This window comes from Nocardia sp. 2TAF39 (assembly GCF_052114905.1).
In the GTDB taxonomy this organism is placed as follows: Bacteria; Actinomycetota; Actinomycetes; order Mycobacteriales; family Mycobacteriaceae; genus Nocardia.
Map to the genome: position 1 here is coordinate 1 of NZ_JBFRFQ010000027.1, position 57,671 is coordinate 57,671.

The 57,671-nt window shown below is 66.0% G+C and carries 52 protein-coding genes and 1 riboswitch (1 of these 53 running past the window's edge); of the genes, 26 read left to right on the forward strand and 26 right to left on the reverse strand.

Going from position 1 to position 57,671, the window contains the following annotated elements:
* Positions 1-143 precede the first annotated feature (143 nt).
* The 6 genes from AB4Z47_RS18135 to AB4Z47_RS18160 all read right to left on the reverse strand — a co-directional run bounded on the left by AB4Z47_RS18135 (position 144) and on the right by AB4Z47_RS18160 (position 6,625).
* Complete coding sequence (locus tag AB4Z47_RS18135) at positions 144-1,448, reverse strand: ABC transporter substrate-binding protein (protein WP_441952302.1); 1,305 nt, start codon at positions 1,446-1,448, stop codon at positions 144-146.
* A 115-nt stretch (positions 1,449-1,563) separates the two neighbouring features.
* The gene (locus AB4Z47_RS18140) at positions 1,564-2,355 is read right to left on the reverse strand and encodes a carbohydrate ABC transporter permease (protein ID WP_441952304.1); all 792 of its coding nucleotides are present in this window, start codon (positions 2,353-2,355) and stop codon (positions 1,564-1,566) included.
* 71 nt (positions 2,356-2,426) lie between these two features.
* The gene (locus tag AB4Z47_RS18145) at positions 2,427-3,356 is read right to left on the reverse strand and encodes a carbohydrate ABC transporter permease (RefSeq protein ID WP_441952201.1); all 930 of its coding nucleotides are present in this window, start codon (positions 3,354-3,356) and stop codon (positions 2,427-2,429) included.
* A 295-nt stretch (positions 3,357-3,651) separates the two neighbouring features.
* Positions 3,652-4,431 carry a L,D-transpeptidase gene (locus AB4Z47_RS18150; protein ID WP_441952306.1) on the reverse strand — a complete coding sequence of 260 codons (780 nt, stop codon included), beginning with the start codon at positions 4,429-4,431 and terminating at the stop codon, positions 3,652-3,654.
* A 411-nt stretch (positions 4,432-4,842) separates the two neighbouring features.
* On the reverse strand, positions 4,843-5,286 hold the full coding sequence (locus tag AB4Z47_RS18155) for a cytochrome P450 (RefSeq protein ID WP_441952202.1): 444 nt from the start codon (positions 5,284-5,286) through the stop codon (positions 4,843-4,845).
* A gap of 49 nt (positions 5,287-5,335) precedes the next feature.
* Positions 5,336-6,625 carry a serine hydrolase domain-containing protein gene (locus tag AB4Z47_RS18160; protein ID WP_441952308.1) on the reverse strand — a complete coding sequence of 430 codons (1,290 nt, stop codon included), beginning with the start codon at positions 6,623-6,625 and terminating at the stop codon, positions 5,336-5,338.
* 585 nt (positions 6,626-7,210) lie between these two features.
* On the opposite strand from AB4Z47_RS18160, the gene lppU reads away from it, so the two are divergent.
* Both lppU and AB4Z47_RS18170 read left to right on the forward strand, forming a co-directional pair.
* Positions 7,211-7,837 (forward strand): LppU family putative lipoprotein, encoded by a 627-nt coding sequence (lppU, locus tag AB4Z47_RS18165; RefSeq protein ID WP_441952204.1) that lies wholly within the window; start codon positions 7,211-7,213, stop codon positions 7,835-7,837.
* Between the two features lie 36 nt (positions 7,838-7,873).
* Positions 7,874-9,325 (forward strand): MFS transporter, encoded by a 1,452-nt coding sequence (locus AB4Z47_RS18170; RefSeq protein WP_441952205.1) that lies wholly within the window; start codon positions 7,874-7,876, stop codon positions 9,323-9,325.
* A gap of 51 nt (positions 9,326-9,376) precedes the next feature.
* Here the strand turns inward: AB4Z47_RS18170 and AB4Z47_RS18175 are convergent, their stop codons facing one another.
* Positions 9,377-10,051 carry a serine protease gene (locus tag AB4Z47_RS18175; RefSeq protein WP_441952310.1) on the reverse strand — a complete coding sequence of 225 codons (675 nt, stop codon included), beginning with the start codon at positions 10,049-10,051 and terminating at the stop codon, positions 9,377-9,379.
* Positions 10,052-10,579: 528 nt separating this feature from the next.
* On the opposite strand from AB4Z47_RS18175, the gene AB4Z47_RS18180 reads away from it, so the two are divergent.
* From AB4Z47_RS18180 to AB4Z47_RS18220, 9 genes are all read left to right on the forward strand, one after another.
* A complete protein-coding gene (locus AB4Z47_RS18180; protein WP_441952207.1) occupies positions 10,580-11,434 on the forward strand; it encodes an MlaE family ABC transporter permease in 855 nt (284 codons plus the stop codon).
* A gap of 4 nt (positions 11,435-11,438) precedes the next feature.
* Complete coding sequence (locus AB4Z47_RS18185) at positions 11,439-12,302, forward strand: ABC transporter permease (protein WP_441952209.1); 864 nt, start codon at positions 11,439-11,441, stop codon at positions 12,300-12,302.
* Between the two features lie 7 nt (positions 12,303-12,309).
* A complete protein-coding gene (locus tag AB4Z47_RS18190) occupies positions 12,310-13,803 on the forward strand; it encodes an MCE family protein (protein ID WP_441952211.1) in 1,494 nt (497 codons plus the stop codon).
* Positions 13,800-14,843 carry an MCE family protein gene (locus AB4Z47_RS18195; RefSeq protein WP_441952213.1) on the forward strand — a complete coding sequence of 348 codons (1,044 nt, stop codon included), beginning with the start codon at positions 13,800-13,802 and terminating at the stop codon, positions 14,841-14,843. The genes AB4Z47_RS18190 and AB4Z47_RS18195 overlap by 4 nt, the downstream gene beginning before the upstream one ends.
* A complete protein-coding gene (locus AB4Z47_RS18200) occupies positions 14,843-15,841 on the forward strand; it encodes an MCE family protein (protein ID WP_441952312.1) in 999 nt (332 codons plus the stop codon). The genes AB4Z47_RS18195 and AB4Z47_RS18200 overlap by 1 nt, the downstream gene beginning before the upstream one ends.
* On the forward strand, positions 15,838-16,947 hold the full coding sequence (locus AB4Z47_RS18205) for an MCE family protein (RefSeq protein WP_441952214.1): 1,110 nt from the start codon (positions 15,838-15,840) through the stop codon (positions 16,945-16,947). Before AB4Z47_RS18200 ends, AB4Z47_RS18205 begins: the two co-directional genes overlap by 4 nt.
* Before the next feature lie 8 nt (positions 16,948-16,955).
* A complete protein-coding gene (locus AB4Z47_RS18210; RefSeq protein WP_441952215.1) occupies positions 16,956-18,047 on the forward strand; it encodes an MCE family protein in 1,092 nt (363 codons plus the stop codon).
* Positions 18,044-19,222: an MlaD family protein gene (locus tag AB4Z47_RS18215; RefSeq protein WP_441952217.1), complete on the forward strand. Its 1,179-nt coding sequence runs from the start codon at positions 18,044-18,046 to the stop codon at positions 19,220-19,222. Before AB4Z47_RS18210 ends, AB4Z47_RS18215 begins: the two co-directional genes overlap by 4 nt.
* Positions 19,223-19,356: 134 nt before the next feature.
* Entirely contained in the window at positions 19,357-20,100 is a 744-nt protein-coding gene (locus AB4Z47_RS18220) for a hypothetical protein (protein ID WP_441952219.1), read from the forward strand.
* 77 nt (positions 20,101-20,177) lie between these two features.
* On the opposite strand, the gene AB4Z47_RS18225 is transcribed toward AB4Z47_RS18220, so the two are convergent.
* From AB4Z47_RS18225 to AB4Z47_RS18250, 6 genes are all read right to left on the reverse strand, one after another.
* Complete coding sequence (locus AB4Z47_RS18225; RefSeq protein ID WP_441952220.1) at positions 20,178-20,750, reverse strand: ribonuclease H family protein; 573 nt, start codon at positions 20,748-20,750, stop codon at positions 20,178-20,180.
* Between the two features lie 10 nt (positions 20,751-20,760).
* A complete protein-coding gene (locus tag AB4Z47_RS18230) occupies positions 20,761-21,231 on the reverse strand; it encodes an SRPBCC family protein (protein ID WP_441952222.1) in 471 nt (156 codons plus the stop codon).
* Between the two features lie 172 nt (positions 21,232-21,403).
* The gene (locus AB4Z47_RS18235) at positions 21,404-22,123 is read right to left on the reverse strand and encodes a hypothetical protein (protein ID WP_441952223.1); all 720 of its coding nucleotides are present in this window, start codon (positions 22,121-22,123) and stop codon (positions 21,404-21,406) included.
* Positions 22,124-22,473: 350 nt separating this feature from the next.
* A complete protein-coding gene (locus AB4Z47_RS18240; protein ID WP_441952225.1) occupies positions 22,474-23,265 on the reverse strand; it encodes a TIGR03084 family metal-binding protein in 792 nt (263 codons plus the stop codon).
* A 131-nt stretch (positions 23,266-23,396) separates the two neighbouring features.
* Positions 23,397-24,752, reverse strand: coding sequence for a hypothetical protein (locus AB4Z47_RS18245; RefSeq protein WP_441952227.1), 1,356 nt, complete (start codon positions 24,750-24,752; stop codon positions 23,397-23,399).
* A 157-nt stretch (positions 24,753-24,909) separates the two neighbouring features.
* Complete coding sequence (locus AB4Z47_RS18250; protein ID WP_441952229.1) at positions 24,910-25,386, reverse strand: MarR family winged helix-turn-helix transcriptional regulator; 477 nt, start codon at positions 25,384-25,386, stop codon at positions 24,910-24,912.
* 414 nt (positions 25,387-25,800) lie between these two features.
* On the opposite strand from AB4Z47_RS18250, the gene lon reads away from it, so the two are divergent.
* The 4 genes from lon to AB4Z47_RS18270 all read left to right on the forward strand — a co-directional run bounded on the left by lon (position 25,801) and on the right by AB4Z47_RS18270 (position 32,222).
* The gene (gene lon, locus AB4Z47_RS18255; RefSeq protein ID WP_441952314.1) at positions 25,801-28,230 is read left to right on the forward strand and encodes an endopeptidase La; all 2,430 of its coding nucleotides are present in this window, start codon (positions 25,801-25,803) and stop codon (positions 28,228-28,230) included.
* Positions 28,231-28,405: 175 nt separating this feature from the next.
* The gene (locus AB4Z47_RS18260; RefSeq protein WP_441952231.1) at positions 28,406-30,007 is read left to right on the forward strand and encodes an FAD-dependent monooxygenase; all 1,602 of its coding nucleotides are present in this window, start codon (positions 28,406-28,408) and stop codon (positions 30,005-30,007) included.
* 102 nt (positions 30,008-30,109) lie between these two features.
* Positions 30,110-31,180: a DNA polymerase IV gene (locus tag AB4Z47_RS18265; protein ID WP_441952232.1), complete on the forward strand. Its 1,071-nt coding sequence runs from the start codon at positions 30,110-30,112 to the stop codon at positions 31,178-31,180.
* 46 nt (positions 31,181-31,226) lie between these two features.
* On the forward strand, positions 31,227-32,222 hold the full coding sequence (locus tag AB4Z47_RS18270) for an oxidoreductase (protein ID WP_441952233.1): 996 nt from the start codon (positions 31,227-31,229) through the stop codon (positions 32,220-32,222).
* Between the two features lie 214 nt (positions 32,223-32,436).
* Here the strand turns inward: AB4Z47_RS18270 and AB4Z47_RS18275 are convergent, their stop codons facing one another.
* Positions 32,437-33,960, reverse strand: coding sequence for an MFS transporter (locus AB4Z47_RS18275; protein ID WP_441952235.1), 1,524 nt, complete (start codon positions 33,958-33,960; stop codon positions 32,437-32,439).
* A gap of 125 nt (positions 33,961-34,085) precedes the next feature.
* Here AB4Z47_RS18275 and AB4Z47_RS18280 point away from each other — a divergent pair, with 125 nt between their 5' ends.
* Positions 34,086-34,805 carry a TetR/AcrR family transcriptional regulator gene (locus AB4Z47_RS18280; protein WP_441952237.1) on the forward strand — a complete coding sequence of 240 codons (720 nt, stop codon included), beginning with the start codon at positions 34,086-34,088 and terminating at the stop codon, positions 34,803-34,805.
* A gap of 130 nt (positions 34,806-34,935) precedes the next feature.
* Entirely contained in the window at positions 34,936-36,429 is a 1,494-nt protein-coding gene (locus tag AB4Z47_RS18285; RefSeq protein ID WP_441952238.1) for an alpha/beta hydrolase, read from the forward strand.
* A 51-nt stretch (positions 36,430-36,480) separates the two neighbouring features.
* Here AB4Z47_RS18285 and AB4Z47_RS18290 read toward each other — a convergent pair whose 3' ends face one another.
* Positions 36,481-38,361 carry an ABC transporter ATP-binding protein gene (locus AB4Z47_RS18290; protein WP_441952240.1) on the reverse strand — a complete coding sequence of 627 codons (1,881 nt, stop codon included), beginning with the start codon at positions 38,359-38,361 and terminating at the stop codon, positions 36,481-36,483.
* A 692-nt stretch (positions 38,362-39,053) separates the two neighbouring features.
* Between AB4Z47_RS18290 and AB4Z47_RS18295 the strand changes: the two genes are divergently transcribed.
* Positions 39,054-41,909, forward strand: coding sequence for an FAD-binding and (Fe-S)-binding domain-containing protein (locus AB4Z47_RS18295; RefSeq protein WP_441952315.1), 2,856 nt, complete (start codon positions 39,054-39,056; stop codon positions 41,907-41,909).
* Between the two features lie 49 nt (positions 41,910-41,958).
* On the opposite strand, the gene AB4Z47_RS18300 is transcribed toward AB4Z47_RS18295, so the two are convergent.
* Positions 41,959-42,120, reverse strand: a complete 162-nt coding sequence (locus tag AB4Z47_RS18300; RefSeq protein ID WP_441952319.1) for a hypothetical protein — start codon at positions 42,118-42,120, stop codon at positions 41,959-41,961.
* 133 nt (positions 42,121-42,253) lie between these two features.
* Between AB4Z47_RS18300 and AB4Z47_RS18305 the strand changes: the two genes are divergently transcribed.
* Positions 42,254-43,210 (forward strand): DNA-3-methyladenine glycosylase family protein, encoded by a 957-nt coding sequence (locus tag AB4Z47_RS18305; RefSeq protein ID WP_441952242.1) that lies wholly within the window; start codon positions 42,254-42,256, stop codon positions 43,208-43,210.
* Positions 43,211-43,258: 48 nt separating this feature from the next.
* Here the strand turns inward: AB4Z47_RS18305 and AB4Z47_RS18310 are convergent, their stop codons facing one another.
* Both AB4Z47_RS18310 and AB4Z47_RS18315 read right to left on the reverse strand, forming a co-directional pair.
* A complete protein-coding gene (locus tag AB4Z47_RS18310; RefSeq protein ID WP_441952244.1) occupies positions 43,259-43,465 on the reverse strand; it encodes a hypothetical protein in 207 nt (68 codons plus the stop codon).
* Entirely contained in the window at positions 43,465-43,707 is a 243-nt protein-coding gene (locus AB4Z47_RS18315) for a hypothetical protein (protein WP_441952246.1), read from the reverse strand. Before AB4Z47_RS18315 ends, AB4Z47_RS18310 begins: the two co-directional genes overlap by 1 nt.
* A gap of 225 nt (positions 43,708-43,932) precedes the next feature.
* Between AB4Z47_RS18315 and AB4Z47_RS18320 the strand changes: the two genes are divergently transcribed.
* The 4 genes from AB4Z47_RS18320 (at position 43,933) to AB4Z47_RS18335 (ending at position 45,823) form a co-directional block, all read left to right on the forward strand.
* Complete coding sequence (locus tag AB4Z47_RS18320) at positions 43,933-44,991, forward strand: helix-turn-helix domain-containing protein (protein WP_441952248.1); 1,059 nt, start codon at positions 43,933-43,935, stop codon at positions 44,989-44,991.
* Positions 44,988-45,194, forward strand: a complete 207-nt coding sequence (locus AB4Z47_RS18325) for a DUF397 domain-containing protein (protein ID WP_327111073.1) — start codon at positions 44,988-44,990, stop codon at positions 45,192-45,194. Before AB4Z47_RS18320 ends, AB4Z47_RS18325 begins: the two co-directional genes overlap by 4 nt.
* Positions 45,195-45,225: 31 nt before the next feature.
* Positions 45,226-45,447 (forward strand): DUF397 domain-containing protein, encoded by a 222-nt coding sequence (locus AB4Z47_RS18330; RefSeq protein ID WP_327111071.1) that lies wholly within the window; start codon positions 45,226-45,228, stop codon positions 45,445-45,447.
* A gap of 178 nt (positions 45,448-45,625) precedes the next feature.
* Positions 45,626-45,823 (forward strand): hypothetical protein, encoded by a 198-nt coding sequence (locus AB4Z47_RS18335; protein WP_441952250.1) that lies wholly within the window; start codon positions 45,626-45,628, stop codon positions 45,821-45,823.
* Positions 45,824-45,871: 48 nt separating this feature from the next.
* On the opposite strand, the gene AB4Z47_RS18340 is transcribed toward AB4Z47_RS18335, so the two are convergent.
* From AB4Z47_RS18340 to AB4Z47_RS18370, 7 genes are all read right to left on the reverse strand, one after another.
* Positions 45,872-46,618, reverse strand: a complete 747-nt coding sequence (locus AB4Z47_RS18340) for a succinate dehydrogenase/fumarate reductase iron-sulfur subunit (RefSeq protein WP_441952252.1) — start codon at positions 46,616-46,618, stop codon at positions 45,872-45,874.
* A 2-nt stretch (positions 46,619-46,620) separates the two neighbouring features.
* On the reverse strand, positions 46,621-48,561 hold the full coding sequence (locus AB4Z47_RS18345; protein WP_441952254.1) for a fumarate reductase/succinate dehydrogenase flavoprotein subunit: 1,941 nt from the start codon (positions 48,559-48,561) through the stop codon (positions 46,621-46,623).
* A 25-nt stretch (positions 48,562-48,586) separates the two neighbouring features.
* Positions 48,587-49,453, reverse strand: a complete 867-nt coding sequence (locus AB4Z47_RS18350) for a hypothetical protein (RefSeq protein WP_441952256.1) — start codon at positions 49,451-49,453, stop codon at positions 48,587-48,589.
* Between the two features lie 846 nt (positions 49,454-50,299).
* On the reverse strand, positions 50,300-50,587 hold the full coding sequence (locus tag AB4Z47_RS18355; protein WP_441952258.1) for a hypothetical protein: 288 nt from the start codon (positions 50,585-50,587) through the stop codon (positions 50,300-50,302).
* Between the two features lie 195 nt (positions 50,588-50,782).
* Positions 50,783-51,745, reverse strand: a complete 963-nt coding sequence (locus tag AB4Z47_RS18360; RefSeq protein ID WP_441952260.1) for an alpha/beta fold hydrolase — start codon at positions 51,743-51,745, stop codon at positions 50,783-50,785.
* 581 nt (positions 51,746-52,326) lie between these two features.
* Positions 52,327-54,282, reverse strand: a complete 1,956-nt coding sequence (locus AB4Z47_RS18365) for an acyl-CoA dehydrogenase family protein (protein ID WP_441952262.1) — start codon at positions 54,280-54,282, stop codon at positions 52,327-52,329.
* 162 nt (positions 54,283-54,444) lie between these two features.
* Entirely contained in the window at positions 54,445-55,626 is a 1,182-nt protein-coding gene (locus tag AB4Z47_RS18370; RefSeq protein ID WP_441952263.1) for an AAA family ATPase, read from the reverse strand.
* Between the two features lie 168 nt (positions 55,627-55,794).
* On the opposite strand from AB4Z47_RS18370, the gene AB4Z47_RS18375 reads away from it, so the two are divergent.
* From AB4Z47_RS18375 to AB4Z47_RS18385, 3 genes are all read left to right on the forward strand, one after another.
* A complete protein-coding gene (locus AB4Z47_RS18375; RefSeq protein WP_441952264.1) occupies positions 55,795-56,058 on the forward strand; it encodes a hypothetical protein in 264 nt (87 codons plus the stop codon).
* 221 nt (positions 56,059-56,279) lie between these two features.
* A riboswitch (cyclic di-AMP (ydaO/yuaA leader) is annotated at positions 56,280-56,448 on the forward strand.
* A gap of 78 nt (positions 56,449-56,526) precedes the next feature.
* Entirely contained in the window at positions 56,527-57,120 is a 594-nt protein-coding gene (locus AB4Z47_RS18380; RefSeq protein WP_441952317.1) for a C40 family peptidase, read from the forward strand.
* A 3-nt stretch (positions 57,121-57,123) separates the two neighbouring features.
* Positions 57,124-57,528 carry an RNA-binding S4 domain-containing protein gene (locus AB4Z47_RS18385; protein WP_441952266.1) on the forward strand — a complete coding sequence of 135 codons (405 nt, stop codon included), beginning with the start codon at positions 57,124-57,126 and terminating at the stop codon, positions 57,526-57,528.
* Positions 57,529-57,659: 131 nt separating this feature from the next.
* On the opposite strand, the gene AB4Z47_RS18390 is transcribed toward AB4Z47_RS18385, so the two are convergent.
* A protein-coding gene (locus tag AB4Z47_RS18390) for a fatty acyl-AMP ligase (RefSeq protein WP_441952268.1) crosses the window boundary here: on the reverse strand, positions 57,660-57,671 show its 3' end. The gene runs 1,719 nt beyond the window's last position; the window shows 12 of its 1,731 coding nt (coding positions 1,720-1,731); the start codon falls outside the window, past its right edge — the gene reads right to left on this strand; its stop codon occupies positions 57,660-57,662.

Here is a 57,671-nt window from a genome sequence, read left to right on the forward strand (position 1 = left end):
GCCAACCGCGACGACTCCGCCCGCGACCATGCGACAAGCTGGTCCCGCTCGTCACCGGCCAGTACGAACTCGACATCACTACGCCCGAAACCCGCCACCCCAACACCATAGATAATTAGAGCTGCAATTTCGGGACCGACACACTAGTTGGGCAGTTTCGGGGTGATCTGCCGGTCGATGACTGCCTGGAGTTGGCTGGTCACATGCGCGAACGTGGCTGCCACGTCGGCGTTCTGCAGGCCGATCTGCTCCAGGCCGGTGCCGATGATCTGGTCGCCGCCCGGCACGAATACCCGTGCGTAGTCCTGCGACTTGGTCAGCGACAGCTGCTCGATGGCGACCTTGGAGTTCGGGTTCTTCGTGAGGAAGTCGTGTTCGCTGGGATCGTGCACGGCCGACTTGCGTACCGGCAGGTACCCGGTGCCCTGCGAGAAGTACGCCGTGTTCTGTGCGTTGGTGACGAACTCGATGAACGCGAGCGCGCTCGCCTTTCGCTCGTCGGAGATGCGCGCCGGGATGGCCAGGCCAGCGCCGCCGGTGGTGACGCCGGGCCCGTTCGGGTGCGGAAGGAACGCGGTGCCGAAGGTCAGCTTGCCCTCCGCGTTTTTCTGGATTCCCTTCAGGTCGCCGGTCGAGGCGATGGTGGAGGCGATCACACCGGTGCCGAAGTCGACCGCGATCTGCGGCTTGATTCCCGCGTACTTCTTGGTGTTGATCATGTTGCGCAGAAACGTGCCCGCCGCGAGGGTGCCGGGGTCGTTGAACTTCAACGTCCAGTTGTCCGAGTACGCGCCGCCGAAGGTCCAGTTCGGGCCTTGGAAGGTCCAGGCAAGGTAGTTCTTGGCGTCACCCCAGCCGTGCGCGAGCTTGCCCTCGCCGACGACCTCCTGCAGCTTCGGTCCCCACTCGTCGAACTCCTGCCAACTCTCCGGGCCGCGGTCGGGCAGACCAGCGCGGTTCCACACATCCTTGTTGTAGTAGAACAACGGGGTCGAGCGGGCGTAGGGCAGTGCGTAGTGCTTGTCGTTGAACTGGTAGTCGGCGACCAGCGAGTCGACGTAGTCGTCCAGTTGCACCCCCGCGTCGGCGAAGTGGCCGTCCAGCGGCTCGATGGTGCCGTTGAGTGCGAAATTGAACCACCAGACATCCGACAGCACAACGATATCCGGCAGCTTGCCGCCGGACAGCGCCGCGTTGAACTTCTGCGATACCTCCTCGTAGTTCTTGCCCGCGTCGACCAGGTTCACCTTCCGGTCGGGATATTTCGCCTGGAACCGGTTGATCAGCTCGGTCTCGAGCTCCTTCGATGTGCCGGGGTGGTTGGACCAGAAGGTGAGGGTCTTGCCGTCGCCGGACTGCACGGGGCTGCCGCCGGTGCCCGCGCACGCGGTCAGCGCAGCGCCCGCGGCGACTGCCCCGGTCAGCCCCAGGAATCCGCGTCGGGTCAGTGCCGATTCCCCCGTCGCTGCGCTCCTGCTCGCCGGCGCCGATCCCCCTGTCGCTGCGGTCCTGCGCGCCGAGGCGGGGAACTGTGAAGTGGGCACGTGGCATCTCCTGTATCGGTCAACCCTTGACCGCACCCGAGGTGAGGCCCTTGATCATGTGGCGTTGCAGTAGCAGGAAGATGAGGAGGATCGGCAGCATCGTCAGCAGCGTGCCCGCCATCACCGGCCCCCAGTTCGTCACGCTCGGATTCTCGGTGTTCTGCAGCAGGGTCAGGCCGACCGGCAGCGTGGCGACGGTTGTGTCGTCGGCCATGAGGAATGGCCAGAGATATTCGTTCCACTCGTTCACCAGCGTGATGACCGCGAACGCGACCATGGTCGGCCCGGACATCGGCAGCACAACCCTGGTGAGCAGCCGCCACCAGTTCGCGCCGTCCATCCGCGCCGCCTCGATCACCTCCGAGGGCAGCGAGAGAAAGTGATTGCGCATCAGGAACGTTCCGAAGGCGACGCCGCAGAGCGGAACGATGATGCCTTGGAAGGTATTTCGCCAGCCGAGCTGAGCGATCAGCGCGTAATTGGAGATCACGGTGATCTGGTTGGGCACCATCAACGCGGCGATTATCACCAGGAAGACTGCCGTCTTGCCGGGAAACCGCAGGAATACCAGGCCGTACGCGCTGAACGTGCCGAGCACGAATTTCACAGCGGAGACGATCCCGGTGACGATCAGCGAATTGCGCAGGAATGTCCAGAACGGCAGTGTCGTGGTGGCTTCCTCGTAGTTCTTCGGGTGCCAGCTGTGCGGCCAGTACACTGCGGGCTGCACGTAGATGTCGGGCCGCGCCTTGAACGAGGTGATGAAGATCCAGAACAGCGGGACGCCGACGATGATCAGCACGCACACCATCGCGGCGTAGCCGAGCAGGGTCACGGCGCGCTGCCTGCGTCGGTGGGAAAGCGTTTCCACACCTGGGTGTTTCACTGTTCGCCCCGATCCATGATGCGAACCTGGACCAGCGTGACGACCAGCAGCACCAGGAACATGAGGGTGGCCACGGTCGCGCCGTATCCGGCGCGGAAGTTGCGGAAGGACTCTTGGTAGACCTGATAGACCATGGTGGTGGTGCCGGTGCCCAGCGGGCCGCCGCGGGTCATCACGTTGATGATGTCGAACACCTGCAACGAATTCAGCAGCACCGTGATGGAAAGGAAGAACGTGGTCGGCCGCAGTTGCGGCAACAACACTTTGGTGAAGGTGGTCCAGCGGCTCGCGCCGTCGATCTCGGCGGCTTCCATCAGTTCGGCCCGAACCCCTTGCAACGCGGCCAGATAGATGACGAAGGTGTAGCCGAGGTTCTTCCAGATGTAGGTCACCGTCACCATGAACAGCGCCCAGTGCGGGTTCTGGTAGAAGTCCGGTACGTCTTTCACGCCGACGCGGTGCAGTACGTCCTGGATCAGGCCGAAGCTCGGATCGAAGATGAACTGGAATGCGACGCCGACGGCGGCGCCGGAAATAACGAACGGTGCGAAGATTGCCGAACGGACCATGTTGCGGCCGAACAGCTTTCGATCCAATAACAGGGCCAGCGCCAGCCCGAGTATCATGCTGCCGACCACCGCGGCCACGGTGAACACCACGGTGTTGGTGACGACATCCCAGGAGTCCGACCGGCCCCACCATTCGCGGTAGTTGTCGAAACCGATGAAGGTGGCGATCGGATCGGAGATATTCCAGTCGAAGAACGACAGCCGGATATTGTCGATCAGCGGTCGGTAGACGAACAGCGCGAGCAGGACGAGATTCGGCAGCACCAGCACCAGGAACAGTGCGTAGTCCTGCCACGGCCGGTTCCTCAGGCCACGTTCACGCGGCTGCGGCAATACTCGCTCCGGCCTGGTACGCACGGCGGAGACTCTACGGACCGGAGCAAACAGCCGATGACGATCATTCGCCGACCCGCTGAACTTCTCGTGCACCGGCCAAGTGAAGCAAACACTGGAGATGCCGACGATCGACTTCAGATTATTCGATCGTTTTGTTCGTCAGCACCCCCGAAGGGGCGCTGACGCGACAACTGATCTCGCGAGCACATGGGTAACTCATCGGGCACGCCCAAGACCCAGCCAGGCACTTACGCAGGACCTGCGCCCGTCTTACCGCACACCTAACTGGTACGGCCTGAATACCCGGAGAGGCGGATCAGTTCCAGTCGCCCAAGCCGTCGCTGGCGCTGAGCGTGCCGCCCTGGGTGTTCTCCACGATGACCGGGTCGCCCTTACGCGAGTTCTCCATGAACCATTTGGCGTTCTCGGTGCTGACGTTGAGGCAGCCGTGGCTGGCATTGGACACGCCTTGCTGAGCTACGGACCACGGCGCGGCGTGCACGAAGATGCCGCTGTTGGAGATGCGGGTCGCGTACTCGACCTCGAGCTTGTAGCCCTCGGGGTCCGTGGTGGGCACGCCGTAGGTGGACGAATCCATGGTCATCTTGGCCAGCTGCTCGCCGACGATGTAAGTGCCGTTCGGGGTCTCGTGCTTGGGCTTGCCCATCGAGGTCGGCATCTCCTGCACCACCTCGCCGTTGCGGGTAATCGTGATGGTGTGGGTGTTGTCGTCAGCGGTCGTGACGAATGCGTCGCCGATCTTGAACGAGCTGCTCGTGCCACCGGCCTGCACCTGCACGTCGGTGTTGTCCGGCCAGAACTCATCCGGCCGCCAGCGCACCTGCTTGTCGCCGCGCCAGTAGAAGTGACCGGGGGCAGGCTTCGACGCGGTGATGTTGATGGCTTGCTCGGCGGCGGCGCGATCGGTCACCGGGTCTTTGAAGGTGATGATGATCGGCTGCGCGATGCCGACGACCTCGCCGTCGGCGATGTTGATCGCCGGCGGGGCGAAGTTTGCCTGCGGATCGGTGGCCGATGCGGCCGAGCCCGTCCCGATGCCAGGGATCGGTTCGGCTTGCGCGGGCGCGACGAGCATGACACCGGCCGCGGCGATCGCGGCAGACAACAGGGCGCCCTGGCGCATCCGGCGGGTTAGGTGGCCTCCCTGACGACGTGCAGGCAGCAACCTGGTGTGCAAAGCGGCTTGCATAGGTTTTCGTCCGTTCCAATTTCTCGCACGCGCGCGTAGCGAGATTCTCTGATTCGTGCGCGGAGCCGGCAGAGCGCCCCACAGATATTGATGGCCCGACCCCTGTGTCCCTTCCTACCGTCCCGGTGTGGCCCGGTGCCAGCGGCATTTCACATTTATTCATGCAGCGCATGTATATGATTTGCGTCATATTCGCTCCAGGTGGGCATGAAACCGTCGAACATCCGGGTCACGGGGGTGAGTGTGGCTTCCGGCCGGCGCCCGGGTTGCAGTGAGAAGGTGGCCATCCCAAACGTGTTAGTGAGATAAATCACTCATTACATCGAATGAAATCGAGCGACGCGGACCGGTTGCAATGTTGTGCGGGACCGAAACCGGCGTACGACCGTGCGCGTAGCGCGGCCCGAGCCGCAGGCGTACCCGACCGAGGATGGTGACCGGCGCGATCCGCAGTTCGTAGTCCGCGAGCACCGCGCCATGCACAGCGCCGGTGGCCGCCGCCGAACGGAGCGAACTCGAACGGCCGATCCTGCGCTCGACGAACCGGTCCGGGTCGAAGCGTGCCGCGTCGGACCAGACATCCGGGTCGGAATGCAGCAACGGCACCGCGACCCCCATCGTGTCTCCTGGTGCGAGTGCCACGCCGCGCAGCGTGCACGGCCCGGTCAGGCGGCGTAGGACGATCGGTACCGGCGGGTGCAGGCGCAGCGTCTCCTGACACACGGCGTCGAGGTAGGGCAATCCGGCCAGCTCGATCGGGCTCGTGCTCGGACCGGCCTTGCGCTCAGCGCTACCGTTCGGTCCCGGCGGGCTTCTGCCTTCGCACCGTGGCCTGTGCTGTCGCCGCAAGCCGCGCGAGCCTGGCGTCACCGAGCGCGGTCACCGCGCCGCCGAGCCGGTTGGTCACGAACGCGATCGACATGCCGAGCTCCGGATCGGCGTAGGCGCCGGACCCGCCCATGCCGTAATGACCGAAGGCCTTTCGCGGTTGCTGCTTGGCCATCAGCACCGGGCGGTGGTAACCGAGGGTGAAGCGGATCGGCACCCCCAGCACGTAGTCGCGACTTTCCGTCGGCTGCACCCGGCCGATCGTCTCGATCGTCTCCGGACGCAGGAAGCGCACGACGCGCTCCTGCCCGGACGCACCGATCCCGCGAACGCCTTCGGGCTGGTCGGTATAGACCACCCCGCCGTTGGCCAGCGCGCCGTACATCCGCGCCAGCGCGCGCGCCGAGAACACGCCGTTCCAGCCGGGCATCACCGCGTCGTGCACGCGCGGGTCGCGGACCAGCTCGTCGAAACTCTCCGGCATGCCCGCCTCGGCGAGCCCGCGCACGGGCCGCACCCAGGACAGCACCGACGAGGCGGTGTTCCAGCGGATCCCCGGTGGGCTCAGGGGACGGAAGATCCGGGCGATCCGGCGTCGCTCGGATTCCGGCACCCGGAACCAGAACTCGTCGAGGCCCAGTGGATCGGCGATCTCATTGCGTACCACCTCGATGAACGCCGCGCCCGTCACCCGTTGCACGATTTCGGCCACCAGCCAGCCGAAGGTGATCGCGTGGTAGCCGGAGGTTCGGATGCGGCGCGGGTCGGGCGGGCTCTCGGCCAGCGCGCGCACCACCTTGTCGTAATTCAGGATGCCCTCGCGTCCTGGAACGAGGCCGCGAACCCGGTGCAGGCCCGCTCGGTGCGAGAGCACGTCGCGCACCGTGATGTCGTCCTTGCCGTGCGCGGCGAATTCCGGCCAGTACTCGGCGACCGGAGTGTCGTAGCCGATCAGGCCGCGTTCGGCGAGCCGGTGCACGACGGTCGATGCCACGCCCTTGCCGGTGGAGAAGGTGAGTGCGATGGTCTCCCCGTTCCAGCGGCGGCCCTTGTCCGCCCAGCCGGCCCAGATGTCGACCACGGGTCTGCCGTCGAGATAGACCGTGAGCGCGCCGCCGCCGCGCGCGGGTTGGGAGAACATGCCGAAGAACTGATCGGCCAGCCGGATGAATCGCGGGTCGACCAGCATTTCGCGCGGCGCGGTCGGTTTCCTGTCCGCCGAGTCGGCGGGCTCGAACTCGTCCGCCGCCATTGCCGAAACCATGGGGTCACCTCCTGACCGCCGTTCGTCGGGCCGGTTCATCAGGGTAACCGGTTTTACACCATCTGCCAGCTACTCGAGGTGACGAGGTACGCGGCGGCCATGTCGGACACGTTCGCGGAGACACAGTGCTCGTCGGCGGCCGAGGTCGGGTTGGTTTTGCGGTGCCTGCGGCGCTGCGTGTTCCCGAGCCCCGCTGTGGCTCACGTCCGAACGGGCGAGATTTGTGCCTTCAGCGCACACACTGCGCCCGCTCGGACGTGAGCCGGGCCGTGAACGGTGCCCCGAAGACTCACACCTCGGCTGGGCTGGGAGTGCGTGCATCGCGGGACGGAAGGAGATGCCGACAGCTGCCGTCGAGCAGGCGACGGTGCTGATCAGCTCCACGGAGAACTCCTCTCGCACCGGAACTCCACCATACCCAGATCGGTTGCCGACGGTCCGTTTCGAGCCTTCGGCTCGACGTGCGCTCGGTCCATGGTGTATTCATGGCGTGGTATTTCAAGCTCAGCCATGTCAACTTCGGATTCTTGCGGGGGTGTGAGTTCGGAGCGTTACAGCTCGGGAGGACTGTACGTGTCTCGTCAACCGACCTGGGGTCGTCTCGCGTTCGCCGGACTCGCCGTCGCGGCGGGGCTGACGGTCGCCGGGTGCAGCTCGACCATCAGCGGCACTGCTCAGCCCGCTGTGAACAACGGAACGATCGATGCCGTTTCGGTCACCAGCACGCCGAAACCGTCCTCGGGCAAACCCACTCCGAGCAGCAGCAAGCCGGCGCCGACCACCAAGGGTGGCAACACCGACTTCGAAGCCAACGTCGGCGACTGTGTGACGCTCGGCGGCACTACCACCAACGCCACCATCGCCAAGTCGTCGTGCGGAAGCCGCGCGGCGAACTACAAGGTGGTCGAGAAGAAGCCGAAGAGCTCGCAGTGCGTGAGCGACGCCGACAATTACTACGCCGAGACCGTGAACGGCATCGAGCAGGGCGCGTTGTGCCTGGACATCGACTGGGTGGTCGGGGGCTGCATGGACGTCGGCGGCGACGATCCCAAGCGCATCGACTGCACGGGTTCGACCCCCGCGAAGGGCGTGAAGGTGGTCAAGATCCAGCAGAACGCCGACGACGTCAGCGTCTGCGGCAGCGGCACCGGGTACGTTTACGACAAGCGCCGCTTCGTCGTCTGCGTACAGGAGCTCTGACCGTGTCTCCGTCGTCCTGCCGCTAGGCTGGTTTCGGTGAGTGCCATCGAGCTTCCGCGGTTGCAATCGAGCACCGGCCGCTGGATTCTGCTGGCCACCATCCTCGGGTCGTCGGTAGCCTCGCTCGACGCGACAGTTGTCAATATCGCGCTGCCGCGCATCGGTGAGTCGCTGGACACCGACGTTGCCGGGCTGCAGTGGACGCTGAACGGCTACACGCTGACCCTCGCCTCGTTCATCTTGCTCGGCGGCTCGCTCGGCGATCGGCTCGGACGGCGCAAGGTTTTCATCTGGGGCACCATCGGTTTCGCGATCGCTTCGGTGCTGTGTGGCGCCGCGACGAACATCGAGATGCTGGTGGCAGCCCGCATCCTGCAGGGCGTAGCGGGTGCGATGCTCACGCCGGGCAGTCTCGCGCTGATCTCCTCGTCGATCGATCAGCGCGATCAGGGCGCGGCGATCGGCCTGTGGTCCGGCTTCGGCGGCGTGGCAGGCGCGCTGGGTCCGTTTCTCGGTGGCTGGCTGATCGAGGTGGCGGGCTGGCGGTCGATCTTCTTCCTCAACGTGCCGCTGACGCTGGTCGTCGTGCTGGTCGCGCTGAAGCATGTGCCGGAGAGTCGTGATCCGAACGCGGTGACCAGGCTCGACGTTCCGGGCGCCTGCGTGGTCGCCGCGGCGCTCGGCGCGCTGACCTTCGGGTTGATCGACTCGCTGCCGCTGCTCGTCGGCATTGGCGTCGTGCTGCTGGCCGTGTTCGTCGCGATCGAGGTGCGCAGCGACCACCCGCTGGTGCCGCCGTCGCTGTTCGGCTCACGGGTGTTCACCGCGGCAAACCTCGTGACGCTCGCGGTCTACGCGGCCCTCGGCGGCGTGTTCTTCCTGCTGGTGTTGGAATTGCAGCTGGTCGCGGGCTATTCGCCGCTGCTGTCGGGCGTCGCGACCGTGCCGATCACGTTGATCATGCTGGTGCTCTCGGCGCCGGCCGGACGCTGGGCGCAGCGGCATGGCCCGCGCCTCCCGATGTCCGCGGGCCCACTGCTGGCCGCGGCGGGTTTGGTGTTACTGCTGCGCATCGGCCCCGACACCACCTACCTGACCGATGTCCTGCCCGGCGTGCTCGTCTTCGGGCTCGGGCTCTCGGTGCTCGTGGCGCCGTTGACCGGGGCCGTGCTCGGTGCGGTGCCTTCCAGTGAGGCGGGCATCGCCTCCGGTGTGAACAACGCCGTCGCGCGCACCGCGCAGCTGCTCGCGGTCGCCGCGCTGCCCGGGCTCGCCGGTATTTCTGGTGCGTTCGGCGATCCGGCCGCGTTCGATGACGGCTTCGCCTCCGCGATGTGGATCTGTGTCGGCCTGTTGGTGGTGGGTGCGGTGCTTGCCGCGGTCTTGCTTCGGCCCGTCCGGCACGCGCCCGTCCTGGACAACGTCGATTGCCTTCCGCAATGCGCGGTGGCAGGCCCGGCGCTCGCACCGGCTCACAGCGAAGAATGAGCGGCCCTAACGATATCCGTTCGGGCCGCTCATCGGGTATGCCGGGGTCGATCAGATCGGGACGTAACCCGCGCCGACGCCGCCGCGCGCGTTGATGTCACCGATGATGGCGCTCATGTTGGTGCCTACCTCCGGGCCGAAGCAGGCGATGGCCAGGTAGGCGTTCACCATGCCGACCAGCGTCGTGCCGACGACCACCGGCGCGCCGGAGTCGCCTTCCACGACGCACATCTGGCTCCAGGTCTCGACGTTGGTTTGGAACACATCACCCCAGGCGATGCCGCAGGTGTTGCCGGTGGTGCGTCCTTCTTTACAGACGATCTGCGGGAAGCTGGCCGGCGCGCCGACCCCCGTGATGGTGACGTTGCCGACCCGGTTCACCGGGATGATCTTGCCGGGATCGAACTGGATTACGGCGTAGTCCAGGTCGTGGTTGGAGTACGCGAACCGGCCGATCACGCCGGCGCCCCGGTCGGTTTCGGCGTACACCTGCGCGCCGGGATCGCCACAGTGTCCAGCGGTCAGGCCGACCAGACGCCCCGCATTGTCGTGTCCGACGGTGGTGACGGTGCACTCGAATTGGTTGTCGATGATGATGCCGGATCCACCTCCCACGACCGGCGGGCCCGGTTGGGCGTTGGCGGCCCCTGCGCCCGTACCGAGCAGCGCCGCGCCAAGGGCGACGGCGAAGGCGGCGTTTGCCACCTTGGCGAGTTTGCTGAACATGTCCCTCCAGACGTCGGAAGTCCGCACGATATCAATCTGTCGCACCCATCGTGTCAGTAATCTCCTCCGGGCGCGTCACCAAACACGGGTTGTCCGACCGTGACCTACTTCAACCCCCATTTTGTACATATCAGATGAAATGTATCTTATAAGCTAACAATAGCGGATCGCTATCAGAATTGCGAAAGTCCGAGTTCGTCTTTGTCTGACCAGGTAGATGTTGCTCAACCTGTTCATCTTCGGAATCGATCGGAATTTAAATGAATATTATCCGTAGTAATTCGATGAGCCGCGCATGTAGTGCAGGATTTGCGCAGGTGGCGCAGTAGCTTGTTCCGGAAGTCCGACCGGCAGCTTTGGGATATATCCCAAGGTCGCCGCCCTCATCGCTTTGCTTTTCATGAAGGGTGACAGACATCTATGTCTGCGATCACTAGTCATTGGTGTGTTCTGCGCTACTCCGTAGTAAGGTGCCTCAAGCAAACATGTCGTCGGGGCATCCAACCGGCGTCGAGAGGGGTTTAACCAGTGCAGTCGACCGAGAGTCCACCTACAGGGTCACGGTTCGGTGACGCGGTCGATTGGACGAAGTCGTACTGGGAGGATCATCCCAAGCGTTCGCTGGAGACCTTCGGTCGGCAGATCACGATGGGCATCGCAGCCGTCGCCGAACTGTTCGTCGCGATTTTCCGAAGGCGCTTCCCCTTCGCCGAGTTCGTCCGGCAATGCGCCTTCATGGCCAGCGTCGCCGCCGCGCCGACCCTGCTGGTCGCCATTCCGATCGGCGTGATCGTCTCCATCCAGGTCGGTTCGGTCGCCGGTCAGGTCGGCGCCACCTCGTTCATCGGCGCGGCCAACGGACTCGGCATCATCCAGCAGGGTGCGCCGCTGGTCACCTCGCTGATGATCGCCGGCGCCGTAGGATCCGCGGTCTGCGCCGACCTCGGCTCGCGCACCATCCGCGAGGAGATCGACGCCATGAAGGTGATGGGCGTCGACCCGCTGCGCAGGTTGGTCGCGCCCAGGCTCGGTGCGGCGATGCTCGTCAGTGTGCTGCTGTGCGGCTTCGTCGTCTTCGTCGGCTTTCTGACCGGCTACATCTTCAATATATTCGCGCAGAACGGTACGCCGGGCTCGTATGTCGGCACCTTCTCGTCGTTCGCGGTGACCACCGACCTGCTTGTCGCACTGGTGAAATCACTGATATTCGGTCTGCTGGCGGCAATCATCGCCTGCGATACCGGATTGAACACCCGGGGTGGTCCTGGCGGAGTCGCGAACTCGGTGAATTCCGCGGTAGTGAGTTCCGCCATCATGCTGTTCGGGGTGAACCTCATCATCACCCAGGTTTACAACGCACTGTTCCCGTCACAGGTGGTCTGAGCCGGTGTCATCAACCTATATACCTCCGCTGCTGCGGCCCTTCCAAACAATCCGGAAATCCGCTCAGGCGCCGGTCGATCTGCTTGCCAGGCTCGGCCACCAGGTGTTCTTCCTGTTGCGCTCGGTCGGCTCGATTCCTTTGGCGCTCAAGCACTACCCCAAGGAAGTGTGGCGCTTACTCTCCGACGTCACATGGGGCAACGGCAATCTCGTCGTCGGCGGCGGGACCATCGGCGTCGTCGTCATCCTGAGCGCCTTCGGCGGTATGACCGTCGGCATCCAGGGCTACAACTCACTGAACCTGCTCGGTCTGAGCCCGATCACCGGCGCCATCTCTGCCTTCGCGACAACCCGCGAGCTCGGCCCGCTGCTCGCGACGCTTGCCTTCGCCGCACAAGCGGGCTGCCGGTTCACCGCGCAGCTGGGCGCGATGCGCATCTCGGAGGAGATCGACGCGCTGGAGTCCATCGCCATCCGGCCGCTGCCCTACCTGATCAGCACCAGGATGTTCGCGGCGATGGTTGCCATCATCCCGCTGTACTGCCTCGGCCTGGCCATGGCCTACATCTCCTGCGCGCTCACCGTTCAGCTGATCGGCGGCACCGCCACCGGCACCTACCAGCACTACTTCTATCAGTTCCTGATCCCGACGGACGTGATCTATTCGCTGATCAAGGCGATCCTGTTCGTCGCGATCACCACCTTCATCCAGTGCTACTACGGCTTCTTCGCCTCCGGTGGTCCAGAGGGTGTCGGCGTGGCCGCTGGCCGGGCGATCAAGATGTGCATCATCGCGGTCGTCTTCGCGAATCTGTTCATGACATTGGCGATCTGGGGCATCAACCCCGGCATCCGGATCTCGGGGTAGTCACCAGATGATCATCGATCCCAGTGGGCGTGGACCCACCATGCGGCAGCTGCTCGTCGCGGGCGTGTGCGGTCTGGTCGTCTTCGCGCTGGTGCTGAGCTTCCTGATGCTGCGCTACAAGGGCTACTTCCAGGAGAAGGTGAACGTCACCGCGAACCTGACCACCACCGGTGACGGTTTGCCCGAGCAGGCTGACGTCAAGTTCCGCGGCGTGCTCGTCGGCGCGGTGAAGAACGTCGACATCGCGGCCAAGGGCGAGCTGCAGAAGGTCCGGATCGAGATGAAGCCGGAATTCGCGGGCGACATCCCGGCCACCGTGACCGCCCGTGTGGTGCCGAGCAACCTGTTCGCCGTCACCTCCGTCGAACTTGTCTTCAACGGCCCCGCCGATCAGTACCTGCACGAGGGGTCCACCATCGACGAGGACCGCAGCCAGGGCACCATCGCGTTGCAGGACACGCTCACCACGGTGCGCAACATCCTCGACGAGATCGACCCGGTGCAGTTCGGCCGGGTGCTCGGCACCCTGTCGCAGGCGCTGGACGGCAGCGGCCGAATGCCCGGCTCCACCGTCGAGCGGTTCGACCGCTGGCTGCAGGCCGTCGACGACTCGATCCCCGATCTCGGCATACTGCTCGGCGATTTCTCCGCGTCGTTCCACGCGCTCAACCAGTCCGCGCCGGAACTGGTCGACGTGCTCGGCAGCTCGGTGCAGACCGCGCGCACGATCGCCGACCGCCGCAGTGAGCTGGTCGCGCTGATCACCGGGGCCAGCGGCACCGTGGACACGGTGAATGATCTGTTCGCCCGCAACCCGAATGTCGGCAAAGAGGTCACCGTCGGGACCAGCGACATGTTCGGTGCGATCACTGCCGATCCGACCGCCGTCACCCGGAGCCTGCTCAACCTGGGCGAGGCCGTGCGCCGGCTGGACACCACATTCACCTGGGGTCCGCAGAAACAAATGGTCTGGGACGCGGGCGTCACGCTGACGCCATATCAGCCGTACACCGTGGCGGACTGCCCGCGCTACGGCGAGATGGCGGGTCCTAGCTGCGCGACGGCCCCCGCGGTCAACGATGTGGGCGAGCTCCCGGAAAAGTTGAAGCCGCGCGCACTGGATTCGGCCGCCGGGCTGCCTCCGGTGGTGCCGATGCCGGGTCTGCCGCTGATCCCGGGTGTCACCACCCCGGACCCGAGCCGGGCCACTGCGGCCGCTCCGACCGGCGGCGCACCCGCTCCGTTCGCGGGCACTCCGTTGGAGGGTCTGTTCCCGATGCTGCCGCCGGGCCTGCTCCCGCCTGCCGCACCAGCGCCGGCGCCCGCCGCTCCGGCCGCGGCACCGGAGGGCACCCCGTCGGCCCGGCCGATCTCCTACCAGGGTGACTCCGCGATCGTCGCACTGCTCGGCCGCAAGCCGACTACCGCCGAATATCTGCTGCTGAGCTCGATTCTGAAGGGCGGAACCATGCAGGTGTCCGACAATGGTGCCGGACGATGAGCATTCGCAAGCCGCTGATCGGATTCGGCATCTTCGCGATCGTGTCCATTCTGGTGACAGTGGTCGTCTGGAACACGTTGGCGCGCATCGTCAACGGTGACACCAACACCTACACCGCGACGTTCTCCGACGTGCTCGGTCTGCACGAGGGCGACGACGTGCGGATGGCAGGCGTGCGGGTGGGCAAGGTCGAGAAGATCGAACTGGGCCGCGACACCAACCTGAAGAAGTCGGTCGCGAAGGTGACCTTCGTGGTGCAGCGCGACCAGACGCTCTTCGACGACACCAAAGCGCTGGTCCGCTACCAAAATCTGATCGGTCAGCGGTATGTGGCGCTGGCTCCGGGAAAGCAGTCGAGCCCGGCGGCGCTGAAGAACAAGGGCTCGATCCCGATCGAGCGGACCGAGCCGTCGTTCGACGTGTCGGGTCTGCTCAACGGATTCCAGCCGCTGTTCCAGGTGCTGCAGCCCGAGCAGGTCAACCGGCTGTCGGAGACCTTTATCCAGGCATTGCAGGGTGATGGTGTCTCGTTGAGCGCGTTCATCGTGCAGGCTGCCCAGCTGGCGACCGACTTCCAGCGCAGGGACGCGATTCTGTCCGATGTGATCTCCAACCTGTCCGGTGTGATGTCGGGGTTGGCCAAGCGAGGTGATGAATTGGAGACCCTGGTGACCCAGACCCGGGCCTTGATCGGCGGGCTGTACGAGCAGGGGCAGTCCTTGCAGGCCTCCACAGTGCAGATCGCGAACGCGACCACGTCACTGGTCGACATGATGGGACAGATCCAGCCGAAGCTGCAGACCGCGCAGAACTCCACCAGTGCGGCGCTGACCCTGCTGTTGGACAACGGCGCCAAGCTCGACCAGGCGGCGATCGACCTGCCGAACGTCCTGGCTGCCGCGGGTAGGCACGCCTCCGAGGGCGCCTACGCCAACGCGTACCTCTGCGGCGTGGACGTCTCGCTCTACGGCATCCTGTTCCCCCGCGGTCTGTTCTCGCAGATCGGTGGCACTTCGCACTCGGCGGTGTGCCGCCCATGATGACGAAGCTCAGGTCCAGGTTCGACAACAACCGGTACTTCTGGTTGGGCATCCTCGGCGGCGTCCTCATCGTGGTGCTGCTGCTGGCGTCCAGCCTCTACAAACTCGTCGGAGTCGGTGAGCAGACGGTCGAGGCCGAGTTCGTGCAGGCCGCCGGCATCAAGGTCGGCGACAAGGTGAACGTCGCCGGTGTCGGCTCCGGCCGGGTCGCCGGTGCGAAGCTCGAAGGCGACCACGTGCTGCTGACGTTGAACGTCAGCAGTGACGTGAAGCTCGGCCCCGACGCGCGCGCCTCGATCAAGATGGCGACGCTGCTCGGAGCACGGTTCGTGGACCTCGATCCCGGCGACGGCTCCGGCCTGAAGGGCGGGCGAATCCGGGTGTCCAATACCTCGGTTCCCTACAACCTGTCCGATGTGGTCCAGGTCGGCACCCCGAAGTTCGAGGCGCTCGACACCGAGAAGCTGGCGGCGTCGCTGAACCTGATCAACAAGCAGATGGGTGACTCGCCCGCGCTGATGGCACAGGCGCTCGACAGCGTCGGCGCGCTGGCCAAGGTGATCGACGCCCGCAAGGGCGAGGTGGATGGTCTCCTCAAGGATCTCGACCGGGTCACCCAGATCCTCGGCGACAACCGCAACAGCGTGCTGCTGGTGATCACCCAGGGTGAGGCCATCGCCAACCGGGTGATGGAGCGCCAGGGCCTGCTGCGTCAGCTGCTGGACAACATCGCGACACTGACCAAGCAGCTGCAGCAGATCGGCGCCGAGAACAACGATCAGCTCGGCCCGACCATCCAACAGCTGAACACCATGGCAGAGGGCCTGCAGAAGAACAAGGACAACCTGGACCGCATGCTGTCTGTGATGCCGCCGACCCTGCGCTACCTGGCGAACTCGTACGGCGGCAGCGGTCCGTACGGCGACGTCGGCCTGCCGTGGCTCTTCCCGGACAACTGGCTGTGCTTCGCCCAAGTTATCGAGGGGTGCCAGGGATGAAATTCCGCAGCGCTTTCCAGCTGAAGACGATTGCGAAGACACTGATGATCAGCACCGCCGCATTGGTGGTCGGCAGTTGCTCGATGCTGCCGAGTTCGGTGAACGACGCACTGGGCACAACGATGCGGATCACCGCGGACTTCGAGAACATCGCGGGCATCTACGAGGGCAACCCGGTCACGGTGCTCGGACTCGACGTCGGCAAGGTCGACAAGATCGTGCCCAAGGGCACCCTCATCGAGGTGCACATCTCCATCGACAAGGACGTCAAGATCCCGAAAGACGCGATGGCAGCGATCATTTCGCCATCCATCGTGACCGACCGGCACATCGAACTCACTCCGGTCTACACCGCCGGTGACACCATGTCCGACGGCGCGCATCTGCCGAAGGGCCGCACCAAGACGCCGGTCGAGCTGGACACGATGATCAAGACGATTGATCAGTTCGCCGCCGCGCTGAAGCCGGAGCCCGGTCAGGAGGGCCTCGGCCCGCTGTCCGGCCGGGTGCTCTACCCGATGATGAACGGCAACGGAGCGAAGATGCGCGACACCCTCAACGCGCTGTCCGGCGCGCTGAAGGTCGGTGTGGACAATAAGGACGCGGTGTCGAACATCATCGTCAAGCTGAACGATCTCACTACGATGCTGGCCGAGAACGACCAATCGGTGCGCGACTTCAGCAAGCGGATGACCCAGATGAGTGGCCTACTCGCCGAGCAATCCCCTGGCCTGCAGGCGACATTGGATCAGCTCAACGCCTTCCTGGCGAACACGAGCACCACATTGTCGCAGTATCGGGATCAGCTGTCGGGCTCCATGACAGGCCTGACCAACGTCACCCAGCAGCTGCGTGACAACGCCTACGGCATCACCGAGGTCGTCGACCTCACGCCGATGGTGATGCAGAACATCGACGGCATGGTGAACCGCCAGTACAGCTATGTCCGGCTGCACGGGGTGATCGGGACTGCGCTCTCAGGTGAGATCGTCAGCCTGTTCTGTGAGCGGATCCAGATGAAGGCGGATGGTTGCCGTACCGGAAACATGCAGGACTTCGGACCCGACTACGGGCTCACCGCGGCGCTGCTCGGACTGACGAAATGACGTACCGCATGACGATCAAGGGACGCAGGGCGCTGGTTGCCACCGCGGCGGTGGTCGCTGTCGGCGTCACCTCAGGGTGCGGGCTGACGGTGGAGAAGCTGCCGCTGCCCAAGCCGGGCATGTCCGGGGACACCTACACCGTGCACGCGGTGTTCGAGAACGCCCTGAACCTGCCCGACCAGGCGAAGGTGAAGATCGGCGGCTCGGACGTCGGCGTGGTCTCCAACATCGACACCAAGAACTTCCAGGCAGTTGTCGATCTGGCCATCAGCAAGGACATCGAGCTGCCCAAGGGCAGCACGGCGGAACTGCGCCAGGCCACCCCGCTCGGTGACGTGTTCGTCGCGGTGTCCAAGCCCAAGACCGAGACCGGCACGCAGATGCTGCACGATGGTGACACGCTCACTCTGGAGAGCACGTCCGCGGGCGCGACCGTCGAGCAGCTGCTGATCTCGGTTTCCCTGCTGTTCAACGGCGGCGGCATCGCCAGCTTGTCGAAGCTGGGTGCGGAGCTGGACTCCATCGTCGGCGGGCGCGGCGGGCAGCTGTCCCACCTGATCACCGAGATGACCGGTGTGGTCGGCAGTTTGAACGACAACACCGCCAGGGTCGACAGCGTGCTCAACGAGTTCAGCACCCTGGCGACGACCATCGAGTCGCGTCGCGCCGAGCTCGGCGAGGTTGCCGACACGCTTCCGCAGATGATCGGTGCCATCGCCGAGAACAACAGGGCCATCGGCGAACTGCTGACCAAGGTGTCCACCACGAGCGCCGCACTCGGCGACTACGCCGACACCACCAGCCAGCAGTTGAGCAGCCTTCTGGACAACACCCGCCAGCTGATGGACGCGCTGGCCAAAACCGGCGACGGCTTCGGCGTGCTGCTCGATCGATTGCGGGTGCTGCGGCCGAAGGTCGACGCGACTTTCCGAGGCAACAGCTTCGCGGTGTACGCGACCGCCACCAATCTCGACCTCAGCGCGCTCACCGATCCGCAGCACGGCAAGATCCCGGATCTCAACGACGTGCAGGACTTCGCGGGCAGTCTGATCCAGGTGCTGCAACTGGTGTACGGCCGGGTGACGGGAGGACACCGATGACCTTCTTGTCCAAACTGTTCGGGCGCAAGCTGCTGCTGTCGAATCTCGGCCTGATTCTTGTGTTACTGGTCGGGGCTGCGTACCTGATGGTGAATGTCATGCGGATCAATCCGCTGCGCTCGGACTACACCGTCACCGTGAACCTGGATCGTTCCGGCGGTCTGCAACCGGGCAACGACGTGACCTTGCGCGGATGGCGGATCGGAAAGGTCACCTCGATCAAGCTGACCGACCGCGGCCAGGCCATCGCCGCCACCGCGCAGATAGATTCGAAGTACAAGATCCCGGTGGATACCGCGATCGCGGTGCAGGCTCTCTCCGGTGCGGGGGAGCAGTACATCGACTTCCGGCCGAACGCCGAGCAGGGGCCGTACCTGGCCAACGGCGCGGTGATCAGGTTCGACCCGGAGAAGATCCACACTCCGACGCCGGTGTGGTCGGTGCTGGACAACTCCAGCGCACTGATCGCGCAGATCGAGCCGGACAAGTTCAAGGTCATCCTGAACGAGCTGGACATCGCGCTCAGCGGTGGACCGGATCAGCTGCGCGGCATGGTCAACGGGATCAGCCTGGCCGCGGCAGGCCTGGATTCGCTGCTGCCACAGACCATGAACCTGATCACGAACCTGCGCACCATCTCCGAGACCACGTCCCACGCGCAGCCGGATCTCGCCACCCTGACGCGCAACTCCGGAACGCTGTTCGAGCAGTTCAACAACGCGAACGCGGAGTTGCAGCGGGTGCTCGACCAGGCGCCAGGCCAGCTCACCAGCCTCGGGTCGGTGCTGGACAAGACGGCCGACCCGATCACCAGCCTGGCGACCAACTTCCAGGCGATCACCAAGGCGGCGCAGCTGCGGCTGCCCGCACTGCGTGCGCTGTTCCCCTCCCTCGCGCTCGGCGGCGAGGCGCTCGGCATCCCGGCGCACGATGGTGAGTTCCACGCGATCGTCGACATCTGGCCGCGACCGTTCTGCACCTACAACACCCCGAAGATCCGCAACGAAGTCGTGCAGGACGGCACGATTCCGAAGTGGAATTACTGTGAGAACCCGCCGCCGGGTCAGCTGATCCGTGGTGCGGCGAACGCGCCGCGGCCTGATGTGCCGAACAACGGCGCGCATATGCCGCCGGGTGTGGATCCGAACGAGCGGACCCTTCCTCCGGTGCGGTGAGTCGTACCCGGCCCGGCGGCCATCCCGCCGGGCGGGCATACTCGCCGGTTGAACGCCTACGGTTCGCCTCTGCTGCGGGCCGGTCAGCCAATCGGCGCGCGCCGGCGCGCGTCGGGAAAGTGCAGGTTGTATCGATGTCTACCGACGACGCCGAGACCGACAAGGACGCCGAGACCAAGGCCGCCGACAACGACGAGGCCGCCGACGCGGTGACCGCCGAATCGGAGGATGCCGCTGCCACCGCGAAGGCCGAGGTGCCCAAGGCGGGCGCTCGTCCCGCCACGCCGAAGAAATCCACTTCGCTGCCCTTGGTCGCCGCATTCGTGGCCGGTGTGCTCGCGGTGGCGGCGATCACGGCGGTCGTCGTGTTCTTCCTGCAGGGCAAGGACCGCGGTGACAAGCTCGACGCGATCCGCGATTCGACCAGCGCCGCGTGCAAATTCGGCAAGGACGTGTCGGTCTACGACTACTCGAAGAACCTCGACGATTACTTCACGACGGTGAAGGCCGGCGCGACCGGCGAGTTCCTGAAGGAGTTCGACGACGCGACCAAGGCGCTCAAGGATGCCATGGTCCAGGCGCAGGTCAAGTCCTGGGCCGACGACGTGCAGTGCGGCTACCAGTCCGGGGACCAGACCTCGGCCAAGGTGCTGGTGACCCTCACGCAGTACCGGACCAATTTCACCCAGGCCAACCCGGAGCGGCAGTTCGTGGTGGTGATCGCCCAGCTGCAGAAGTCGGGTGACAAGTGGCTGGTCGAGAAGCTCGACTCGCCGATGTTGAAGGGAGCGGGCACCGGCCTCCCCGGCGCGCCCGCGCCGGGCAACGGCCAGCAGCCCGCGCCGTCGGGCCAGCCGGCGCCGCAGCCGGGCAACTAGCCGAGTGCCTCCGGCGGTGGGCCGAGCCACCACCGCCGGAGGCTATTCGGGCAGTCTTCGCGATCCGCGCGAGCGGGTCAGAACAGCGTCAATACCTGTGGCGCCGACGGCGCGGCCGCCTTCCCCGCGGCCTTGTCCTTCGGCGCTTCCGGCGCCGTCGATGCTTGCTCCACAGTCACCGCGGGGATTTCCACGGTGTTCACCTCGGCGACGGCCGCGGTGACCGCAGCCCGCCGAGCTGCTTCTCCGGCCAGCGCGTCGGCCTGCTCGTTGAAGTAGTTGCCGACATGTCCACGGACCCAGCGGAACCGGACCGGACCCGGCCTGCTCGCGATGGCCCGGTCGATCTGCCGGATGAGTTCGACGTTCTTCACGGCACCCCCGGTGGATGTGCGCCAGCCGTTGAGCCGCCAGCCCGACACCCACTCGGAGGCGCACTTGATCGCGTACAGCGAATCACTTTCGATGAAAAGGGGTTCGGACCCGGAGTGGGCGACAATCGCCTCCAGCACCGCGCGCAACTCCGCGATCTGGTTGGTTCCGGACGCGGCTCCTCCGCTCGCCGAGGAGCCCTGATGATTGACCCAAGCCCAGCCGATGGCGCCGCCGGGATTGCGGAGGCAGGATCCGTCGGTGCTCACGATGATCATAGGTGGCACCCTACGCAATCCGACCGACAAGATCGGTAACGTGGAATTCCTCTATCTCCCTTCGCAATTGGGTCTCCGTGCGGCGCAGTGCCGACTTCGCGGCGGAATCCACCGGACCGACGCACAGGCGCCCGGCGAATCCGCGCGGTGGACTGTACTCCGTCTCGGACGTCAGCACCGACCTCCCGTAGCCGAGCGGGTCGAAGCGCAGCGTCAATGTCCAGGTCAAACGCCCACGGAGCGTATACCCGATCACCGCGTTGCGGCGGTATTCGGTGACCTCGCATGTCACGGTCTGTCGCCAGAGCCCGAGACGGGTAGTGGCCGCGAAGGCTGCGCCGAGGCCGCGGTCGAGTTCGCCGATCGGCTCGAAGTTCGCGATGCCGAACATCCAATTCGGTACGAAGAGGTGGTTGTCGGTGTAGGTGAAAGCCACTTCTACCGGGGCTCCGACGTCACTCGCGTACTTGATGTGGCCCATAGGCCCTCCCTGTCCCACGACTGGCGTTAAAAGTACTACAGCTCTCCTCTTTATTCGAGAGGTGACCGGAATTTGGTGCGACGCATTTTCAGATCAGGACTGGACGGTTGCTCGAGAGTCCGGGCGGGCGCCGCTGCCCAAGGGCTCGTCGACGATGTGCTCGGCGATCGGGTTACGCCGAGATGCCGTGGTCCGCGTCACGCGGGAGCGCGACCGTGGTCTCGACGGCGGGCTCGGAACCGATGCCCGCGGGGCGGGTCGTCTCCGGAGTTGCCGTGGACTCAGGACAACGACTCAGGCGCAGGTTGTGCTCGCCGAGCGTCGGGTCGGAGAACGCCAACCGCACCTCGCCGCCGTGGATGTCGAGATCGGTGCGCACCGTGGTCACGGCCGACGGTTCGGCACCGAGCCGTTCTGGCATCGGAGTGGGCAGGTGGCCGGTGAGCAGGGCGAGCGCATTGGTGTCGATCGTGACCGAGACGGTGTCCGTCTCGGCCTCGGCGAACTGCGCCTCGACAAAGGCGTTGCTCAGCCCGACCTTGCCGCCCCGGCTCGTCGGCGTGTGTTGGGTCGAATCGCTACGTGGTTCTGTGAGTGTCGGTTCGGCTGCCAGCTGTTGCGTGTACACCGTGGGCAGCTGTCGCGTGTACGCCGTGGGCAGCGCGAAGCTGCGGCCGGTCGGCATCGGATCGGCGCCGATCGGGCCGCCGCGGTGAGCATGCTTCGGCTCGGCCGGGGCGAGCGGTGCGGCGAGTTCCCTGCCGGGGCGCTGCGCATCGGCCATCTGCTGCACGATGTACGCGCCCGCGACGACGGTCAGGCTGAGGCTGGTGGCTCCGGCGAGCACGATGGCGGTGTGCCGTGCAAGCTGGGCAGGTCTGTGTGCTGTCACGATGCGTCCTTTGTCTCCGTTGCTGCTCCTCAACAGAGCGACCCGCATCATCGAAAGTCGCACGGTTGTCCAGGTTACCGGGGTTGCCGGTGGCTACGCCGCGTGGGAGAGATCAGGATCACAATGTGGTGCCGCCGTGACTACCGCGCCCAGACGGTACCGGATGCCGGGGCCTTTAATGTTTCCGCCGGCACACGAGCGGGTAAACAATCGCGTAGCTGGCGAGCGTCATTCTCGACTGCCACATCGAGACACCCGGCCAATGGCGTCCGGCCGTCGACACGAACGGCGCACCCAAGTGTGGCGCTCGCCCGCTCCCGAATCTTCGGACCGGGTCGGGTGTCAGCGGGTCAGGTGAACTGGCCCGCTGTCCTGCCTTTTCCCGTCGGACCCGCGAAAGCCTGTGCAATGGTGAGCCATTCAGCGGCGTCCTCTCCATGCACCTCGATAGCGAGGTCGTCCGGATGGCGACGCTGCGTCACCAGCAGGCAGAAGTCCACTGCGGGTCCGGTTACTCGCTGCACGGCCTGCGCGGGTCCCCAAGACCAGATCGCGCCATCAGGCGCCGTCAGCTCAACCAGGAATTCCTCGGTGGGAGGGGTCTTTTCGCGCATTGTGTACGCAAAGTTCCTGGTCCGCACGCCGATGTGCGCCACGGTGCGCAGGCGCGTGGTGGGAGCCCTTGCGACTCCGAGGGTGTCGGCCACGTCCTGCCCGTGTGCCCAAGTCTCCATGATGCGGGCGGTGACCATCGAAGCCGCGCTCATCGGCGGACCGAACCAAGGCAGCTTGACGCCCACGGGCACCGCGCGCAGCGCGTCGGCGAAGGTCGTGCGTCCGTTCCGCCATCGGTCGAGCAGTTCGGCGGGCGATGCGGCCGCGGCTAGCTCGGCCGCTTCGTCGACGAAGGTGAGCGCACGTGGCCCCGCATCGGCTATCAGTTTCTGGAAGCCGCCGGCGTCCGCGGCGGCGATGGTCGCGATCTCGTCGGTCCAGGCCAGGTGGCCGATCTGGTGCGCGATGGTCCAGCCGGCCGCCGGGGTCGGCCGCGCCCAGTCCGTCGGTGCCAACGGGGCGACGAGTCGTTCCAGATCCGCGCATTCGGCGGCGAAGTCGCCGAGTAGCGCTTCGAGGTCAGCCATCCGTTCCCCTGCCGATCGGGGCACACCGCCTCGGGTGCCGTCGCGGTTCAGCTTCGCAGCGGATCGAGAAAAATGCAAGCGTGCGTGCTTGTATTTTCCCCCGTCCTGTGGTTACGCGGCGCTCGGCCCGGCTACCAGCCGAAAACCGCGATGTGCGCGGTGCCGACGACCAAGCCGAGGGCCGCGCCGTGCAGGTAGAGCAGCCAGGCATCCTGCTCGACCGACGCGTAGAACATTTCCATGAACTCCCCTGGCGTCAGCCGCCGGAGCTTGCGCACGGCGAATTCGTCAATGGCCTTCGCCTGCTCGCGTGTGAATTCCTCGTCCTCGACCAGGCTCGGCGCCAGGCCGACTGCTGCCCCCGCCGCGCCCACCGTGAGATTGTCGAACTGGCGACGGCCGAGCGCCGCCCGCACGAACGAAGTGGTGAGCCCGAGCTGGCGATTGATCTCGTCGGCGATGAGGTGCTCCAGCAGTTGCCTGGTCTTGTCCCTGTTCGGGCCGTCCAGGAGCTCCTTCGACAGGTTCGGCAGGGTCAACACCTGGTAGGCCAGGATGTGTGCGAGGTCGGTCGCCGCCTGCGGCTGCCGCTTCGCGAGAAGTGCCTGCTTCCACAGGTACTTGTACCTCGGCTGCGGGTCACCCGGCTCGAACACCATCTTCACGGCGATGACGTTCACGATCACGCCGATCGCCGCGGAAGCGAGCAGTACGATCACCCAGCCCGGCACCGAGCCGATCACCGGAATGTGCTGGTGCACATGCATATACAGGGCCAGCAGGAGACCGAACGGCGCGCCGAGGAACCCGATCCGCACCATGAATCGCAGCTCGGGTGCCGCGATCGTGGTGGTCAGATCCTTCAGGATGGCCGGGTTCTCCCGCAGGTAGCGGATGACGAAGCCCTTGATGTCGATCAGCTGGTCGACGTTGTCGCCGAGCGATTCGAACGCCCGGCGCGACAGTGCGGGCAGTTCCCGATCCACCCGCTGGTAGATCAGCTGCCTGGCGGCGCGCGGCACGGTGCGCCACAGGTCCGGGTTCTCCCGATACATCAGCTCGTCGACCAGCGGTCGCACCTGTTCGCGTGCGAGCATCGCGATGTAGTCGGCGATACCGTCCAAGTCGAGTTCGTGGATGAAGTCCTTAGGGCTGCCGATCCGCATCAGCGCCTTGTCCACGCAGATACTGGCCATCTTCTCTGCGCGGGCCGGGATGAATCCCTGGAATCCGAGGCGACGCCCGTCGCCGGAGAAGGTCGGCAGCACCTGGACCCGGCGCGGGAAGTAGGGATAGAGCACGTGCAGGCCGGGAACGCGGACGCCGCGGAAGCGCACCGGCCAGAACAGCATCAGCACGCCGGTCCAGTTGGTCAGCCAGCCCGCCAGCGCGCTGAAGATCGGGAACGTGATCAGGTCGACGACGAACTTCGACTGCCCGGTCAACTCTTCCCAGTCGATGAGCACGCCAGCGGCGAGCGACGACATCGATGGACTCCCTGGGCCGAGCCGGCGGATCGCCGGTATGAGATATCGAGGCCCCCACGCTCTCATTGTGTTGGAGGGGTGTCAACGCGGCGCGGGCACCCCGCGTCGACAGTTCTCGGTGATCAGCCCGGGATATATGGGCGCGCGAGCGGCAGGTTCAACCGTTCGGCTCAGCGCTCCGAGGGATGGCACGACGCCCGACGGATTGCACGGCGGGAAAATAGCTGGCGAAGCCTCGCATCAGCTCGAGCGCCGCATCGATGGGTTGGCCGTCCGTGACCTCGTCGATCGTCCGGTACAGCCGTTCTTCGATCTCGGCCACTTTCGACGACAGTCGTTCTCCCTTCGCGGTGAGTGTGAGCGTGATCCGGCGCCGATCGTCGAGCGCTGCTTCTCTCTTGATCAGGCCTATGGTGACCAGCCGATCGACAAGCCTGCTCGGGCTACCACCGGTCTCGCAGACCAGCAGTTCACCGAGGCCGGCGAGGGTCAGTGGCTGGTAATCGGTCAGCACCCTGAGAACTTCGGCCTGTGCGGGGGTCAAACCCAACGGCCGCAGATCCGCGGAGAGTCTCCGATTTCCCTCGCGCTGAATGGCCAAGACGAGATAGCGCAGTTCCTCAGCTCGCCGCACCGATCCTCCTCTTTTGAATGTTGTGTCATCAGATCACACAACACTTATCCGCTCGAGAGATGATCAGGAACGAATCCATGGTGGTGAGTTGTGTAGGACTGCGAATCGCCGCGCGACCATGAACCGGGCGACCCAGATCATGATCGACCGCAGCCGATGTGTCCCCTTCCGGTCGGCCGTGTCGCAGAGTCGCCAAGACCAGAATCCGAATGGCTCGTGAGACATTCGGATTCTGGAGAACGTGTTTCCCGAGACCTACGTTTCGCTCGAAGCGAACGAGCTGAGCGGGGCGGAACAAACGCGGGAACACCGGGGTTGAGTAGGCATCGCTCAACTTTTGGAAGGGTCGAACACGTGACTACACCACAGAACCTGCCGGTGCTGTTCTTGACCGATCCGATCGTGCTGCCGGGCATGGTCGTGCCCATCGAACTGGACGAATCCGCCCAGGCCGCGATCGACGCCGCACGCGCCGCCAAGACCGAGGCCGTGCTGCTCGCGCCGCGGCTGACCGAGGGTTACGCCGCCTACGGTGTGGTCGCCACCATCGAACAGGTCGGCCGGATGCGCGGTGGAGCACCGGCGGCCGTCCTGAAAGCCGAACGGCGCGCCAAGATCGGACACGGGGTCACCGGCCCCGGCGCCGCGCTGTGGGTCGAGGCCGAGCCGGTCGAGACTTCCGCACCGGATGGCCGGACCAAGGAACTGGCGGCCGAGTACAAGAAGCTGGTCGTCTCGGTGCTGCAGCGGCGCGAGGCCTGGCAGATCATCGACGCGGTCAATCAGCTGGCCGACCCGTCGGCGATCGCCGACACGGCCGGTTATGCGCCGTACCTGACCGCCGAGCAGAAGCGGGAACTGCTCGAAACCCCCGACGTGGCCGCGCGGCTCACCACCCTGATCGAGTGGACCAAGGAGTACATCGCCGAGGCCGAGATCACCGAGAAAATCAGCGAAGACGTCCGCGAGGGCATGGAGAAGAGCCAGCGTGAGTTCCTGCTGCGCCAGCAGCTCAACGCCATTCGCAAGGAACTCGGCGAGGACGAGCCCGACGGCGCCGACGACTACCGCACCCGCGTGGAGCAGGCCGACCTACCCGACAACGTCCGCGAGGCAGCGCTTCGCGAGGTCGTCAGGCTGGAGCGGGCCAGCGATCAGAGCCCGGAATCCGGCTGGATCCGGACTTGGCTGGACACCGTGCTGGAGCTGCCGTGGACGGTGAAAACCACCGACGGCACCGACGTTTCGGCCGCCCGCGCGGTCCTGGATGCCGACCACCACGGCCTGGACGAGGTCAAAGACCGCATGGTCGAGTACCTGGCCGTCCGGTCCCGTCGGGCCGCCCGCGGCCTGGAAGTCGTCGGCGGACGCGGCTCCGGCGCGGTGCTGGTGCTGGTCGGGCCGCCCGGCGTCGGCAAGACCTCGCTCGGGGAGTCCGTGGCAAGGGCGCTGGGCCGCAAGTTCGTTCGCGTCGCCCTCGGCGGCGTGCGCGACGAAGCCGAGATCCGGGGTCACCGGCGCACCTACGTCGGTGCTCTGCCAGGTCGCATCGTGCGCGCCATGAAGGAGGCGGGCTCGATGAACCCCGTCGTCCTGCTCGACGAGATCGACAAGGTCGGCTCCGACTTCCGCGGCGACCCGGCCGCTGCCCTGCTCGAGGTGCTGGATCCGGCGCAGAACCACACGTTCCGCGACCACTACCTCGATCTGGACCTCGACCTGTCCGACGTGCTGTTCATCGCCACAGCGAACGTGATGGAGACCATCCCCGGCCCGCTGCTGGACCGGATGGAACTGATCACCGTCGACGGCTACACCGAGGACGACAAGGTGGCCATCGCCCGTGACTTCCTGGTGCCCAGGCAGCTGGAGCGCAACGCGCTCACCGCCGACGAGGTGACCATCACCGAGGAGGCGCTGCGCGAGATCGCGGCGAACTACACCAGGGAAGCCGGTGTCCGGCAGATGGAGCGGCTGATCGCGAAGGCACTGCGTAAGGCTGCGACCCGGCTGTCCGAGGATGGAATCGTCCCGGCCGGTTCGGGGTACGACCCCGAACTCCGCGACGACGCGCTGATGAAGTCCGAGGACGGAACCACTCCGGTCGGATCGGGTTACGACTCCGAACTGGGCTATGAGGCGCTGGTGAAATCCGAGCAGGGTGGCGCTTGCGCGCAATCCTTGACGATCGGTCTCGGCGACCTGAAGGACTACCTGGGTCGTCCGCGCTTCACCCCCGATTCGGTGGAACGCACCGCCGTCCCGGGTGTGGCGACCGGTCTCGCCGTGACCGGCGCGGGCGGCGACGTCCTCTACATCGAGGCCAACGCCGCCGAGGGCGAGCGCTCGCTGACCCTCACCGGCCAGCTCGGCGACGTCATGAAGGAATCCGCGCAGATCGCGCTGACCTACGTGCGCTCGCACCTGGAGGAGATCGGCATCGAACCGTCGGTGCTGGATCGCAATATCCACATCCACTTCCCGGCGGGTGCGGTGCCCAAGGACGGGCCGTCGGCGGGCGTCACCATGGTCACCGCTCTGGTGTCACTGGCGCTGGATCGTCAGGTGCGCTCGGATGTCGGCATGACCGGCGAGGTCACGCTGAATGGACGGGTGCTGCCGATCGGCGGCGTCAAGCAGAAGCTGCTCGCCGCCCAGCGGGCAGGGCTGAAGACGGTGTTCATCCCGGCACGTAACGAGCCGGACCTGGACGACGTCCCCGCGGAAGTGCTTGCCGCACTGGACGTCCGCCCCGTCGCCGACGTGGCCGACATCCTGGCCTACGCCATCGAGCCGGTCGCCGAACCGGCCGTGGAACGCCCGGCGTTCGCGGCCACCGCCTGACAGCGTCGAACCGGGCCGGGTACGGAATCTTTCCGTGCCCGGCCCGTTCGTGTGTGTCGAGTGCGCCGACGGCTCATTGTGACGGCAGCCGCCATATCACTGTTGCCGAGATCGTCCAGGTTGCGCGCAATCGGCGCGCAAGGCCGGTGCAAGCGCCGCAGCGCAGTCTGGCGACATGACCACTGTGCACCATGTACCTGTTCTGATCGTCGGCGGCGGCCTGGTCGGACTGTCCGCCGCGTTGTTTCTCGAGTACCACGCCGTCCCTTACCTTCTCGTCGAGCGCCGCGAGCAGGCCTCGGTGCTGCCGCGTTCGCGCGGCGTACACACCAGGACCGTCGAGCTGTTCCGGCAGGTCGGCCTCGAGCGCCGCATCCAGCAGTTGGCCGCGACGGCACTGAAGGTGGGCGCGTTCGGCGGCGCAAGCCGGGGTGCCACGCTGCGGACCGCGACGCCGCTGAATCTCGATGGCTTGCATCGGGTGCTCGCGTCCGCGGAACCCAGCCCGTCGCAGTTCTGTTTCGCGCCGCAGGTACTGCTGGAACCGCTGCTCGCCGCGGCGGCCCGGGAGCGCGGCGGCGATCTGCGTTTCGGCGCCGAACTGGTCGCGTTCGGTGCGAATGACGAGGGCGTGACGGCAACCCTGCGTGATCGCTCCGGCGAATCGATCCTGCGGGCCGACTACCTGCTCGCCGCCGACGGCGCGGGCAGCTCGATCCGCCGGGCACTGGGCATCGCCGGCTGGGATCTGCCGCCTACGCACCACTACATCAACGCGTTCGTCCGCGTCGATCTCACCGAGGTGCTCGGCGGCCGTACCTTCAGCCAGTGCGAAATTCGCAACGACGACGTACGCTGCCTGGTGTTGTCCAAGAACAACACCGACGAGTGGTCGTTCCACCTCGAATTCGACCCGACCGTCGAGACACTCGCCGACTACTTGGACGATCGGTGCGCTGCCCTGATTCGCGCCGCGATCGGCGTGCCCGATATCCCCGTCCGTGTGCTCGCAAAAACGGCTTGGGACACAGGTGTTTTCATCGCCGACGAGTACCGCCGCGGCCGGGTATTCCTGGTCGGCGACGCGGCGCACCGGCACGCGCCGTGGGGCGGCTACGGCGCGAACACCGGAATCGCCGACGCCCACAACCTGGTGTGGAAACTGGCGGCCGTGCTGTCAGGTGTCGGCGGGGACGAACTCCTGGACAGCTACCAGGACGAGCGAAGGCCGCGTGCGCTCATCGCCGCCGAACAGGCACGTCTCGGAACCGATTTCGCGACCCGCTACGGCCTGCCGACCGCCGACAACGTCGGCGACCTCGCGCGGCAAATGGATTTCGGCACTGTCATGAGCCGGTACCGATACTGCTCGAACGCGGTCATCGGCGGCGAATCCGCGTCGCACGTCGAGACCTTGACCGGTCAGGTCGGTACTCGGTTGCCCCATCTGTGGATCGATGCGGACGAACAGGTCTCCACCCTCGACCTCGCCGGCCCAGGCTTCGCGATCCTCGTCGCGGGAACTGCGGAAGTGTGGCATGTGGCAGCGGCGGAATCGCAGCGCGACCACGGATTCGAACTCACCGTCGACGCGTTGCCCGCCGATCTGTGGTGCGCGCGCACCGGGCTGCCGGAAGGGGGTGCGCTGATCGTCCGGCCGGACGGCGTCGTCGCGGCGCGTTCCGACGCCGGCCTGTCCCCTGCCTCACTCACGGCCGTGGTGCGCACGCTCACGGGCCGGACCAAGGCCGATATCCGCGCCGCCGCGTCCGCCTAGTACCGCGTCATTCGAGGACAACCCACACCGCTGGGCCGCACTGGCTGGTCGATCCCCCCGGAATTCCGACGGCTTGTCGGACCACTGCGGTAAAAACGGCATATGGCCAGGTGGCTGTTGCACGTCGATCTCGACCAGTTCCAGGCGGCGGTGGAGTTCCGCCGCCATCCGGAACTGCGCGGCCTACCGGTCATCGTCGGCGGGCACGGCGACCCCACCGAACCGCGCAAGGTGGTGACCTGCGCGTCCTATCCGGCGCGTGCGTTCGGCGTGCGAGCCGGGATGGCGCTGCGCAGCGCCCAGCGCAAGTGCCCGGAGGGTGTGTTCCTTCCGCTGGACATGGCCGCATACGAGGACGCATCCGACGAGGTCATGTCCCTGCTGCGGACTTTCCCGGGGCGGGTCGAGGTGTGGGGCTGGGACGAGGCGTTCCTCGCCGCCGACACCGACGACCCGGAGGGTCTCGCACACGAGATTCGTGCCGCCATCGCTCGTTTGCACCTGACCTGTTCGATCGGCATCGGTGACAACAAGCTCACCGCCAAACTCGCGACCGGCTTCGCCAAGTCGTCGGGCAAGTCGTCGGCCGAACCGGCCACGGGCGCAGGCGCAGCCGCGGGCGTCTTCCGCCTGACCGCCGGAAACTGGGGTGACGTGATGGCCCACCGTCCGACGAACGCACTGTGGGGCATCGGCAATCGAATCGCCGCCCGCTTGGCCGATCTGGGCATCGACACCGTCGGCGATCTGATGGCAGCGGACCGGCATCGCCTCGCCGCCGAGTTCGGGCCCAACACCGGCCCGTATCTCTGGGTGCTCGGCCACGGCAAGGGCGACACCGATGTCACCACTGAGCCGCGAGTGCCGGTAGGCCGCAGCAAATCCGAGACATTTCCGCACGATCTCACGGATCCCGGCGAGATTCGTGCCCAGGTGGCGCGGCTGGCAACGGAGGTCGCCGAGGAGATGGCCGCCGCGGGCCGGGTCGGCACCCGCGTGTCCGTGACGGTGCGCACCAACACCTTCTACACCCGCAGCAAGCAGGAGAAGCTGCCCGAACCGACGATCGACGTCGCGCGGATCGCGGAGACCGCGCTGCACATCATCGATCGGTTCGAGCTCGACCGCCCGGTTCGGCTGCTCGGCGTCCGGCTCGAACTCGTCCCGGACTAGTCGTGGCATCCACGGCACTGGGTCCCGCACTCGTATGCTCGTCGGCATGGAGTTCTGGGCGATGGTGGCACACGAATCGGACAGTGGGATCGTCCTGACCCGGCAGCAGGTCGACGAGGAATTCCTCGGGCCGGGCGAAGTGACGATCAAAGTGCACTACTCGAGCGCGAACTATAAGGACAGCCTGGCGATCACCAAGGGTGGCGGCGTCGTCCGCAACTACCCAATCGTGCCCGGCATAGACATCACCGGCGAAGTGGTCTCGTCCTCGGACGACGACTTCGTGCCCGGCGACCTGGTGGTCGCGCACGGCTACGAGATCGGAGTCTCACACAACGGTGGTTTCGCGGAATACGCCAGAGTGCCCGCGGAATGGGTGGTCGAGCTGGAGGAGCTGAGCCCGCGCGACGCCGCCGCACTAGGCACCGCGGGCTTCACCGCGGCACTGAGCGTGCAGTCCCTGCTCGACCGTGGCCTCACCCCGGACGACGGCGCGGTGCTGGTTACCGGCGCGACCGGCGGTGTAGGCAGCGTGAGTGTGGACATTCTCTCCGGCCTCGGGTTCGAGGTCATCGCCTCCACCGGCAAGTCCGATGCGCGCGACCTGCTCAGCGAGATCGGCGCCAACGAGGTGATCGGTCGTCTGCCGAAAGACCCGAGCGCCAAGCTTCGGCCGCTGACCAAGGCGCGGTGGGCGGCGGCGGTGGACAGCGTCGGCGGCACCTCGCTCGCCTACATCCTCAGCGCCATCGGCTACGGCGGCGCGGTCGCGGTCAGCGGGCTCACCGGCGGGTCCGATCTGCCCACCACGGTGATGCCGTTCATCCTGCGCGGGGTCGCGCTGCTCGGCATAGATTCGGTCAACGTCCCGATCGAGAAGCGCCGGGAACTGTGGAACAGGCTCGGCAACGAGCTGCGCCCACAACACCTTTCGGTCCTGGAGCGGTATGCGGCGATCACCGATGCGGAGCGCGTGCTGCACTCGATCAAGGACGGAACCCACTCGGGCCGAACGGTTCTCGGTGTAGCAGACGAATTCTGACGTAAGGGTCGATTGGGCCGTCGTTCTCGGCGTCGGCGGTGTGTCTTCGATCGCGACCTGCGCCGCCTTGATCGCCGGGACAGTTGTGGCTTACGAGAGAATCAGGTTCGGTCGCCGTACGTCGCGACCGGTCCCTCGCACGGCTGTTCCCGCACCGAACCGCATTGTGAAAGCCCGGCTCGAGTGATCGAGCCGGGCTTCGCGAGGGTGTCTGCTACTCGGCCAGTGCCGTCACCTCGGCGGGCTCTTCGGCTTGGTCCGCACGGGCTGGCTTGGTGTTGCGCATGAGAAACAAGGCGACGATCGCGGCGGCCAGGATGCCCACGCCACCCGCGAGGAAGCTGGTCGACATGGCGGAGGTGAACCCGTCGCGGGCGGTGGTGACGAGTTCGGTGTTTCCGGTCCGGGCGGCGACGGCGAGAGCGTCCGTGATCGAGTGCTCGGCGAGTTCCGGCGCCGACTCGGGCATGCTGCGGGTGAAGGTGCTCGACAGGATGCTTCCCAGAACGGCGATGCCGAGCGCGGCGCCGGCCTGCTGAATGGTGTCGTTCAGCGCGGAACCGACACCGGCCTGCTCTCGCGGCACCGCACCCATCAGCGCGGCGATGGCCGCGGGCTGTGCAAGGCCGGCACCCACGCCCAGCACCACCAGTGCTACGGCCAGCATTCCGAAGCCGCTATCGGCGGACATGCCTGCCAACAGACCGAGTCCGACCGCTGAGATCAGCATGCCGGTGACGGCGAGCGTCCGGTTGCCGACCTTGCTGCCGAGTCCCGCGCCCAGCCCGTTGAACACGATGGACGCGACCATCATCGGGATGAACGCCAGGCCCGCCTCGGTCGGCAAGTAGCCGAGTACGAATTGCAGATACTGGGTCAGCACCAGCAGCAGGCCGCCATTGGCCACTTGGACCAGGGTCAGCGACAAGCTGCCGCCGCTGAAATCCCGGTTGCGGAACAGGCTCAGCGGAACCATCGGGTGGGCCACCCGCTTCTCCCAGATCGCGAAGGCAGCCAGTGCCACGACGGCGGTGGCGAGCGTGATCAGGGTGCTTGCATGATCGAAACCACCTTTGGGGAATTCGATGATGGTCCACACCAGTGCGGTCATGCCGACCATGGACAGGACGGCGCCAGGCAGGTCGGGCTCGGTCCACGGCCCCTTGGACTCCGGCATCAACGTGAGCGCGGCGACGATGGCGAGGACCGCGACCGGAATATTGATCAAAAACGCTGCCCCCCACCAGAAGTGCGCGATGAGCACTCCGCCGAGCACAGGTCCGCCGACCAGGCCGAGCACCGACGCGGCGCTCCAGAAGCTCATCGCCTTGCGCCGCTCCTCGTCATCGAACACCGTGATCAGGATCGACAGCGTGCTCGGAAGTACCAGCGCGCCGCCGACGCCCATCACGGTGCGGGCCACGATCATCTCGATCGGGCTGGCGGCCAGCGTCGTCCCCAGTGAGGCGAACCCGAACAGGGCGAGGCCGACGACCATCACCCGGCGTCGGCCGAATCGGTCGGCCAGGCTGCCCGCGGTGAGCAGCAGTCCCGCGAAGACCAGGATGTAGGAGTCCAGGATCCACTGGATGTCCTGTGCGGTCGCCTCCAGGTCCTCGGCCAGCGGCGGCACCGCCACGGCAAGGACGAAATTGTCGATGACCAGAACCAGCGTGCTGAGGCACAGCACGATCAGTATCCACCAGCGCTTCGGGTCGCGGGTCGGTGTCGTGTCCATCGGAAAACCTCTTCCAGCAGTGTTGCGTACATTGTTCGCGTAATGCGAACAATGTACGCATCAATTTCTTAGGTTCGCAAGTGCGAACATTGTGCGCTAGGCTGGGCGCGACAGAAGGAGTCAACATGCCCGTGGAGAAACAGCAGGTGGGTTCGGTGTGGACGCGCCCGCGGCGCGGCAGGGAACAGCCGGCGCTGACCAGGGAGCAGATCGTGGTCGAAGCGGTCGCACTGCTCGACGCTGAGGGGATGGAGGCGCTGAGCATGCGCCAGCTCGGTGCGCGCTTGAACGCGGGCGCCACCTCGCTCTACCGACACGTGGCCAATCGCGACGAGCTCGTCGAGCTGGTGGTCGACGAGGTGTACGGCGAGATCAGCGTTCCGGAGATCGACGATCCGACGCACTGGCGCACGGCGACACAGGAGTGTGCGCAAAGCCTGCGCGCGATGATCCTGCGGCACCCGTGGATGGCCTCGACGCTCGGCCAGGTCGGCCTGTCCTACCTGGGCCCGAACGTGATGCGGCTCAACGATCGCATGGTCGGGTTGTTCCAGGCAGGCGGATTTCCCGGCGACGAGGCCAGCGACGGCATCGGCACGGTGATCAGCTACGTGGTGGGCATGGGCATCACCGAGGCGGCATGGCTGAGCATGCTGGCGCGCAGCGGACAGACCGAGAAAGAGCTGATCGCCGATCTCCGGCCCGCCGCAGAGCAAGCGGCGCTGGAGTTTCCGAGAGTTCAGCAGGCCGATTGGGACGGGGACCCGGCGGAGACGCGTGCGCGGAAGTTCCACTACGGGTTGGACCGCGTGCTGGACGGACTCGATGCGCGCCGAAATGCTTGATTCACTCTGAGGGGGTGTGGGTTACCACAACCGAACCGCCGAATCAGCTACGGTTCACGTCGCACCAACCTGCGTGATCGCTCATGTCGAGAGGCGAAGTCTGTTGTCGGCGAACCTGTTCAGGCGTTCGATGTCTGTAGTGGCGGTGTCCCTGCTGATGGCTGTGCCGGCAAACAGCCGGGCCGACCCGGTGGACGACTCGCACCCGATCGGGTTGGACCGGTTCTATCACCAGCGGCTCGAGTGGAAGCCTTGCGGCGTCGAGAATGTAGACAAGGCCGGTGGCGAGTGCGCCGATGTACTGGTGCCGCTCGACTACGGGAAGTCCGACGATCGCACGATGACCGTGGCGATTTCGCGGGTGAAGGCCGGCGATCCGGCGCGGCGGCGAGGAATTCTGCTGTCGAATCCAGGCGGTCCCGGTGCGGAGGGTCTGGACAGTCTGGACCTGCTCGGTGATGTGCTGTCACCGGAGGTCTTGGCAAGTTACGACCTGATCGGCATGGATCCGCGCGGGATCGGCGAGTCCGGTCAGAGTCCTCGGTGCGGCTGGCCGGTAGGCGAGATGATTCGGTCGGCGGGTCTGGAGCCGCTGGGATTCGTGCACGACACCGTTCAGTCCGCTGGGATGGCCGCGACCTGCCTGATTCGTGATCCGAACAAGCTGCGGCAGCTCACCACGCGCAACACCGCGCGCGACATCGACATTGTGCGAAGCGCCCTTGGCGAGGAGAAGGTCAACTTCTACGGCTTGTCGTACGGCACGTACCTCGGGGCGGTGTTCACGCAGATGTTCCCCGAGCGCAGCGATCGGGTAGTGCTCGACAGTGCGATCGATCCGGACCGGTATTGGGAGGGCTTGGTCCAGGATTGGGGTCCGGCAGAAGAGATCGCCTTGGACGACTGGGCCGGATGGGTCGCCGCTCGGGATGACGAATTTCATTTCGGCGCGACTCCGCAGCAGGTGCGGGCGAAGATCGAGGAGCTCGTTCGGGTCGCCGCACGTCAACCGATTGTCATCGATGGCTTTGCGATCGACGATCATTGGTTTCCGTTCGTCCTGCACTCTCTGCTGACGAGCTTCCGGCTGAACGAAGCGTTGGCCACCACTGTGCGGGAGATCGCCGATGCCGCAGGCGGTCCGCCCACGACATCGCGCACTCCTCGGCTTCGCGCCATCGTGCAGGCGCTGCGCGACAACGAGAACTCGGTGCTGGCGCAGATCGCCTGCGGCGATGTCGGAGCACCGATCGACCCGACCTGGTACTGGCGCAACATCGAAGAGACCCGTGCCACACAACCGGTGTTCGGCGCGCTGGCAGGCAACATTCAGCCGTGCGCTTTCTGGCCTCGGCCGGTCGAACCTCCGACTGTGGTCCGGAATTCGGTGCCCGTGCTCATTGTGCAGGCGACGGGAGATGCGCGAACTCCTTATGCCCATGGCGTCCGACTGCATCAGGACTTGTCCGAGTCGCGGATGGTGACGCTGCAGGATGTCCGTATCCACATGACATTCCGGCCCGAACTGAGCAGCTGCGTGAACAACGCGATCAACACATACTTCAGCGTGGGAAGTCTGCCGGATACCGACGTCACCTGCTACGCGGATCAGTCACCGCTGTAGGCGGGCACCGCCGACCCAGGATGATCGGTCTCATCCGGGCCAGCGGATAGGTCAAGCGGCGACGGTGTCGGTTTCGTCGGCGAACTGGGTGCGGTACAACTCCGCGTAGCGACCGTCGGCGGCCAACAGCTGAGTGTGGGTGCCGCGCTCCACGATTCGACCGTCCTCCAGCACCAGGATCTGGTCGGCCGCGCGGATCGTGGACAGGCGGTGTGCGATCACCAGGGCGGTCCGGCCGTCCAATGCTTCCGCGAGCGCCTCCTGCACGGCGGCTTCCGAAGTCGAGTCCAGTGACGCCGTCGCCTCGTCCAGGATCACTACCCGCGGCTGTTTGAGCAGCAGGCGGGCGATGGTCAGGCGCTGGCGCTCACCGCCGGAGAGCCGGTAGCCGCGCTCGCCGACCACCGTTTCCAGCCCGTCCACCAGTGACGCGACCAGATCGCGCAGCCGTGCGCGCTCCAACGCGTCCCACAGTTCGTCCTCCGTCGCCCCGGGCCGGGCGAGCAGCAGATTGGCCCGGATGGTGTCGTGGAACAGGTGCCCGTCCTGGGTGACGAGTCCGACCGTCTCCCGGATCGACCTGGTAGTCAGTTCGCGCACGTCGGCGCCGTTCAACCGTACCGCGCCGCCGTCGACGTCGTAGAGCCGGGAAACCAGCTGGGCGACAGTGGATTTTCCCGCGCCCGACGACCCGACCAGTGCGATCAGCTGGCCGGGTTCGGCACGCAGCGACACCTTGTGCAGCACCTCCACCCCGCCGCGGGTGTCCAGATTCGCCACGTCCTCCAGAGAGGCCAGCGACACCTTGTCGGCAGAGGGGTAGCCGAAGCTCACCTCGTCCAACTCCACCGCGACCGGTCCCTCCGGCACCGGCTTCGCGCCGGGCGCGTCCTCGATCAGCGGCTTCAGATCGAGCACCTCGAACACCCGCTCGAAGCTCACCAGCGCCGCCATGATCTCCATCCGCGCGCTGGCCAGCGCGGTCAGGGGCGTGTAGAGCCTGGTCAGCAGCAACGACAGCGACACGACCGCGCCCGCGTCCAACTGTCCGCGCAGGGCGTACCAGCCGCCGAGCCCGTATACCAAGGCGATCGCCAGTGCCGACACCAGCGTGAGCGAGGTGACGAATACGGTCTGCAGCATCGCGGTGCGCACGCCGATGTCGCGCACCCGGCGCGCCCGCAGTGCGAACTCGTCGGATTCCTGCTCCGGACGGCCGAAGAGTTTCACCAGCGTCGCGCCGGGCGCGGAGAACCGCTCGGTCATCTGGGTGCTCATCGCCGCGTTCAACCCGGCCGCCTCGCGCTGCATGCTCGCGAGACGATTGCCCATCCTGCGCGCGGGAACCACGAACACCGGGAGCAATACCAGCGCGAGCAGCGTGATCTGCCACGAGATGCTGACCATCACGCCGAGCGTGAGCGCGAGGGTCACCAGATTGGCCACTACCCCGGACAGGGTGTCGCTGAACGCACGCTGCGCGCCGATCACGTCATTGTTCAAGCGGCTGACCAGCGCTCCAGTCCTGGTCCGCGTGAAGAAGGCGACCGGCATCCGCTGCACGTGGTCGAAGACGGCGGTGCGCAGGTCGAGGATCAGTCCCTCGCCGATCCGGGACGACAACCAGCGGATCACCAGCCCGAGCCCGGCGTCGAACACCGCGAGCAGGCCGATCACCAGCGCGAGGGTGACCACCACACGCGGCGCCGCCCCGCCGACGATGTCATCGACCACGTGACCCGCCAGCACCGGCGTCGCCACCGCGAGCACCGCCGACAACACACTGAACAGTAGGAACGCGCCGATCCGTCGTCGATGCGGCAGGGCGAACCGGATGATCCGCTCGGCGGTGGCCAGACGGAACGGCCGCTGCTCCTGCGGCGCGTTCGCCCGCCGGTACATCTGGCTCCAAGCCACGGATTCGATACTCACGTCGTTTCTCCCTCTCGCTCCCCACTCATCAAAGCCATGGCCACCGACACTAAGACCTCAACAGAGGTTGAGTTCAAGTCGATTCCGGGCGCGACCTCATTCCGCCGACAGCGAAACCGGTTGCCCTCTCCGATCGGGCGCAGCCGGATTCTGCCCATCATCAGCCCGCGCCTGGCCGAGCGAAGGCGAGGCAGTTGGCTTGCGTCCAAGTGTGTCCGCCGCGTCCGCGACAGCAGTCCCCCAGCTGCGAGCCGGCACACCCCAGTGCCGCCGATACCGCCCCCCACGCAACCACATCGGCTCAACTCCCACTTCCGAGCGCAGCGAGACCGAGCATTGCTCGTTCGCGGCCCGGTTCGCGTCCGAGCGGCCGCCGCGTCCGTGATGCAGTGGCACGTGGCGGTTGCTGGCGATGCAGGGGGCGGACATGCAGTTCCGCAGGCAGGGCCAATTGACACAACCTGCCTCTCGCCTGCTGATGTGACCGCATCGGCTCACTCCGGCTTCCGAGCGCAGCGAGACCAAGCATTCCCCCCGTTCGCGGCCCGGTTCGCGTCCGAGCGGCCGCCGCGTCCGCGACGCAGTCGCCAGCGGCGGCCGCTCGGACGCGAGCCACCAGGGGGCCGCGAACCCGCCGCGCCCGCGCGGCCAACAAACACAGCTTCTAGGCTGGCGAGGTGACCGAGAACCGGATGGCGGCACTGCACGGCAGTATCGCGGGTGAGGTCGACACCTCCGCGCGTCGCCGCGCGGAGTACTCCTCGGATGCCTCGAACTACCGTGTTCTCCCGGCAGCGGTCGTTTTCCCCCGCACCGACGCGGACGTGGCAACCACGCTGGAATTCGCCTGCGACCATGGTCTGCCGGTCACCGCGCGTGGCGGAGGAACCTCGGTGGCGGGCAACGCGATCGGCCCCGGGCTCGTGCTCGATTTCAGCAGGCACATGAACCGGATCTTGGCGCTGGATCCGGCGGCGCGCGTCGCCACGGTGCAACCGGGTGTGGTGCTTTCACAGTTGCAGGCCGCGGTGCGCCCGCTCGGCTTGCGCTTCGGACCGGATCCGTCGACGCAGAATCGCTGCACGCTCGGCGGCATGATCGGCAACAACGCCTGCGGACCACGGGCTGTCGCCTGGGGCCGCACCTCCGACACTGTGCGTGAACTGCGGATTCTGGACGGCACCCGCACGGAGCGCAGGCTGGCCGCCGACCTATCGGCGGTGCCGGGGCTCGCGGAGTTCACCGGGGCGCATCTCGCGGTGCTGCGCACCGATCTCGGCCGTTTCGGCCGCCAGGCCTCCGGCTACGGTCTCGAACATCTGCTGCCTGAGCGGGGCGCGTCGGCGGCGAAGGCGTTCGTCGGCAGCGAAGGCACCTGTGGCCTGCTACTGGACGCCACGGTCGAGTTGGTCGCGCTGCCCGCGGCGACTGTCCTCACCGTGCTCGGATACCCCGACATCGCCACCGCGGCCGACGATGTCGCCGCCGTCATGGCTTGCGCGCCGATCGCGGTCGAAGGCATCGACGCGCGGTTGGTCGATGTGGTCCGCGCCCACCGGGGCAGGGTCCCCGAACTGCCATCCGGCGGCGGATGGTTGTTCGTCGAGACCGCGGGTGCGACGCAGGCCGAGGCGGTGGCAGTCGCCGAGCGGCTGTGTCGGACCGCAGGCGCACTCGACGCCCGGATCGTCACCGATACTGTTGCCGCCGCGGCACTTTGGCAGATTCGGGCCGACGGTGCCGGACTCGCCGGTCGCACGCGGGAAGGACGCCCGGCCTGGCCGGGGTGGGAGGACGCGGCCGTTCCACCCGAACGGCTCGGCGCCTACTTGCGCGATTTCGCCGCGCTGACCCGGGACCACGATGTGGACGGCCTGCTCTACGGGCACATCGGCGACGGCTGCATCCATGTTCGCCTCGACCTGCCGATCGCCGACGCGCCGCAGCGTTTTCGCGCCTTCCTCTTCGACGCGGCCGAGCTGGTCGTGCGGCATGGCGGTTCGCTCTCCGGCGAGCACGGCGACGGTCGCGCCCGCTCGGAGCTGCTCTCGGTGATGTACTCCCGCACGGCGCTCGACGCGTTCGCCGGGTACAAGGCGCTGTTCGATCCTGGTGACGTGCTGAACCCGGGTGTCCTGGTCGCGCCGCGTCCGATCGATGTCGATCTGCGGCTCGTCGGGCTGGCGCCGGGTGTCGGGTCGTCGAACGGCTACGCATTCCCACACGACGACGGTGATCTGAGCACAGCCGTCCATCGCTGTGTCGGTGTGGGCAAGTGCCGTGCCGACGGCGGTTTCATGTGCCCGTCCTACCTGGCCACAAGGGATGAGAAGGACAGCACGCGAGGACGGGCCAGGGTGCTGCAGGAAGTGGTCCGGGGTGCGCTGCCGTGGTCGTCGCAGGCCGTCGCCGAATCGCTCGATCTGTGCCTGTCCTGCCGGGCGTGTCGCTCGGATTGTCCGGCGGGCGTCGACCTGGCCACCTATAAATCGGAGGCGCTGCACCGCCGCTACCGCCATCGGCCGCGCCCGCCCGATCACTACTCGCTGGGTTGGCTGCCGAGATGGCTCGCTGTCGCGAGCCGGATGCCGCGGGTCGTCAACGCACTGGCCGATCGTGCCGCGCTGCGCCGACTCGGACTGCGGGCGGCGGGAATCGATTCGCGCCGCGCCGTGCCGCGCCTCGCCGAACGCAGTTTCCGCCGCATATGGCGTGACCTGGACGACGGCGCTCGGCTCGCCGATCCGGCGGATGAGCCCGACCGGCTCGAGGACCGCTCTGCCCATCGGCTCGACTCTGCCCATCGGCTCGACGACAGCTCTGCCCGTGGCCGATCGGAGGATCGCTCCGGCGAGGTGATGTTGTGGATCGACACCTTCACCAACGCCTTCGACCCCGAGATCGCGCTGGCCGCGGCCCGGCTGTTGACCACGCTCGGCTACCGTGTCCGGATTCCCGAGCACCGTGTCTGCTGCGGCCTCACCTGGATCAGCACGGGGCAGCTCGACGGCGCCCGTGCCCGGCTGCGCGACACCATGGCCGCGCTGGACGAGCACGTGCGCGCGGGCGGCCTCGTGGTCGGACTGGAACCGTCCTGCACCGCGGTCCTGCGCGCTGACCTACCAGAACTGCTTCCGGACGACCCGCGGTCGGTCGCCATCGCGGCGGCGGTGCGCACGCTGGCCGAGTTCCTCGCCGAGCAGCCGAACTGGCGCCCGCCAGTGCGGACCGGGCAGTCGGTGGTGGTCCAACCGCATTGTCATCAACACGCGATTTTGGGCTTCGATGCCGATCGCCAGCTGTTAACCAGTATGGATTTGAATGTGACTGAGATCACCGGATGTTGCGGTATGGCGGGAAACTTCGGAATGCAAGCCGGCCATTACGACATTTCGGTCGCAGTGGCCGAGAATGGAATGTTGCCCGCGTTGCGTACTGCGGGAGGCGACGCGATCCTCCTCGCCGACGGATTCTCCTGCCGCACCCAGGCCGTTGCCATTGCCGGTCGCAAAGGTCGGCATCTTGCCCAGTTCCTCTTGGGGCAATGAGACTTTCACGCACCCGCCGCAACTGGCCGCGGCGAGTGCGCCACGTCGCTCAGCTGCCGAAGGGTAGGGTGCCCTGCGGAATCTGGTAACCCGAGCTGCCCGCGGAAACGCCGCCCCAGGCGTTGAGCAACCAGTTGAGCACATTGGTGATCATCAGAACCTCCGTAGTGGCGACTGCCAGCTGTTTGCCGACCAAAATCAGTATCGGCATGCTATTTCTTCGCGTTACAAAGTACGCCATTCAGATATCATGCCGAATTGCTATCGCACGGTGCGGTATCGCGTCAGGCGGCAATTCTCGGCCGATTGTGGCGGGGGGCGTCGCCGAGCCCACACCGGGCAGAATGATTCGTGTGCGCAACGCGATGGCCGAGCCGGGAGCGGGCCGGACCGGTTCGTCCAGGACCCTGACAGCGGATCGGCCGATCGATCTCGCGTGCACCCTCGCCCCGCTCGGCCGCGGCAATGGCGACCCCTGCCACCGGGTCTCCAGCGACGGCGCGCACTGGCACGCTTCCCGCCTCCCCACCGGCCCGGTCACCTACCGGTTGACCCAGTCCGGGCGATGCGCAGTCGAGGCCTGTGCCTGGGGCCCCGGCGCGACCGAATTCCTCGACGGCCTCGAGCACATGCTGTGCCTGGACGAGGATCTCTCGGCGTTCGCTCCCGATCACCCGAAGCTCGTCGACGCCCACCGCCGTTATCCAGGTCTGCGCATGCTGCGCACCGGCCTGGTCTTCGAGGCTCTGGTACCTGCCGTGCTGGAACAAAAGGTGCACACCGTCTCCGCTCGCGCCTCGTGGCGAACACTGGTGCGGCGGTTCGGTGAGCCCGCGCCCGGGCCCGCGCCGGAGGAAATGCGGCTGCCGCCGGACGCCGAGACCTGGCGGCGGATCCCGTCCTGGGCCTACCATCGCGCCAACGTCGGCCCGCAGCGCGCCCAGACCATCGTGCGCGCGGCCCGGGTGGCGAGCTCGCTGGAGCGGGCGGCGCAGGTCGATCCGGCTGAGGCCGCGCGCATGCTGCGGACCATCCCCGGCATCGGGGTGTGGACCGCCGCGGAGATAGCGCAGCGGGCGTTCGGTGACGCGGATGCGTTGTCAGTCGGCGATTACCACCTCGCTGCGACGGTCGGCTGGACCCTGCTCGGCCGCCCACTCGACGATGAGGCACTAATCGACTGTCTGGAACCGCTACGCCCGCATCGTTATCGGGCGATCCGGTTGCTCGAGATCAGCGGGCATTTCCACAAACCGAAGTTCGGCCCGCGCACGCCGCTCACGGATCACACCTGGCACTGAGCGACGCGGATGTGCCGGGCGTGATCGGCCGAGGAGACCGGCGCCCACTCAGCTGGGCAGCGCGCGCTCGTCGAGCACGCACTTGCCTGCCTCGACCAACGTCGTGCGCGCGCGGCGGCGCACCTGGCACCGGTCCACGGTGCAGTCGATGTGTAATTGCATTGCGGAGTGGGCTTGTTCGATGCTCATCGCACCAGGATCGGCTCCGCAGGCGAGCAGCGCCGCGACCTGTAGGTTCAGCTCGGTCAGCGGCATCAGGCTACTCCCTCTCCGCGGGCACCGACTATCCGGCGATGCTTGCCGGCTCCACCACGCGGCCGGCGCGCGGTCAGGCCGACCTCGTCGGCCGGCTCTCCGACCGAATCGAGCGGGGTGGGCACGACTTCGGCCACACGCAGAGCGGCGACCGCCTGCGCGCAGGTCAGGGTCAGAGAGGACATCACCCAGCTCTCTTGTCCAATTCCACGCGCCCGATGCGGAGTGAGATCGCTGGTCATCGACGACGACGCTATGACGTGTGCTGCCATGACTCCTCGTTCCTGCGTGCGACTCCTGTGCGCGCCCGAGGGTTTCGCAGTGGGCGACGAACGGGCCGGAGACCTTCCGGGCATACTTCCAGCACACCACCGCCTCGACTGTGGAACAACGATCATCGTGGATATCCAAAATTTTCGCGCGAATTCCCAGCACAAAATCCGGGTAGGAGGAGAGGATTCTCCATAGTGGATGAAAGAGCCCTCTGCCCAAGCGAAGTGACGGGGAGCCGAGCTTGTGGGTCGACCCCGATCGCCCTCGGGCTGTCATCGGAACGCAGAACGGAGCGTGCTGTGTCAGAGAGTTCGGCAAGAGTGTCAGCGAATTCCCAGGAATCGTCCTGCGGGTCCGACAAACCAAGCGGTTCCGAAAATCCCTCCTCAACCCTACCCCGCCGGCAACTCGGCAGATACCTTCGGGATTGGCGCACTCGAGCGGGGCTCACCATCGCCGAGGCGTCGAAGCTCATGGAATGGGGCGCAAGCACTTTGCAGCGCCTCGAGAAGGGGCAAGCCGATCGCATCCGCACCATCGACATTCAGGAACTTTGCCGGATATACGGCATTCCGGACGACTTGGCCGAGGGTCTCAAGGGGCTGGCGCAGCAGGCGGCGGTCAAGAGCTGGTGGCACGCCTACGGCGATCTGATCCCCGAAAACTTCGACGTCTACGTCGGTCTGGAGGCATCAGCCCGGCATCTCACCTCCTACCAGTCCGAACTCGTCCTCGGGTTGTTGCAGACCGCCGACTACGCGATGGCGTTGAATCGTCTGGGCTATCCCGAGGATTCGGAGGCGGAACTGCATCGGCGGGTCCAGCTGCGCTTACAGCGGCAGGCCCTGATCACGAGGAAGGCGTCGCCCGCCACGGTTGACGTGGTGTTGCACGAGTCCGTGCTGCGCCGAATGGTTGGTGGCGTGAAAGTGATGGCGGCGCAGCTAAGACATCTTGCCGATTTCAGTACTCGAACCAATATCTCGCTGCGTATCCTGCCGTTCGCGGCTGGTGTCCCGCTCGGAGTATCCACCGGTCCGTTCACGGTTCTCGAGTTCGGAACCGATAGCAAAGGGCTGCCGGTCGAACCGTCAGTGGTGTACACGGAAGGTTTCACCGGGGATCTTTACCTGGAAAGACGTGCCGATGTGCGGCGGTACGATCGGGCCCACGAGTGCCTCCAGCGCTGTGCGCTGGATATTCAGTCGAGTAGACACCTGCTCCGGCAGGTAGCGAAGGAGTATGTGGCATGAGTTTCGATCTGGTTGGAGCGCAGTGGTTCAAGAGCACCCGCAGCGGAGCGGGAAAGGACTGTGTGGAGGTGGCCTTCCTCGACGGTAGCCACGTCGGCGTCCGTGACAGCAAGAACCCCGGCGGACCAGCACTCGTCTTCACACCAGTGGAATGGGATGCGTTCACCGCGGGTGTGACCGGTGGAGAATTCGTCCGCTCATAAGGGCGGCAACGAGAGCAAAGGAGTCCATGTCGTGAGCATCCAAGGCAACACGAACGTCGATCTTGCCGGCGCCACCTGGCGTAAGGCGGGCGAAGGCGCGAGCAATAGCGTGGAGGTAGCGCTGCTCGCCGACGGGCACGTAGGCCTACGCAACGGCAAGGATCCCGACGGCCCAGTGCTGGTCTTCACCCCGGGGGAATGGGCCGCCTTCACCGCGGGCGTCCACGACGGTGAGTTCGACCGGCCGGAATAGTGATGGCCCGGCTCGGCGGCGGGTGACGAGCTGCCGGGCCGGGAGTCGTGCGGCCAGGCGGATTATCCCAGGTCGGCGCGCACGATGTGATCGAATCTGCACTTTCGGATCACGAAATGGCACAGATTCGACAACGAAATCATGTTTGCCGCAGCCGCTTGCGGGTAAACCACTTCTTGTGGACCGTGGGCTCAAAAGTTCCCATCCCCGGTACAAGAAACTGCGTCCGGGGGATTGGGTTGAATGGCTGATCGTCGCATTGTTGTTCGCGGTGTCGGCAATCGGTGTCTTCATCCTCACCAGCTCGGTGCTGTCGGCGTTGTTCGTCGGCCTGCTGGTGTGGATCGTCGCCATCGGTGTGGTGGCGATGCTGTAAGGGTGCGCCCACCGGCCGGGTATGCTCCCGGCCGGTGGCCTCGGCGGACTAGCGGCGGAAAAGTTTGTTGCCCAGCCAGACCAGTGGATCGTATTTCCGGTCGGCCACCCGTTCCTTGAGTGGAATCAACGCGTTGTCGGTGATCTTGATGTGCTCCGGGCAGACCTCGGTGCAGCACTTGGTGATATTGCAGAAGCCGAGTCCCTGCTCGTCCTGTGCCAGTTCCCGGCGGTCGGCCACATCCAGGGGATGCATCTCCAACTCGGCGATCCGCATCAGGTACCGCGGCCCCGCGAACGACGTCTTGTTCTCCTCGTGGTCACGCACCACGTGGCAGGTATCCTGACACAGGAAGCACTCGATGCACTTGCGGAACTCCTGCGAACGCTGCACGTCGACCTGCTGCATCCGGTAATCTCCCGGCTTCAGATCGACGGGCGGCGTGAACGACGGGATCTCCCTTGCCTTCTCGTAGTTGAAGGACACATCGGTCACCAGGTCCTTGATCACCGGAAAGGTGCGCATCGGCGTCACCGTGATCACCTCGTCCTCGGTGAAGGTGGACATGCGCGTCATGCACAGCAGACGCGGACGCCCGTTCACCTCGGCCGAACAGGAACCGCACTTGCCCGCCTTGCAGTTCCAGCGGACAGCCAGATCGGGCGCCTGCGTGGCCTGCAACCGATGAATAATGTCGAGCACGACCTCGCCCTCGTTCACCAGCACGGTGAAGTCGTGCAGTGCACCGCCCTCGAGGTCCCCGCGCCACACGCGGAATTTGGCGTCATAACCCATCGCTACGCCTCTCGCTCCGTGGAATTCCCGACCGCCGCCGGGTGCCCGGCGAGTTCGGCCGGGGTGTAGTACTTTTCGAGCTCGCCGAGATCGAAGAGAGCGAGCAGCTCGGGCCGCATCGGAACCTGATCCTTGGGCGTCACCGTGACGGAGGGGATCGGGTCCTCGGCCGTATTCGGGTCCACTGCGCAGACCAGAAGCCTGTTGCGCCAGTCGGGATCCATCGACGGGTGGTCGTCGCGGGTGTGCCCGCCGCGGCTTTCGGTGCGCAGCAGCGCGGCCTGCGCGACGCACTCGCTGACCAGCAGCATGTTCTGCAGGTCGAGCGCGAGATGCCAGCCGGGGTTGAACTGGCGGTGTCCCTCCACGGTGACCTGCTGGAAGCGGGCGCGCAGCGCGGCCAGCTTGCTGATCGCCTCACGCACTTCGTGTTCCTTGCGGATGATGCCGACCAGGTCGTTCATCGACTGCTGCAGATCGGTGTGCAGGGTATAGGGGTTCTCACCGCTGTCCTCGGTAGGCGGATCGAACGGGGCCAGTGCGACTTTCGCGGCCTTTGCGATGTCGTTCTCGGAGATCGCCGGGCGCTCGCTGAGATTCTCGACATAGGAGGCAGCGCCGAGTCCGGCGCGGCGGCCGAACACCAGCAGGTCCGACAGCGAGTTCCCGCCGAGCCGATTCGACCCGTGCATTCCGCCGGAACACTCGCCTGCGGCGAACAGACCGGGCACGGTTGCCGCGCCGGTATCCGGATCGACCTCGACACCGCCCATCACGTAGTGGCAGGTCGGGCCGACCTCCATCGGCTCCTTCGTGATGTCCACGTCCGCGAGCTCTTTGAACTGGTGATGCATCGAGGGCAGCCGCCGCACGATCTCCTCGGCAGACATCCGGGAGGCGATATCGAGGTAGACGCCGCCGTGCTCGGTGCCGCGGCCTGCCTTGACCTCCTCGTTGATCGCCCGCGCGACCTCGTCACGCGGCAGCAGGTCTGGCGTGCGACGTGCGGAATCGTTGTCGCGCAACCACTGATCGGCTTCTTCCTCGGTCTCGGCGTACTGCCCCTTGAAGACTGGCGGAATGTAGTCGAACATGAACCGCTTGCCCTCGGTGTTCTTCAGCACCCCGCCGTCGCCGCGCACGCCCTCGGTGACCAAGATGCCCTTCACACTGGGTGGCCAGACCATGCCGGTCGGGTGAAACTGCAGGAACTCCATGTTGATCAGCGTCGCGCCCGCCCGCAGTGCGAGGGCATGCCCGTCGCCGGTGTACTCCCAGGAGTTCGAGGTCACCTTGTACGACTTGCCGATGCCGCCGGTCGCCAATACCACTGCCGGCGTCTCGAACAGGATGAAGCGGCCTGATTCGCGCCAGTACCCGAACGCGCCGGAAATCCGGTCACCGTCCTTGAGTAGTTCGGTGATCGTACATTCTGCGAACACCTTGATCCGCGACTCGTAGTCACCGGTCTCCGCGAAATCCTCCTGCTGCAGCGAGACGATCTTCTGCTGCATGGTGCGGATGATCTCCAGGCCGGTCCGGTCACCGACGTGCGCGAGCCGCGGATACGTGTGGCCGCCGAAGTTGCGCTGGCTGATGCGGCCGTCCGGGGTCCGATCGAACAGTGCCCCATAGGTTTCCAGTTCCCACACCCGATCGGGCGCCTCCTGGGCATGCAATTCGGCCATGCGCCAGTTGTTCAAGAACTTGCCACCGCGCATCGTGTCCCTGAAATGGGTTTGCCAACTGTCCTTTTCATTGGCGTTGCCCATGGATGCGGCGCAGCCGCCCTCGGCCATCACGGTGTGTGCCTTGCCGAACAGCGACTTGCACACCACCGCGACGGACAGGCCGTGTTCCCTTGCCTCGATCACTGCCCGCAATCCAGCGCCGCCCGCTCCGATCACGACGACGTCGTAGTTGTGCCGTTCCACTTCTGCCATGCAGAGAAACTCCTCAGTGAGGCGGTCAGTTGATGAACCGCAGGTCCGAAATCGTCTTGCTGGCAACCAACATGACGTAGAAATCGGTCAGTACGAGTGTGCCGAGGGTGGTCCAGGCCAGCGCCATGTGCCGGGTATTGAGCTTGGAGACCTGGGTCCAGAACCAGTAGCGCACCGGATGCGCCGAGAAGTGCTTGAGCCGTCCGCCCGCGATATGCCTGCAGGAATGGCACGACAGCGTGTAGGCCCACAGCAGGATCACGTTGACCAGCAGCACGATATTGCCGAGGCCGAAACCGAAACCACCGGTCTCGCCGTGGAACGCGACGATCGCGTCGTAGGTGTTGATCACCGAAACCACCACGGCCACATAGAAGAAGTAGCGGTGCACGTTCTGGATGATCAGCGGCAGCCTTGTCTCGCCGGTGTAGGTGGCGTGCGGCTCGGCTACGGCGCATGCGGGCGGAGAGAACCACACCGCACGGTAGTAGGCCTTGCGGTAGTAGTAGCAGGTCAATCGGAAGCCGAGTAGGAAAGGCAGCACCACGAAGCCGAGCGGCAGGATTACGGGCAGCTCGCCGAACGGCGTGCCGAAATGGCTCGAGCCCTCGACGCACGAGGTGCTCAGGCACGGCGAGTAGAACGGTGTGAGGTAGTGGTATTCGGGAACCCAATATGCCGTGCGCACATACGATCTGATCGTCGCGTAAATAATGAACGCGGTTAGCCCGAGCACCGTGACAAGTGGGGGAATCCACCATCGGTCAGTGCGCAAAGTGCGTTCGGAGATTCGGGCCCTGGTTCTGCTGAAGACGCCGGTGCCCGTCTCCGGGGCGGCGGTCGGTGCGGCATTCACTGGGATGCCTCGCTGATCTGCTGTGCGGGTGGTCATCGTTACCTCCGCAGTCGAATGTGATGCTGAGCACCATACGACACACGTGCTATCGGGTAGGCCGGGTCCCGGCGATCCCCACCCGCCCAAACGTCCGTGATTTGCGCCACATCTAGTGTCGCGTCACCGAGTGCCCGAGGTCGGTGAACGGACCGCAAACACCTCGAGCTCAACTGAACAGAGTGTGTCCGGCGTGCGGACGCGATCAAGGAAGCTCGGGTCGAATTATCACGTCGGCACGCGGTACCCGCGGCAGCAAAAGCGTCGTTATCTCTACCGGAGATGTGCCCGTTGACGTGCGCTGATGCGGTGTCGCACCGGGCTCGGCTGGGAGTGGAGTAGGCAGGCATCGCGCCTGAACTCCATGGTGAGGTTGCGAACTGCTCGTAGCAGTGCGAATGAACGCCTGCGAATGTATGTTCGAATCGCTGCCCGGGGCCGAGGTTGACACTGTGGAAGCGAAAACCGAACTGCCGCAGGATGAATGGTTCTCGAGTGTCGGTTCGTCCGCCTGCCCTGGGCGGTGCAGTCGTTGACGGTGAATCGGGGACTCGTACCGGGGAGTGGCTCGGCCGCCAGTCATCGGGCTGGAGAAGCACGTGGAACCGACCGGAAGTCACCGCCTCGCGCCCAGGTCGGGAAGGCGGGTGGCGTGGAAACGTCTACTCCACACGGCCGTCCGGCCGGTAGGACGGGACTGCCATTCGTAAGGGATGGCTGCCTGGCTTGGGAGTGGTCATACAAGCACTCACATATCAGGTAACGGTATCTGTTGTGCCCCCGCAACAAGTGCATCACGGTCCCGGTCGATCACGGGCGGGCCCGTGATGCACTTGCGTTACGGAGCTACTTGGTCCGCGGACGGGAGTGGAAGCCGAGTCCCTCGTCCTGTGCGCCCATCCAGGCGGCCTCGTCGGACTTGCTGTCCGGAACGTAGATCGTGTCCTGCGGTCGGCGCGGCACTTCCGGGGGCGGCGACTGCTCGAGTTCGTCGGCGTCGATGACGAGCCGTTCGAGATCGTTCTCCAGCCGACGCACAGTATTGGCGTCGCCATAGTGGGTGCGCAGTGCGCCGATGGATTGCCGAAGCTGGCCGACCGCGTAGCGGAGTTCCGCAAATTCGCTGCGTGTCATCGATGCCTCCTCTGTTCCTGGCGGACAGCCGAACTCGGCGGGTAGTGCGTGGTTGCTGCCTGTCTCGAACCACGCGCCACCGAGTTGTGTGACCCACCACACAACGTGATGTACAACACAGTACCGAATGATTCTGATTCTGGCGCGCTCGATGTCGATCCCGGCGGTTGTGCCGGGTTTTTCTGGTCTCTCCGATCAACCCGCGGCCGCGAATTCGGATCCGTCGCGCGCCGCGCCGAAGGCTCGCTCGACGAGTCCGACGATGGAGAGTGCGACCTCTTCGGCACGCTCCAGCATCACGCTGTGCCCTGCCCCTTCCAGGCGCACCAGCTCCGAACCCGCCAGCTGGGAGGCCAGCACTACGGAGTGTGTGAACGGAATGACGATGTCCGCGGAGCCCGCAAGCACCAGCGCGGGGATGGTGCCGAGGCGGTGCAGCGTCGCTGTCTCGTCGAAGGTGATCAACGAGTGCAGGAAGCTGGACATCGTCAGCAGTGAGGTGTCGTTGAGCATCGCGGTGGCGAGCGCGACGATGCGCGGATTCACCTTCCTGGTGCCGAAGTTGGCCTCCCGGATCATCGGCTCGAACAACCGCCGCGACAGTCGCTTGGGCGCCTGCATCGCGCGGGGCGCGCGGGTGACGGCGGCTTGCAGCGAAGTCACCGCGCGCCGGCTCAGGAAGCGGCCGAGCCCGGCCTCGGTGACACCGTTGGCTGCTCCCGCGAGCAGTCCGACGCCGACGACACGTGTGCCGATTGCCTCCGGGAACAGCCGAGAGTAGGCGAGCACCACCATCGCGCCCATCGAGTGCCCGACCAGGATCACCGGACCGGTCGGCGCTAGCGTCCGCAGTACGGCGTCCAAGTCGTGTCCCAGCTGGTCGATCGTGTAAGTCGACGGATCCGCCACTCCCGACTCGCCGTGGCCCCGATGGTCGTAGAACACCATCCTGGTGTCGCCGCCCCACTGCCGGAGCAGCTGGTCACGCAGGAACGACCAGGATTCGGTGCGTAAGCAGTGACCATGCACGAAGACGACAGTCGCGGGAGTGTCCTCGGCGCCGAAGACGCGGACCGCGAGAGGGACTCCGTCGTCGGCCGATACCGTGACATGTCGGCCGTCGTAATCTGCGGCCCGGCGGGCGATCGTCGTGGACATGACACTCTCCTGGGGCGAGCACCTATCGGACCTTCTTGCCTGGTTGTCGATCCGGATTTCCGTGCCGTTAACGACCGGACACCTGCCGTTACGCACACGTTGTCCAACGGGAGCGGCGAACGACACACCGCCTTGCCGCCGCGCTTGCCGAGGAATTCGGGAGAGTGGGTCGGATGCTGGATTCCGTGGAGAGTCCGGGAATCCGTCGCTTGCCTCTCTATCGACCAGTCGAGTATTTCTCCTAGAGTCCACTAGATTTTGTTATCCAACTGGCCATCGCTGATGGTCGGGAAAATCTGCGCCTCTCTACAAATATCCCGATATGGCCGAATACCATGCGAGCCTCGAACCCGACGGCGTCCCGTTCGGGTGCCGCGCCCCGAACGGGACAAGCGTCCTCGCCTAATGGGCGCAGCCGGACGAAGTCCGCCCGCAGCCCGCGCCGGGTCGAGCGGAGGCTCGAGGTGGCTGCTTGTGCGCCGGGTTCTGCGGAGGCTCGAGGTGGCTGCTTGTGCGCCGGGTCGAGCGGAGGCTCGAGGTGGCTGCTTGTGCGCCGGGTCGAGCGGAGGCGAGGCAGCCGCCTAGGTGCCCGCGTGGCTGCGGGTTGGCGGCAGGAACGGGCGCAGCAGGTTCGCCTCGGTCGACGGACCCACCTGCCACTCGGCGATCCACGGCCCGGTTCCCTCGCTCGGATCGAGCACACCCTCCTCCAGCCACTGGTAGCGACCGTCGAGCACGCCGCGGGTGAGGGTGCGATCATCATCGTCGGTGTTGTCCCACAACGCGTCGAACAGCTTGCGCACGCGCACCCGTGACTGCCTGCAGAAGACATCCGCCAACTCCTCGGCGGACTTGCCTTCCGGCGCGCCCGCGCTGCGCAGCGCCTGTGCACGCACGCAGGCTGCCGACATTGCGAACAACTCGGCGCCGATGTCGACGATCCGGCCGAGGAAGTTCTGCCGGTATTCGAGGCCGGCCTGCCAACGGCCCATCGCGTACATCAGCGATCTGGCCTGCTTGCGCGAACTACGTTCGACGAACCGCAAATGACGTGCCAGCGGGCCGAATTCGGTATAGGCGGCGGGCACCGTGCCCGCGCCGACGGCCAGCTGCGGGAACCACTTGGCGTAGAACCCGGTCGCGCCGACCGCAGCCTTCGCCTTGTTCTTCAACTCGGCCTTGCGGTCGACCAGCGCGCCTGCGGCCGCCATGTGCGCGTCGGCCATCTCCCTGGCGATCAGCAGCCGCATGATCTCGCTGGAACCTTCGAAGATGCGGTTGATCCGCAGGTCGCGCACCAGTTGCTCGGCGCCGACGGCGCGCTCGCCACGCGCGGCGAGCGAGGCCGCCGTCTCGTATCCACGACCGCCGCGGATCTGCACGAGCTCGTCGGCGATCCGGCAGCTCATCTCGCTGGCCCACAGCTTGGCCAGCGCCGCCTCGATCCGGATGTCGTTTCGTGCCTCGTCGCACATGGCCGCCGACAGGTCGAGCGTCGCCTCCAGCGCGAAGACGGTGGCCGCGATGAACGAGATCTTCGCGCCGACGGCGGCGTGCTCGCCGACCGGCCGACCCCACTGCACCCGCTGTGTGCTCCACTCCCGCGCGATCTTCAGCGACCACTTCCCTGCCGCGGTACAAAGGGCGGGAATAGCGAGTCTGCCCGCGTTCAGGGTGGTGAGTGCGATCTTGAGGCCGTCGCCCTCGCGGCCGATCAGGTTGCGCTTGGGCACCCGGACGTTGTGCATCCGGGTGACGCCGTTCTCGATGCCGCGCAGGCCCATGAACGCGTTGCGCCGCTCCACCGTGATGCCCGGCGAATCGGCTTCGACCACGAACGCCGAGATGCCGCCGCGATGTCCTTCGCTCTTGGGCACGCGCGCCATCACGACGAGCAGTTCGGCGACTACGCCGTTCGTCGTCCACAGCTTGACGCCGTTGAGCTCGTAGAACTCGCCGTCTTCGATCGGCGTCGCGGTGCTGGCCATGCGCGCCGGGTCGGAGCCCACGTCGGGCTCGGTCAGCAGGAACGCGCTGACCGCGCCCGCCGCGCAGCGGGGCAGGAACTCTGCCTTCTGCTCGGGGGTGCCCGCCAGCTTCAGTGGTTCCGGTACACCGATGGACTGGTGCGCCGAGAGCAGCACGCCCAGGCTTGGGTGTGCGGAACCGATCAGCATCAGCGCCCTGTTGTACCCGAACTGGGAAAGGCCCTGGCCACCATAGGATTCTGGGATCTTCAGGCCGAAGCAGCCGAGTTCGGCCAGGCCTTTCACGTAGTCGTCCGGGATTCGGCTTTCGGATTCGATCACCGATCCGTCGAGCGTCTCGCAGTACTGCCGCAGTCGGGCCAGGTACGCCTCGGTGCGCGCGGTGTCCTCGGGGTCGGGCTGCGGGTAGGGATGGATCAGATCGAGCCGGAATCGTCCCAGAAACATCTCCTTGGCGAACGATGGCTTGGCCCAGCTGGTTTCGCGGGACTCCTCGACTAGTGCGCGGGCCTGTTCTTCGGTCGCGTCGACTTTCGCGGCTGTCGCCATGATGCCCTCCTTGGACGTGATCGGGATCACATCCAAGTGTAGGAGGGTTTGTTACCCGCTGGTAGGTCTTACGGTCGAGAGAAATCTACGAATCTCTACCAATTTTGCAAGAGGCGCAGATATGCGGCCGATCCATGCGGTCATCGGCCGCGGCCTCCGCCGTCAGACCGAGCGCAGGTAGCGGCCGAAGTGTGGCACGGTGAAACCGACCGTGCCGCGTTCGGCCGAGTAGATGAGGCCCTTCTTGATCAAGCCATCGCGCGCCGGGGACAGCGAGGCAGGTTTGCGACGGAGTTCGTTGGCCACCGCCGCGGTCGCCACCGGGCCGTCGTCGCCGGCCAGGTCGGCCATGGCGCGCATGTACTCACGCTCCGCGGGGGTTGCGCGCTCATAGCGGGAACCGAAGAAGCCGACCGCCAACTCCTCCTCCGCGGACGGTGCGGCCACCTCGACGTCTTCGGCACCGATCGGACTCTCCGGCGCCTGGTCCCATGCCGCTTTGCCGTACGCTTGCACGAAATAGGGGTAGCCGTCGGCCTTGTGATAGAGAGCATCGAGCGCTTCGTCGGTGAACTTCACGTCTTCGCGCTGGGCAGGCGCGATCAGAGCCTGGTCCGCGGACTCTCGGTCGAGTCGGTCGATGCGGTGATAGCTGAAGAGTCGCTCGGAGTAGCTCTTCGAGGCGGATAGCACCGCGGGCAGGTGCGGGAGGCCTGCGCCGACCACGATCAGCGGCGCCGCGTCTTGGCTCAGCTCGTGGCAGGCGCCGCAGATCGCGGAGATGTCGGCGGCGCCGAGATCCTGCATCTCATCGATGAAGAGCGCGATCCCGATGCCGATGTCGCCGGCCAGTGCGGCGGCCGCGACCAGAAGTTCCACCAGATCGATCTCGATGTCGCCGGAATCGGCTCGGCCGGTCACGGCGGGCACGTCGATGCCGGGTTGCCAGCGTTCCCGCATGCCTTTCTCGGCGGTAGCGCGCAACGCGAAAGCCTTGAGGATGCCGAGAAAGTCGTCGACCCGCTCGGGATCGCGGTGTGCCATGGCGATGGCGCGCACGGCCATGTGCAGCGCCGAGGACAACGGGCGGCGCAGTTCCTGGTCCGGTCGTGCCTCGATCTTGCCGGTGCCCCAGCCGCGCGAGATCGCGGCGGAACGAAGTTGGTTGAGCAGCACGGTCTTTCCGACACCGCGCAGGCCGGTGAGCATGACGCTCCGTTCCGGACGACCGCGCGCGACACGTTCGAGCACAATGTCGAACGCGGTGAGTTGCTTGTCGCGCCCGGCTAATTCGGGTGGGCGCTGTCCCGCTCCGGGTGCATACGGATTCCGTACGGGGTCCATGCCCTGACACCGTAGCGCGTCTTGTCACCATAATCTGGGTGTGTCTACGGCGTGTCCTAGAGAGGCTTAGCGGGCCGTATTGCACTATGGGTCGCGCCGCCGAAGTTCTAGGCTGGTGGCGGTTCGGCCAGAATGGTCGCGCGATACGCGCGCGGGAACGGAGGGGGCATGTCCGACGAACCCACCGCAGAAACCACCGCCGAGGTGGTCGAGTCGTGGAGCGTTCCGGCGGGCGCCACGGTGGCGCAGCGCATCAGGTCCAACATCCTCGTCGCGATCGAACGCGGTTACGACGACCCCCAGCTCGTCGCGGACCTAGCGGTCGGCCCGCTGGTCATGGCGCTGGGCAGACTCGAGGTCGAGTTGGCCGAGGCGCGGCGCAGAATCGATGAGCTGGAGCGCGCACTCAGGACGCGCCGGGCGGAATCCTGATCGCATGACCGCGATTCGCGCCGCAGTTGTCTGTTCGGTGATCGAGCGCTGAAGGTCGAGATCGAGTTGTGACCATCGGCAGTTGTCCGGTTTTCGTCGGATCACCCAGGGGTTTCGGTGTTGATGGAAAAACGCAGCTCTGTGCGCTGGACAACACCGCGTTCGCGTCGTAATCTCTTCGTGACTTAGTGGAGTCAGTCGCTTCGTAAGAGGAGCGGCGCCACTAGTTACCGCCTAAACGGCTGTCGAGGCTAATCGGTCTCGGCTGTCGTGCCGGGGACCCACAGGTTCGTCTGGGGTGAATCCTTGCGGCCATTTCGGTTGCGAGGTAGGGCCGTTCTCCCGGCCCGAACCCGTCAGCTAACCCGGTCGGCGGGAGAGCAGCAAGATCGGAGAAGTAGCTCGGTGGGTAAACACAGCTTGCAGCGGGATTCTCGGGTTCCGAATTCCGTCAAGGGCGCCATTGTCATGGGTGCGGTTGCCGCGACTGGCGCGATGCCCGCGATTCCGGCGATGGCCGCGACTATCAACGTTCCCGGCGTCGGCAACTTCGACATCCCGCAGGAATACGAGCAGCCGGCCCAGCAGCTCAGCCAGCAGATCCAGCAGGCGCTCGCGGCTGTCCCCGCCGCCCCCGCCGCCGCCGCGCCGCAGGCGGCTCCCCAGCCGCCCGCTCTCGCGCCGATGCTGCCGGATCTGTTCGCCCCCCAGCCGACCAGCGCGGGTGACATCGCCCTCGACGCTGCCAAGAGCAAGGTCGGCGCCCAATACTCCTGGGGCGCCGCGGGACCCAGGTCCTTCGACTGCTCCGGACTCGTCCAGTGGGCATTCCGCCAGGCGGGAATCGAACTGCCCCGTACCAGCTTCGAGCAGTCGCACGTCGGCGCTCCGGTGGCATTCCAGAACCTGGAGCCGGGCGACATCGTCGTCACCAACGGCGGCGGCCATGTCGGTATCTACGCGGGCGACGGGAAGCTGCTGAACGCGGTGCAGACGGGTACGCCGGTGTCCTACACCCCGCTGCGCCCCGACATGGTGGTTACCGCACGCCGTATCGTGTAACGAGTGGCCCGCGCCGAACACGGCACCCAGAACAGCGCGACACAGGCCCGAGTCGACTCGTGGACCTGGGCGGTGCGTCTTTTCAAGACCAGATCCGCTGCCGCGGAAGCCTGTCGCGGCGGACATGTTCGCGTGAACGGCTCGACGGCCAAGCCCGCGCAGCCGGTGCGTCCCGGCGATGAGGTCCGCATCCGGGTGGGCGGTCTCGAGCGCATCGTCATCGTGGAGCGGATCGTCACCAAACGGGTCGGTGCTCCGATCGCGGCGCAGTGCCTGATCGACCGCAGCCCGCCCCCTCCCCCGCGGGAGATCATGGCGACCATGCCCCGTCGAGATCGTGGGGCGGGGCGGCCGACCAAGCGCGAGCGACGCGAGACCGATCGGCTCCTGGGCCGGACCGAGCACTGAATTCGCACATTGCGCACTCGCGTTATTGCTTGGCGATAACACAGACGACTTCCCGGCTCCGGCATGTGCGCTGCGAGCCGACAGCGATCGCTTCGACCGACGTGCCGATCCGCGTCGCCGCCAGCGCCCAGTCAGATCATCGC

Coding starts and splice junctions, on each gene's coding strand:
- AB4Z47_RS18140 (WP_441952304.1), bottom strand. CDS start 2,355: ATGGTGTGCGTGCTGATCATCGTCGGCGTCCCGCTGTTCTGGATCTTC.
- AB4Z47_RS18150 (WP_441952306.1), bottom strand. CDS start 4,431: ATGCTCGTCGCGCCCGCGCAAGCCGAACCGATCCCTGGCATCGGGACG.
- AB4Z47_RS18160 (WP_441952308.1), bottom strand. CDS start 6,625: ATGGCGGCGGACGAGTTCGAGCCCGCCGACTCGGCGGACAGGAAACCG.
- AB4Z47_RS18175 (WP_441952310.1), bottom strand. CDS start 10,051: ATGTTCAGCAAACTCGCCAAGGTGGCAAACGCCGCCTTCGCCGTCGCC.
- AB4Z47_RS18190 (WP_441952211.1), top strand. CDS start 12,310: ATGATCATCGATCCCAGTGGGCGTGGACCCACCATGCGGCAGCTGCTC.
- AB4Z47_RS18195 (WP_441952213.1), top strand. CDS start 13,800: ATGAGCATTCGCAAGCCGCTGATCGGATTCGGCATCTTCGCGATCGTG.
- AB4Z47_RS18200 (WP_441952312.1), top strand. CDS start 14,843: ATGACGAAGCTCAGGTCCAGGTTCGACAACAACCGGTACTTCTGGTTG.
- AB4Z47_RS18205 (WP_441952214.1), top strand. CDS start 15,838: ATGAAATTCCGCAGCGCTTTCCAGCTGAAGACGATTGCGAAGACACTG.
- AB4Z47_RS18210 (WP_441952215.1), top strand. CDS start 16,956: ATGACGATCAAGGGACGCAGGGCGCTGGTTGCCACCGCGGCGGTGGTC.
- AB4Z47_RS18215 (WP_441952217.1), top strand. CDS start 18,044: ATGACCTTCTTGTCCAAACTGTTCGGGCGCAAGCTGCTGCTGTCGAAT.
- AB4Z47_RS18220 (WP_441952219.1), top strand. CDS start 19,357: ATGTCTACCGACGACGCCGAGACCGACAAGGACGCCGAGACCAAGGCC.
- AB4Z47_RS18225 (WP_441952220.1), bottom strand. CDS start 20,750: ATGATCATCGTGAGCACCGACGGATCCTGCCTCCGCAATCCCGGCGGC.
- AB4Z47_RS18230 (WP_441952222.1), bottom strand. CDS start 21,231: ATGGGCCACATCAAGTACGCGAGTGACGTCGGAGCCCCGGTAGAAGTG.
- AB4Z47_RS18240 (WP_441952225.1), bottom strand. CDS start 23,265: ATGGCTGACCTCGAAGCGCTACTCGGCGACTTCGCCGCCGAATGCGCG.
- AB4Z47_RS18245 (WP_441952227.1), bottom strand. CDS start 24,752: ATGTCGTCGCTCGCCGCTGGCGTGCTCATCGACTGGGAAGAGTTGACC.
- lon (WP_441952314.1), top strand. CDS start 25,801: ATGGTCGTGCCCATCGAACTGGACGAATCCGCCCAGGCCGCGATCGAC.
- AB4Z47_RS18260 (WP_441952231.1), top strand. CDS start 28,406: ATGACCACTGTGCACCATGTACCTGTTCTGATCGTCGGCGGCGGCCTG.
- AB4Z47_RS18265 (WP_441952232.1), top strand. CDS start 30,110: ATGGCCAGGTGGCTGTTGCACGTCGATCTCGACCAGTTCCAGGCGGCG.
- AB4Z47_RS18270 (WP_441952233.1), top strand. CDS start 31,227: ATGGAGTTCTGGGCGATGGTGGCACACGAATCGGACAGTGGGATCGTC.
- AB4Z47_RS18275 (WP_441952235.1), bottom strand. CDS start 33,960: ATGGACACGACACCGACCCGCGACCCGAAGCGCTGGTGGATACTGATC.
- AB4Z47_RS18280 (WP_441952237.1), top strand. CDS start 34,086: ATGCCCGTGGAGAAACAGCAGGTGGGTTCGGTGTGGACGCGCCCGCGG.
- AB4Z47_RS18285 (WP_441952238.1), top strand. CDS start 34,936: ATGTCTGTAGTGGCGGTGTCCCTGCTGATGGCTGTGCCGGCAAACAGC.
- AB4Z47_RS18295 (WP_441952315.1), top strand. CDS start 39,054: ATGGCGGCACTGCACGGCAGTATCGCGGGTGAGGTCGACACCTCCGCG.
- AB4Z47_RS18300 (WP_441952319.1), bottom strand. CDS start 42,120: ATGCCGATACTGATTTTGGTCGGCAAACAGCTGGCAGTCGCCACTACG.
- AB4Z47_RS18305 (WP_441952242.1), top strand. CDS start 42,254: ATGATTCGTGTGCGCAACGCGATGGCCGAGCCGGGAGCGGGCCGGACC.
- AB4Z47_RS18310 (WP_441952244.1), bottom strand. CDS start 43,465: ATGCCGCTGACCGAGCTGAACCTACAGGTCGCGGCGCTGCTCGCCTGC.
- AB4Z47_RS18315 (WP_441952246.1), bottom strand. CDS start 43,707: ATGACCAGCGATCTCACTCCGCATCGGGCGCGTGGAATTGGACAAGAG.
- AB4Z47_RS18325 (WP_327111073.1), top strand. CDS start 44,988: ATGAGTTTCGATCTGGTTGGAGCGCAGTGGTTCAAGAGCACCCGCAGC.
- AB4Z47_RS18340 (WP_441952252.1), bottom strand. CDS start 46,618: ATGGGTTATGACGCCAAATTCCGCGTGTGGCGCGGGGACCTCGAGGGC.
- AB4Z47_RS18345 (WP_441952254.1), bottom strand. CDS start 48,561: ATGGCAGAAGTGGAACGGCACAACTACGACGTCGTCGTGATCGGAGCG.
- AB4Z47_RS18350 (WP_441952256.1), bottom strand. CDS start 49,453: ATGACCACCCGCACAGCAGATCAGCGAGGCATCCCAGTGAATGCCGCA.
- AB4Z47_RS18355 (WP_441952258.1), bottom strand. CDS start 50,587: ATGACACGCAGCGAATTTGCGGAACTCCGCTACGCGGTCGGCCAGCTT.
- AB4Z47_RS18360 (WP_441952260.1), bottom strand. CDS start 51,745: ATGTCCACGACGATCGCCCGCCGGGCCGCAGATTACGACGGCCGACAT.
- AB4Z47_RS18365 (WP_441952262.1), bottom strand. CDS start 54,282: ATGGCGACAGCCGCGAAAGTCGACGCGACCGAAGAACAGGCCCGCGCA.
- AB4Z47_RS18370 (WP_441952263.1), bottom strand. CDS start 55,626: ATGGACCCCGTACGGAATCCGTATGCACCCGGAGCGGGACAGCGCCCA.
- AB4Z47_RS18375 (WP_441952264.1), top strand. CDS start 55,795: ATGTCCGACGAACCCACCGCAGAAACCACCGCCGAGGTGGTCGAGTCG.
- AB4Z47_RS18380 (WP_441952317.1), top strand. CDS start 56,527: ATGGGTGCGGTTGCCGCGACTGGCGCGATGCCCGCGATTCCGGCGATG.